This window comes from Shimia sp. FJ5 (genome assembly GCF_032918335.1).
Lineage (GTDB): Bacteria > Pseudomonadota > Alphaproteobacteria > Rhodobacterales > Rhodobacteraceae > Shimia > Shimia aestuarii_A.
Window position 1 is genome coordinate 55,417 of record NZ_JAWJUV010000005.1, and the last position, 56,574, is coordinate 111,990.

Consider the following 56,574-nt stretch of genomic DNA (forward strand, 5'->3'; position numbering starts at 1 on the left):
CGCCATTTCGGCGGCAGAGTGTCCGGGGCCGCAACCGAGGTCGAGCACATGGCCCGCTTGCGGCATGTCGGCGATGAAGGCGGCAAGCTGTTTGTCACGCGCTTCACTTTCGGTCAGGGCGGCGTAGTCGGCAGCCTGTGCATCGTAGACGGCGAGGGTCTCGCGATCGCTCATGCGCGTTCGAGGGCGAGGCGGCCCGCAAGCGCGACGAAGATCGCGGCAAAGCCCCGGTTGAGCCAGCTCATCACCCGCGCGCTTCCGAGAAGAAGGTCGCGGGCCTTGGCGGCGAAGAGGCCGTAGAGGACGAAGACGCCAAAGGTCAGGGCCATGAACACCGCGCCGAGCGCCGTCATCTCGAGGGTGGCGGTGGCCGGGTTGCCAGAGAGGAATGGCGGCAGAAGCGCGAGAAAGAAGACCGAGAGCTTTGGGTTCAGGATATTGATGAGTGCGCCACGGCGGGCGATGGCAAAGCCGGGGCGGGAGCGGGTCTCGGCGCTGACCGAGAGCGCACCACCGGAGCGCAGCGCGGACCATGCGAGGTAGAGCAGATACGCGACGCCGGCGAATTTCACCACGTTGAACAAAAGCGCCGACGTGTGGAGCACAGCCGCGAGGCCGAGTGTCGCCGCCGCGAGATGCGGCACGATCCCGAAGGTGCAGCCGAGTGCGGCCCAGAGCGCGGCGCGGTGACCTTGGCCGATGCCCATGGCGAGCGTGTAGATGACACCCGTACCGGGGGCGATGACGACGACAAGGGCCGTCAGCAGGAATTGAGCGGAGATCATGGGCGCCTCGGGATCAGAAATATGTTCCGGGCAGCTGACACGGTATGGCGCGCGCGGTCAATATCAGGCGGTTTCGCGCAGGACGCGCGGCACCTTGAAGTTCACGCGTTCCACGGCGGTTTCGACGATTTCGACGGTCACGTCGAAACGGTCGCGGAAGGCGTCGATCACTTCGTTGACGAGGACTTCGGGCGCGGAGGCGCCAGCGGTGATGCCAATCGCGCGGATGCCTTCGAGCGCGCGCCAGTCGATATCTTCGGCGCGCTGCACGAGTTGCGAATAGGCGCAGCCGTTCTTGGCGCCCACTTCGACAAGGCGGCGGGAGTTGGACGAGTTCGGCGCACCGACCACGAGGATCGCATCGACCTTGGGCGCAACTTCCTTGACCGCTTCTTGGCGGTTGGTGGTCGCGTAGCAGATGTCTTCTTTATGTGGACCGACGATCTCGGGGAAGCGGGCCTTGAGGGCCGCGACGATGCCGATCGTGTCGTCGACGGAAAGGGTTGTCTGGGTCACGAAAGCGAGTTTCGAGGGATCACGGACCTCGATGGTCTCGACATCAGCCTCGGTTTCGACAAGGAGGACTTCGCCATCCGGGAGTTGACCCATGGTGCCGATGGTCTCGGGGTGTCCGGCATGGCCGATCATGATGATCTGGAGGCCGTTTTCGGAATGGCGCTCGGCTTCGATATGCACCTTCGAGACAAGCGGACAGGTGGCATCGACATAGACCATGTTGCGCCGCTCGGCCTCGGCAGGGACGAGCTTGGGCACGCCATGAGCAGAGAAGATCACCGGGCGGTCATCGGGGCAGTCGGACAGTTCCTCGACAAAGACCGCGCCTTTCTCGCGCAGGCTATCGACGACGAACTTGTTGTGCACGATCTCGTGTCGGACATAGACCGGCGCACCCCATTTCTCGAGCGCCATCTCGACGATCTTGATTGCGCGGTCGACACCCGCGCAGAAGCCGCGCGGGGCGGCGAGGTAAAGTGTCAGGGCGGGTTTGGTCATGCGCGCGTCCTTTCGTCCTTGGCACAGAGGTAAGGGTTTGACCCTCCAACGTCCAGCCTGCGCCGGTCGCGAACTCGTGATTGGCCTTCCAGTTATGGGAAGGTTCTATGGCTTGAGCGCAAATAGTGGAGGATACCGACGATGTGGAAGGCCTGTTGTGTGCTGGCTGGGGCTCTTATGGGGCTATCTGGAGGGGCTGGAATGATGGCCCATGCGGAGGGCAAAGGGTTTCTGCCTTACCGCGATGGCGCTGCTGTTGAGCGGGGTGCACAGGTCTATGCGGACAGCTGTGCAAGCTGTCATGGAGATCGGCTTGAGGGGGAAAAGAACTGGCGTCAGCCGGGGCCGGACGGACGCCTGCCTGCCCCGCCGCACGATCCTTCGGGGCATACGTGGCATCATCCGGACATGGTTCTGTTCAGGTTGACGAAGTACGGGCCAGAGGCGCTTGTCGGTGGAGACTACGAAAGCAATATGCCGGGGTTCGACGGGGTTCTGAGCGATCAGGAGATTGTCGAGGTGCTCGCCTATATCAAGAGCACCTGGCCAGAGGAGATTGTCGAGGCCCACAACGCGCGCAACGAATAGGCGCGGGACAAACGAAAAACCGGGGCGCGCGGCCCCGGTTTCATTAGTCGGCGCTATATGCCGGTTCGCGTTCGGCCGGGGCCGTTTCGCGCGGCGGTCGGCCGATCACTTCACGAAGTCCATCAAGCTCGATGAAATTGTCGGCCTGACGGCGCAGCTCATCCGAGATCATCGGCGGTTGGCTACGGATCGTGGAGACCACAGACACGCGCACGCCTTGCCGTTGAAGGCTTTCGATCAGCGGCCGGAAATCCCCATCTCCGGAAAACAGCACGATATGGTCCACATGCGGCGCGAGCTCCATGGCGTCCACAGCAAGCTCGATATCCATGTTCCCCTTGACCTTCCGGCGTCCTTGGGAGTCTGTGTACTCCTTGGCCGGTTTGGTCACCATGGTGAAGCCGTTATAGTGAAGCCAGTCTACCAGCGGGCGGATCGGGGAATATTCATCATTCTCCAGAAGCGCCGTGTAGTAGAACGCGCGCAGCAACTTGCCACGTCGCATAAACTCCTGCCGCAGGAGTTTGTAGTCGATGTCAAATCCGAGTGCTTTTGCTGCGGCGTATAGATTTGAGCCATCGATGAACAGCGCGAGCCGTTCGTCTTTGTAAAACATAAAAAGTCCCTTTCTAATGTCGCGGCGCACACGAAAAAATCCAGTGAGTGTTCAGGAAGCGCGCGCCGACATCGCATAAGGGTAGTGGTTTTAAAGGGGGCTGCAAGCTAAAGAACACCCCGGTTTGACCCCTGAAACAGGAAAAACAATGGATAAGATGTATCTTTGGATACTTGCACTCGGCGGAAACTTGCCTTCGGAGGAGGGTTCGCCCGAAGAAACGCTCCGTGCGGCGCTAAAAATGCTGGATGGCGAGGGGATGCGGCTGGTTGATTCGAGCCGCCTCTACGAGACGCCCTGTTTCCCGCCGGGTGCAGGGCCGGACTACATCAACGCGGCGGCGCTTGTGGAAAGCCGGCTTGACGCGGGCGCGCTACTTGACCGGTTGCACGAGATCGAAGCGGCGTTCGGGCGTGCCCGGCAGCAGCGTTGGGGTATGCGGACACTCGACATCGACCTGATCGCAGGCGGGGCGCAGGTCTTGCCGGATCAGGATACATACGCCGCATGGCGTGATCTTGATCTCGACACCCAGATGAAAGCCACCCCGGAGCAACTGATTCTTCCACATCCAAGGATGCACGAGCGGGCCTTTGTCCTTGTGCCCGTGCATGATGTGGCGCCGGACTGGATTCACCCGGTTTTTGGGCAAAGCGTTGCCGAAATGCTTGCTGCATTGCCCGAAAGCGCCCGAAAAGAGGTTCGGCCCCTTTGAAATCAGGCGATTGTGGGGTTGTCTTCGTCGCCCATCCCTCTTAGATACTCGGTTTCTGACCCGTCCCAGACTGAATGGAGTCCCACATGGCCCGCGTGACCGTTGAAGATTGCGTCGACAAGGTTCCGAACCGCTTCGAACTTGTGATGCTTGCCGCACACCGTGCGCGCGAAGTGTCTTCTGGTGCGGAGATCACCGTGGACCGGGACAACGACAAAAACCCTGTCGTGAGTCTGCGTGAGATCGCGGAAGAGACCCAGACTGCGGATGAACTGCGTGAGCGCCTCATCGAGAGCTACCAGACCCAGATCGAGGTCGACGAGCCGGAAGAGGATCGCATGGCGCTTCTCATGGGTGCCGAAAGCGATGCGCCTGCCGAAGACGACATGTCAGAAGAAAAACTCCTTCGCGCCCTCATGGAAGCGCAAGGCCAGGGCTAAGCGCGAGAGGCGTCGGTAGGAGAGAATGGAAGACAGATTCGAGCTTTTCCCGGTTGATGAGCTCGTTGAACGCATTCTCACCTACAACCCGAAGACCAATGAAAAGCTCATCCGCGAGGCCTATGATTTCGGCCGCGAGATGCATGAAGGGCAGACCCGGCATTCCGGAGAGCCCTATTTTTCCCATCCCATCGAAGTCGCCTGTATCCTGACCGAGCAGCATCTTGACGATGCGACGATCATCACGGCGCTTTTGCATGACACGATCGAGGACACCAAGGCCTCGTATTCCGAAGTCGCGACGCGGTTCGGGGATGAGGTTGCGATGCTCGTGGATGGGGTCACAAAGCTGACCAACCTGCAGCTTTCCTCAAGCGAGACCAAACAGGCCGAGAACTTCCGCAAGCTCTTCATGGCGATGTCGAAAGACCTGCGCGTGATCCTTGTGAAGCTCGCCGACCGTTTGCACAACATGCGGACGATCAAGGCGATGCGCCCGGAGAAGCAGGTGCAGAAGGCCCGCGAGACCATGGATATCTTTGCCCCCCTTGCAGGGCGCATGGGGATGCAATGGATGCGCGAAGAGCTTGAAGACCTCGCGTTCAAGGTGCTCAACCCCGAGGGGCGTGCGTCGATCATGCGCCGCTTTATCACGCTGCAGAAAGAAACCGGGGATGTAATCCAGCGGATCACCAATGACATGCGGTTGGAGTTCGCGGAGCTTGGGATCGAGGCGGAGGTGTTTGGCCGCGCCAAGAAGCCCTATTCGATCTGGCGCAAGATGCAGGCGAAGGATCAGGGGTTCTCGCGGCTTTCGGATATCTACGGCTTCCGGATCATCACCAAGAACGAGGTGGATTGCTACCGGGCGCTTGGGGCGATCCATCTGCGCTGGCGCGCGGTGCCGGGCCGGTTCAAGGACTACATCAGCCAGCCAAAATCCAACGGCTACCGGTCGATCCATACAACGGTCTCGGGGCGCAATGGTCGCCGTGTCGAGGTGCAGATCCGCACGCAGCAGATGCATGACGTGGCCGAGTCCGGGGTTGCGGCGCACTGGTCCTATAAGGACGGCGTGCGCGGGGAGAACCCGTTTGCCGTTGATCCGGGAAAGTGGATCAACACGCTGGCCGAGCAGTTCAGTGCCGAGGATGATCATGACGAATTCCTCGAGGCGGTGAAGCTCGAGATGTATTCGGACAAGGTTTTCTGTTTCACGCCCAAGGGCGAAGTCGTCAAGCTTCCGCGTGGGGCGACGCCGCTCGATTTTGCCTATGCAATCCATACGCGGATCGGCCATGCCTGTGTCGGGGCAAAGATCGACCACATGCGCGTGCCGCTTTGGACCCGTATCAAGAACGGCCAGTCGGTCGAGATCATCACGGCGGAAGGCCAGGCGCCACAGGCGACATGGCTCGACATTGCGACTACGGGCAAGGCGCGTTCCGCGATCCGGCGCGCGTTGCGCGAGGTCGACAAGGAACGGTTCATCAAGCTTGGGCGCGAACTTGCCCGGGCGGCGTTCGAACATGTTGGCAAGAAGGCGACGGACAAGGCGCTCGACATGGCGGCGCAGACTTTGCGCCTTGAGGATCGTGACGAGCTTTTGGCACGGATGGGGAGCGCAGAGCTTACGGCGTATGAGGTCGTGCAGGCGGTTTATCCCGACCTCGTGCCGGAAGAGGGCGACGAGGTGGCGAGCGACCGCGCTGTGATCGGCCTCTCAGAAGGCCAGAGTTTCCACCGCGCGCCCTGCTGTCAGCCGCTGCCGGGAGAGCGGATCGTCGGCATCACCTATCGTGGCCAAGGCGTTGTGGTGCACGCGATTGATTGCGAGTCTCTCAGCAATTACGAGGAACAGCCGGATCGTTGGATCGACCTGCATTGGAGCTCGGGCAAGCACAAGGCTGTCTATACGGTGATGCTCAACATCACGATTGGCAACGATGCGGGTGTCCTTGGGCGGATCTGCACGCTGATCGGCGAGAACAAGGCGAATATCTCGGACCTCGAATTCGTCGACAGGAAGCCCGATTTTTACCGTCTTTTGGTGCATGTTGATCTAAGAGATGCAGAGCACCTGCATTCGCTCATGATGGCCCTTGCGGCCGAGAGTGATGTGGCAGAGATAGAACGATACAGAGACCCCAGCCTTGCAAAGGTGTCGGCGGGATCAAAGTAGCAAGGGACACACAAAGGTGGTCTTCAAGCGAAGGGACAAGCGACCGATCTACCAGATCGTGTTCGACTTCTTCTGGCCCAAAGGGGGCTGGACCCGCGCGTTCTACTATGTGCGTCATCGCCTGCGCCGGCTGCCGGGTACGCCCGAATTCATCGCACGGGGCATTTGGGCCGGGGTCTTTACGACATTCACTCCGTTCTACGGGATGCACTTTGTCGTCGCCGCCTTGGTGTCACGCGTGATTAACGGAAATCTTCTTGCGGCGCTGCTTGGGACGTTTTTTGGCAATCCGCTGACCTATCTGCCAATTGGTGTCATCTCTCTCAAGACGGGGCACTTCCTTCTTGGGACGCAGTTCGACGAAGGCGCGCATCGCTCGCTCGTTGGGAAATTCGCGCATGCGGGGCTCGACCTTTGGCGCAATGTTGGTGCGCTTTTTACGGATCGCGATGCGGATTGGACGGCCTTGCGGCTTTTTTGGAATGAAGTGTTCTTTCCCTATCTCGTTGGTGGAATCCTTCCCGGCATCATTGCCGGAACTGTAGCCTACTACATCAGTGTGCCGGTCATCCGCGCCTATCAGAAACGGCGCACGGCCAAGATTCAAAAGAAAATGGCAGCGCTGCGCGAACGGGCGCGGCAACAGGCTGCCTTGCGGGCCGAAGAAGAAAACGGTCGAGGTTGAGAAACGGGTTTCGCCCGGAGAGCCGTCGCACTAGATTTCCAGCAACAGGAAACAGGGGAGCTGCGAGATGCTGCGACTAGGGGTGAATATCGATCACGTGGCCACGGTGCGCAATGCGCGCGGCAGTGCCTATCCGGACCCGGTTCGGGCCGCCAAGATGGCCGAGGCTGCGGGTGCGGACGGCATCACCGCGCACTTGCGCGAAGATCGTCGCCATATCCTCGATGCAGATATTGATGCCTTGATGGAAAACCTAACGGTGCCGCTCAACTTTGAGATGGCGGCGACCGAGGAGATGCAGCAGATCGCGCTGCGCCATGTGCCGCATGCGGTGTGCATCGTGCCGGAGAAACGCGAGGAACGGACGACGGAAGGCGGTCTCGAGGTCGCGCGCGAAGAAAATCGGATCGGTGATTTCATCGCGCCTTTGCGCGAGGCGGGGTGCCGCGTGTCATTGTTCGTCGCCGCGGACAAGCCGCAGATCGAGTCGGCAGCGCGGATTGGGGCGCAGGTTGTGGAACTGCATACCGGGGCCTATTGCGACCTGCATTACGAAGGGCGTCTCAAAGAGCGCGACGCCGAGTTGGAGCGGCTGCGCGAGATGTCGAGCTATGCGCATTCGCTTGGCCTTGAGGTCCATGCCGGGCATGGGCTGACTTATGACACGGTGAAGCCGATCGCGGCCTTCCCGGAGGTTGTCGAACTCAATATCGGGCATTTCCTGATTGCCGAGTCGATCTTTGTCGGGTTGGAGCCGGTGCTGAAGGAAATGCGCCGCCTCATGGACGAAGCGCGGGCCTGAGATGATCCTCGGAATCGGCACGGACCTCGCCAATATCGACCGGATATCCGACACGCTCGATCGATTCGGGGATCGGTTCCGCAATCGCGTTTTTACCGAGGTCGAGCAGGCCAAGGCAGAGCGGCGACGAGACAGCGTTGGCACCTATGCGAAACGTTGGGCCGCGAAAGAGGCCTGCTCTAAGGCGCTTGGCACCGGACTTCGCATGGGGATCAGCTGGAAAGATATGGCGGTCTCAAACCTGCGCACGGGACAGCCCGTGATGGAGGTCACGGGGTGGGCAGCAGAGCGCCTGCGGGACATGACACCGGACGGGCATGAGGCGATCATTCACGTCACGCTCACCGACGACCACCCTTGGGCACAGGCCTTTGTCGTCATCGAGGCGCGGCCTCTCGCGCAGTTGGGTTGACACCTGAGCGCCTGAGCCGCATGTAAACCGCATCATTCAGCACCCCGAGAGGCAGGCATATGGCAGGCGAAGCCAAGAAGCAGAACGCGTTCATCGAGACCATCAAAACAGTCGTTTACGCGCTCCTGATCGCGGGTGTGTTCCGGACCCTCTTCTTTCAGCCGTTCTGGATTCCCTCGGGGTCGATGAAGGACACGTTGTTGATCGGGGATTTCCTCTTCGTCAACAAGTTCGCCTATGGCTATTCCTATGCGTCCTGCCCGTCCGTGCGCCTGCCGCAGTTCGGGGTCAATATCGACGCCAAGACCCTTTGTGGTGTCTTCGACGGGGACAACAAGCGGTTCCTCGGCTCCGAACCCGAGCGTGGTGATGTCGTGGTGTTCCGCCATCCGGCGACCGGCTTCGACTATATCAAGCGCCTTGTAGGCTTGCCGGGGGATAAGGTTCAGGTCATCGCGGGCGTGCTGCAGATCAATGGCAAGCCGGTCGAGCTTGAGGATGGCGGCATCTTTGAAGAGACGGCCGGGCCACAGGGACCGCAAGGTCTCCGCCCGCGCTGTGCCAACGGGCCGGTGGGCGATGGCGGCCAATGTCTCAAGGAACGTCAGATCGAGACGCTTCCGGGCGGTGTCAAACACGCGATCCTCAACATCACCAACCAATCTTCGGACAACACCGGTATCTATACCGTGCCTGAGAAGCACTATTTCTTTATGGGCGATAACCGTGACAACTCGACCGATAGCCGGGTGCCGCAAGTGGCGCGTGGGGTTGGGTTCGTGCCCTACGAGAACCTGATTGGGCGCGCGGATCGCGTCATGTTCTCCTCGGCGGGCCGGTCCATGTTCTTCTTCTGGACATGGCGCGGCGATCGGTTCTTTAAGGCGATCCAGTGAAACTTGCGGCGGAGCTGAAGGCGCTCGAGGCGCGGATCGGGCACGAGTTTTCCCGCCCGGAGCTTCTCGTGCGCGCAGTGACGCATTCCTCGATGTCGTCGCCGACACGCGACGACAATCAGCGGCTCGAGTTCCTTGGGGACCGGGTTCTTGGGCTTGTTATGGCCGAGGCGCTTTTGGCGCAGGATCGCAAGGCTACGGAAGGCCAACTCGCCCCGCGGTTCAACGCTTTGGTGCGCAAAGAAGCCTGCGCCGACGTGGCGCGGGAAATCGCGCTTGGCGATGCGTTAAAACTTGGCCGGTCTGAAATGCTCTCGGGTGGGCGAAGAAAACAGGCCCTTCTTGGCGATGCCATGGAGGCGCTGATCGCGGCCGTCTACCTTGATGCGGGGTTCGAGACGGCCAAGGCCATGGTGATCCGGCTTTGGGGCGCGCGGGTGCATCAGGTCGAGGCCGATGCGCGCGACCCCAAGACCAGCCTTCAGGAATGGGCGCAGGGGCGGGGCATGAAGCCACCAACCTATGAGATGTTGAATCGGTCGGGACCAGATCATGCACCGGTCTTCAACATCGTTGTGCGCCTTGATAGCGGCGAAAGCGCCGAAGCGAGCGATACCTCCAAGCGCAAGGCAGAGCAGGCGGCGGCAAAGGCGCTTCTGGAGCGGCTCGAGCAGGGCTAAGGCGCTTTCCTATGGCGCCTGCTGCGGCTATCGTCTAGGAACACGTCTTCACGTCATCCTGGAAGGCCTCACATGACCACACGTGCCGGATTCGTTGCCCTAATCGGCGAGCCCAACGCAGGCAAATCGACCCTGACCAATCGCATGGTGGGGGCGAAAGTGTCTATCGTGACCCATAAGGTTCAGACGACCCGCGCCCGCATTCGTGGCGTGGCGCTCGAGGGAGAGAGCCAGCTTGTTTTTGTCGACACGCCCGGTCTTTTCCGCCCACGCCGGCGTCTTGATCGCGCGATGGTCGCGGCAGCCTGGGGTGGGGCGGCGGATGCGGATATCATTGTCCTGCTCATCGAGGCGCATCGCGGTGTGACAGAAGGCGTCGAGACGATCCTCGAGGGGCTTGCCGAATTGCCCAAGGGCCGCAAGGTCGCGCTTGCCATCAACAAGATCGACAAGGTGAAGTCCGAGGTGCTTCTCGGATTGGCGAAAGACCTTAATGAGCGTTTCGCCTTTGCCGAAACGTTCATGATCTCCGCCGAGAAGGGGCATGGGGCGCAGCACTTGAAGGAATGGCTTGCTGAGGAACTTCCCGAAGGGCCGTGGCTCTACCCGGAGGATCAGATTGCGGACCTGCCGATGCGGATGATCGCCGCCGAGATGACGCGCGAGAAGCTGACGCTGCGCCTGCATCAGGAATTGCCGTATCAGCTCACCGTGGAAACCGAGAACTGGGAAGAGCGCAAGGACGGTTCGGCGCGGATTGATCAGCTGATCTATGTGGCGCGCGACGGGCATAAGGGCATCGTGCTTGGCAACAAGGGCGAGACGATCAAGGCCGTGTCCAAGGCGGCGCGGGAAGAACTTGAGGAATTTCTTGGGCGCAAGGTCCACTTGTTCCTTCAGGTGAAGGTGCGTCCGAACTGGCTTGAGGAGAAAGAGCGCTACTCCGAGATGGGGCTCGATTTCCGCGACGGGAATGCATGAGCCGGCTCGCCGCGAAGTTCTGGGTTCAGGCCTATATGGCGCGGCTCGAGTTTGCCGGGATACCGGCCTATGTCGTGGCGCATGGGGATGATACAGCGGGCGCGGTTCTTGTGAAACTCGCAACGCTTGACGGGCAGGCCGTTGCCTATCAGCGCTCTTTCGATCTTATGTCCGGGGACCGCAAGTGGGTTGTCCTTGCCGATGGGGACGAGGCGTCGGTCGATGCCGCGCTTGGCCGGCAGCGGGAATTCGACCCGGATGTCTGGGTCGTTGAGGTTGAGGATCGGCAGGGGCGTCACATGCTCGACGAGCCGGGGTTGGAAGCCTGATGGATTGGCGTGACGAGGGGATCGTTCTGAGCTGTCGCAAACACGGCGAGACCTCGGTGATCCTTGATGTGTTCACGCCGGATCATGGGCGTCACGCGGGCGTGGTGCGGGGCGGAACGAGCCGCAAGATGACACCGATTCTTCAACCGGGCGGACAGGTCGATGTGGCGTGGCGCGCGCGGCTTGAGGCGCATATTGGGTCTTTCACTGTTGAGCCGGTGCGCAGCCGGGCTGCTGCCTTGTCGGACCGTATGTCATTGGCCGGGCTGAACGCGGTGACCGGGCTATTGTCCTTTTGCTTGCCAGAACGTGAACCGCACCCGAAGCTTTACAAACGTAGCGAACAGCTTCTCGATCTGCTTGGTCATGGCGAAGTTTGGCCGTTGGCCTACTTGCGCTGGGAACAGGCACTTCTTGAGGAGTTGGGGTTCGGCCTTGACCTGAGTGTCTGCGCGGTGACGGGGGCGACGGAGGGCCTATGCTATGTCTCGCCCAAGAGCGGGCGCGCCGTGTCGGCGCAAGGGGCAGGGGAATGGGCGGATCGGATGTTGCCCTTGCCGCCGTGCCTTCTTGGGCAGGGCGATGCCGAGGACGAAGAAATCCTCATTGCGCTTCAGACGACAGGGTATTTCCTCGAACAAAAGCTTGCGCCGGAGCTCGGGCACAAGCCGTTGCCAGAGGTGCGTGGACGGTTGGTGGACGCCTTCAGCCGTCGGCTTTTGCCGCGCTAAACACCATCTTCCGCCCGGCCTCATTGCTTAGGATCATCACATCACCGCTGATCTCGACAAGGGTCATCTCGCGCAGGGAGTCGAGGTAGGCGGCTTCGGCCTTGTAGTCCGGGCAAGCCATCTTTGTCCCGGCGATCGGGCTAAACTCAAGCCACGGATAGGGCGCTGTTTGGCGCATGAAGAAGCGGTTGCAGGGGGCCTGTCCGGAGACGTTGCCACCTTCTTCAAAGCGCAGGGTGGCGCGGTGCGTGAAGGGGGCGCCATCAATCTCGGTCAAGTCCCAGAGACGATCCCCGCCATAGCCTGTCACGGTTTCATCCTGAAAACAGGCTGAGAGAGGCAGTGCGAGAAGTATGGCAAGGGCAAAGCGCAACATGGCTCAACCATAAAGGGCGAGGATCAAGTCCACCAGCGTGCCGAGCGCGTTTTCATTGTCGACACCATCACGGCCCGACATCTCGGCCATGCCGAGGCGGGCGCCGTAGAGGATACGGGACAGCTCAGGGTTGGAGAGGTCGATCTCTGCGAGGAGATGGTCGAGCGCCTCCATCCGGCGCGCATCGACGCGGGCGACGGCCTCTGCCGCTGTCGCGTTCTCATGCGCCCAGGCACGGATTGCAGGCTCAAGTGCGGTGCCGTGCGTTGCGAGGCCATTCGCGGCGCGGGGGTCGGCTTGGGCGAAGTGGCGCAGGCGTTGCACCGGAGTGCCTTCGCTATGCAATGCCACATCGAGCGCGTGCAGGCTCGAATCTTCCCAGTGCCGTAGCATGGCTTCGTGGAAGGCAGGCACATCCTTGAAGTGCCAGTAGAAGGAGCCTTTGGTCGTCTTCAAACCCCGAGCGAGGGCTTCTGCCTTGAGAGCGGAAGACCCTTGCGCGACGAGCGTATGAAAGCCAGCGTTGATCCAGCTATCGGGAGAGAGACGTGTCGATGCCATGCCTTAGGGGTAAGGGAGATTCGGCCCATTGTGCAAGTGCAGCATTGCCGCATTGTGCAGTTGCAGAAAAACTGTGGCGGAATCACAAGAAAACCCCGGCACAACGGCCGGGGTCTCCTTGTTCTTAGCGATTTCGAGCGGTTTAACCGAGCAGGCGGCGGGCGATAACCTGTGCCTGAATCTCTGCGGCGCCTTCGAAAATGTTGAGGATTCGCGCATCACAGAGGATGCGGCTGATCTGATACTCGAGGGCAAAGCCGTTGCCGCCATGGATCTGGAGCGCGTTGTCGGCGCTGGCCCATGCGATGCGGGCACCAAGCAATTTCGCCATCCCGGCCTCGAGGTCACAGCGGTGGCCGTGGTCTTTCTCCCATGCGGAGAAGTAGGTGAGCTGACGCGCGATCATGATCTCTACGGCCATCATCGCGAGCTTGCCTGCGACGCGCGGGAAGTTGACGAGGGATTTGCCGAACTGCTTGCGGTCTTCGGCATATTGCATGCCAACCTCAAGCGCGTTCTGGGCCACACCGATGGCGCGGGCGGCGGTTTGGATGCGGGCCGCTTCAAAGGTTTTCATGAGCTGTTTGAAGCCCTGACCTTCTTCGCCGCCGAGGAGGTTCTCGCCCTTGACCTTGAAGCCGTCAAAGCCAAGCTCGTATTCCTTCATGCCGCGATAGCCGAGGACTTCGATCTCGCCGCCGGTCATGCCTTCGGTCGGGAACGGGTTCTCGTCCGTGCCCGGTGTCTTTTCGGCGAGGAACATCGACAGGCCGCGGTGGTCGGTTGTGTTCGGGTCGGTGCGGGCCAGAAGCGTCATCACATGGGTGCGGGCCGCGTGGGTGATCCAGGTTTTGTTGCCCGTCACTTCCCAGTTGCCATCCTCGGTCTTCACAGCGCGGGTGCGCAGAGACCCAAGGTCGGAACCGGTATTCGGTTCGGTAAAGACGGCGGTCGGCAGGATTTCGGCAGACGCGAATTTCGGTAGCCAGTATTGTTTTTGCTCTTCCGTGCCGCCAGCTTCGACAAGCTCTGCGGCGATTTCAGAGCGCGTGCCGAGGGACCCGACGCCGATATAGCCACGTGAGAGTTCTTCGGAGACGACCACCATCGACGCTTTGGAAAGGCCAAGCCCACCATATTCTTCGGGGATGGTCAGGCCGAAGACGCCCATCTCGCCGAGCTCCTCGATGATCTCCATCGGGATCAACTCATCCTTGAGGTGCCACTCATGGGCATTCGGGACGACGCGATCGTCGGCGTAGCGGCGGAATTGCTCGCGGATCATCTCGAGGTCTTCGTCGAGGCCGGTGGCGCCAAAGGTGGCATGGCCTGCGTTGTCCTGCATCAGGGCGACGAGCTCCATGCGCGCGGCCTGCGTGTTGCCCTTGGTCATCAGGGTCTGTACCGCGTCGGTTTGTAGCGGGGCGAGCGCATCGAGACCAAGCCCAAGGTCGGTTAGGCGGAACATTTCGTTCTGGCTCATCGGGATGCCACCGGAAATGTGGTTCAGGTACTCGCCAAAGCCGATCTGGAGGATCAGTTGTTCCATCTTGCCGAACTTGCCGTCTTCGGCGAGGCGCTCGGACCACTTCTGCATCTGACGCAGCGCCTCAACGTAGGTTGCGAGCCACGACAGGCCGTGTGCAGCCGCCTGGTTGGCTTCGATCAGGCCAGCGGAGACGCGGCCATCTTCGGTCACGAGCGCGCGCAGGGCGTCGGTTGCGGTTTCCAGAATTTTCTCTGCCGGGGCGACCGAGGCGGCGGTGAGTGCCGTCAGGTCGGGGAGAAGAGCGGAGTTTGTCATCGTCAGGTCCTGTCCGTCATGGGCCATGAATCATGTCCTTCATCTTGCTGCAGTGTGACATAGCTCTTTCGCACATGCAGCGCAACATTAATGCCAAGTTTTGCAGGTATTTGTTCGTTTGTTGCGTGTTGATTTTTTGCGCTGCGGCGCTAACGGACATATAGCTTGGGGATGGAAACAATCTTCTCCGACATGTCTTTCGCGCTCATTGGGCTTGCTTATGGCATTGCCCTCATCGCCGGGGTGGTCAAGGGCATGGTGGGTTTTGCCATGCCGATGATCCTGATCTCCGGCCTTAGCTCGATCATGGCGCCAGAGCTTGCGCTTGCGGGGCTGATCGTTCCGACGCTTGTCACCAACGGGATGCAATCCTTGAGACAGGGCACCAGTGCGGCGATTGCGTCGGTGCGCAAATTCCGTGTGTTCCTTGGGGCGGGGTTTGTCATGCTCCTTGTCTCGGCACAATTCGTGCGGACCTTGCCAGGGGATATCATGCTGCTTCTGATCGGGGCGCCTGTGGCGGTGTTCGTGCTGGTGCAATTGTTTGGCCTGCGCCTGCACCTCGAGGCGGCCTCAGCGCGGCTCGAGGTGCTGATCGGCGGGTTTGCCGGGGTGATTGGCGGAATCTCGGGGGTTTGGGGGCCGCCGACGGTGCTCTACTTGACGGCGCTCAATACGGAGAAGACCGAGCAAATCCGCGTGCAGGGCGTGATTTATGGGCTTGGGGCCGTGGCGCTTTTCTTCGCGCATATCGCCTCGGGGGTGTTGAATTGGGCGACGTTCCTGTTCTCGCTGAGCCTTGTGCCGCCCGCCGTGATGGGGATGTGGATCGGTGGGCGTATCCATGACCGCATCGATCAGGAGAGCTTTCGGCGGGCAACCCTCGTGGTGCTTTTGTTGGCGGCGCTCAACCTCGTGCGACGCGCTGTGTTTGGCTAAGGGCCGCGTGGCAGCCGAGGAGCGCTGCGTCGTCTGACAGGATCAGAGAGACTGGCGGGATAGGGTCCTGCGGTGCGAAATGCGCGTGATAGCTTTCGGCGAAAGCGGCGGGGGCCGCAGTCAGGACGGAGCGGGCGACGCCACCTGCGAGGGAGATGCCGTCGCGAGGCGAAAACGCGTTGGCGAGCAAGGCGCATAAAGTGCCAATTAAGGCGGAATAGTCTCTGATATAGTCTCTGACCACGCCGCCTTCACAGAACCGAGCATATCCGCGACCGCTGAATAAATCCTCGATTGTGACCGCGCCGGGAAGGGCGTTTTCGAGCTCTTTGGGGAGGGGGCGGTGGCCGTATTCCAAGGGGTGGGGCGTGGTGCCTTGGAGGGGACAGGCGTTCATGCCGGTGCCGATACCGACGGCGAGGCGGCGGCCGTTGGGGCGTGTCTCAGGCGCGGGGACCAGAAGGCGGCTCGTGGGATGCGAGGGCAGGGACAGGGCGAGGGCCTCGAGATCGTTGAGCAGCCGCGGGCGACAGCCGAGACGCGGTGCGAGGGTGTCGGGGGAGAGTGTCCAGTCGCGGTTCGTCAGGCGCGGGGGATCGGCGGCCACAGGGCCGGCCATGGCGATTGCGGCCGCGGTGGGAGAGGCATCATGCGCGGCAAGATACGCTGCGAAGAGCGCATCCGTGTCGGCAAAGCGGTCGTTTTCATAGTGGCGTAGGGAGGGGGCGATCAGGCCACTCTCATCGGCAAGGCAAATCCGGCTATGGGTGCCGCCGATATCGGCCAGAAGCCACATCACTCAGACGCGGCAGGCGTCTCAAACCAAGACAAGAGCGCCTCAGGAGTTGGCGCGACGGATGTTGCGATTCCGCCTGAGAAATCAATGAGTTTCTGTTCATTCATGGCGTTCGTGCCAACCAGAACTGCAGCCCCTTTGTCGAGCGCGGTACCGATCATGTCGCGGAAACCGCGACCGTCGGCTTCTTGCTTGCCGAACTTGTTGAGAATGAAGATATCGAACGGGTTTTCCATGCTCTGAGAGACCTTGGCGGCGGCGGTCTCGAGGGCCTCGGGGTTGAGGCGACAGCCTTTGGAGTCCTTGCCGAGATACTGCGAGATACGGACCTCGGGACCGTCTGGCAGAACCTTCACATCCATATCGCAGCGGTGCGAGCTATCGTGCTCGGTATTGATCTGGACAATGCCGCTTGTCCGCACGCCGCGCAGGCGCAGGGTTTCGGCGAAATTGGCGAGCAGGAGGTCAAGCTCTCCGCGCCCTTCGGTCATGGTATAGGCGATCTTCATGGGCCAATGTCCTAGCGCGAGACGGGCGTTTGGGGAACAAGATTCTGTGTCAAAAGGGCGCGAAAACCAACGTCGGTATTACGTCGGTATCGCGTCTGTATCGCGGTGGTGCACAAAACCGGCCCTAGAGCAGGGCCTTGCCTTCGGCACAGAGACGGCGGACGCTATCGGAGAAAAGCTTCATGTCGATGCCAACCGCGACAAAGGTCGCGCCTGCGTCGAGCCACTTGCGCGCGGGTTCGGTCCCGGAGGTCAGGATGCCCGCTGCTTTGTCGGAGGCGGCAATCTTGCGAATGGCGGTCTCGATTGCGTCCTGCACCTCGGGTGCGCCGGGGTTGCCGGGATAGCCCATGTCGGCGGAGAGGTCGGCAGGACCGATAAAGACGCCCTGCACGCCCTCGACCGCGAGGATGTCGTCGAGGTTGTCGAGCGCAGCGCGGCTTTCGGCCTGCACGATGAGGCAGACCTCGTCATTGGCGGTTGCGACGTAGTCGGCGATCTCGCCAAAGTGCGAGGCGCGGGCGCCGGACGCGCCCATGCCGCGGATGCCTGCGGGCGGGTAGAGCATGGCGGCAGCCATCTCGCGGGCCTGATCAGCGGTATCGACCATCGGCACGAGAACAGTTTGCGCGCCCGCGTCGAGTACCTGTTTGACCATCCATGCTTCGCCCACGGGGATACGCACGACCGGGTGGCTCTTGGAGCCGTTGAGCGCAGTCAGGGCGTCCTTGAGGCTCCGGATATCATTGGGAGCGTGTTCTCCATCGAGCACAAGCCAATCGAACCCGGCAGTGCCGATCATCTCGGCCAGGGACGGCTCGGCCGTCACGACCCAGAGGCCAATCTGGGGCGTCTTGCTTGCGAGGGCGGTCTTGAAGCTATTCTTGGGCGCGGGCATTGGGTTTCCTTCTGGTCTTGTGCCGCGCCAGAATGAGGGCGCGGCGCGGGGTTTGTCCAGCAGGATCAGGGCGCGATGATGGGCTGTGCCTTGAGCGCGCTATCGCGGGTCTCTGCCCCTTCAAAGAGCGAGCCATGTTCAAACCACGAGCGCGGCGCGGGCGCGCCCCAGAGGGTCTGACGCTGGGGGTCTTTGAGGTCCCATTTGATCGGCTCGAGATCGGGATCGACGGTCTGATAGTCGGAGCAGTAAATCTCGATCCGGTGGCCATCGGGGTCCAACACATAGAGGAAAAAGGCGTTGGAGATGCCGTGGCGACCGGGGCCGCGTTCGATATTGGCGACCCAGCCGGTCGTCGACATAAGATCGAGCAAGTCGATGATGTTGAGCGGGTTGGGCACCCAGAAAGCCGTATGATGCAGGCGCGGACCGGTGCCATTGGTAAAGGCCACGTCATGCACACCGCCCTTGCGATGCATCCAGGCGGCCCAGATGCGGCCCGTTTCTGCGTCTTCGGTGTATTCGGTCGTGCGGAAACCGATGTCATTATAGAAGGCGACGGAGGCGTCGACGTCGGACGAGAACATGTTGAAATGGTCGATCCGAAGCGCCTTTACGCCTTTATAGAGCCTGTATTCCTGATGGATCGGGGCGAGGCGGTCCATCTTGACGTAGAATTCAAGCGGGATGCCCCAAGGATCGCGGGTGCGCAGGGTTCGGCCCATATGCGGACGTTCGACCCATTCGACGGGAAGGCCACGGGCGGCAAAAAATTCGGCGGCGGTGTCGAGGTCGGGCTCGTCGTAGAGCTTGAAGCCGAGGACGCCGACATTGGCTTCGTCTGCTTGTTCAAGAATGATGCAGTGATGGCCGCGCTCTTCCATGGCGCGCAGGTAGATGCGGGTGTCGTCTTCATACGTGACCTGAAGTCCGAGCGTGTCGACATAGAAGGCACGCGACTTTGCGAGGTCCGTGACGCGGTATTCCACGTGGCTCAACCGGACGATATTGAACGGCGGATACAGGTTCGGCGCGGGTACGGGCATGGGCTTTCCTCCTCCAAGGTAGTTCACATGTTAATTAAATCGCGCAAACCGGTCAACAGTTTCGACTCTAGGGGCGTGCAGGAGCAGGCGCCAAACGGAAACGCCGCGCGACTCGAAAATGTCGCACGGCGTTGAGCCTTGGGTTCGGGCGGGCCTCAGGAGAGGAGGCGGGCCTCGTGACGCTTGAGGGTCATGCGCGCGGCGCCATAGCCTTCGAGGCCCTGATGTGTCTCTAACTCGGGGAAAAGCTCGTATATCTCGGCGCGTTGTGGAGAGGACATGCTGTCGAGCGATTGGTCGCCCGGTTGGAAGCTTTCGGTCCAGGCGTTGTCGGCGAGGACGAGTTCATGTTGGTCGAACATGAAATGCAGGTAGCTCACGCGCTCGGCGGCGATGGTCTCGACGCCGGGCTGATGCGTCAGGTGCTTGGCGGCGGCGAGGACTTCGTATTCATCGAAGTAGAGCGCAGAGCGATCACCCGCGAGGAGCATGCGGTGATTGGGCGAAACGAGCATGTCACGTTCGGGCGTGTTCGGGCCAAGGCTCCCGGCGCGGATTAGGACCGGATGCAGGTGCGGCCGCAGGAGAAGCTCGGAGTGGGAAAGATCGCGGCGACCGACCCAGCGGATTTCTTGCAGTCCATTGTCGCGGGTCACGACGCGGTCGCCAACACGCAGGTCTTCGACAGGGCATTGACCGCGCGCCGTGGCGATGAGGGTGCCTGGGGTAAAGCAAGGCGCGAAGGTCTCGATGTCCGTGTAGTTGATGGTCATCGATTCCCCGGTCGAGGGGTTATAGAGCTGAATCTGGCCGCTGAAGCCCGGGTTGCCATCGGATTCCGGGTTCTGCGTCATGTGGGTGATGACGAACCCCTGTTGCAGCAGTGGGGAGATGTCGAGCACGTCGTTGTCATCGCCACCCGAGCCGCCCTGCACAAGGACGTTGCCGCTTGTCGAAAGGGTGATCCAGTCGGCGCCGTCGCCGCCCACGAGCGTGTCGTTCTCGCCGCCGCCGACAATCGTATCGTTGCCTGCGCCGCCGTCGATGCTATCGCTGCCGGAGCCAGCGGTGATATGGTCGTCGCCTGTGCCGGCGAAGATGGTGTCGTTGCCCGCACCACCGTCGATGACATCGTCCCCCGCTTCGTCATGTGATGCGATGAGGGATACTTCGTCGAGGGTCACGGCGGGGTAGGTGGCCGTGGGGTCATCCGAGCCGTTGGGGCGCAGTTGGATCCCGGTCACGCCAGCGGGGGCGGTGAAGGTGATCTCGTAGCTTTCGTAGTCGGTGCCTTGGACCACGGTCGTGCCGAGCAGGTTACCGTCCTGATCGAGGATCTCGAAGTTGACGGGGATATCTTGGGGCGTGAACCACTGGCCGCCCTCGTAGTCGGTCGATTGGGCGTTGAAGGTCAGGGTGTAGTTCTGTCCTTCGATCAGCGAATCCGAGAGCGTCTGGCTGATCGCTTCACGCGGGCCGTTGGTATAGCTCCACATGGTGATGTAGCCGGTGCCATCGGAGGCATCGAGCGCGGGGTTCCAGTATTCCGAGCTGGTGCCGTCGTCGGCAGAGTCGGGGGAGCCGGAAACGTTAGACCAGTTGTCGAGGCCGTTGACGCCATTGGCCGAGTGAGATCCATCTTCGAAAGAGCCGTTGGCAAGGAGTTCTTCGCCCACTCCGATGAGGTCGTCGCCGTCTCCTCCGTCGATGGTATCATTGCCGGAGCCACCGATGATCGTGTCGTCACCGGTGCCGCCATCAATAACGTCGTTGTCGGCGCCACCGTCGAGATAGTCGCCGCCGCCTTTCCCGTCGAGCGTATCATCGCCCGCGCCGCCCCAGAATTCATTGGTGTAGGCGTCGCCGGGATTGGTGCTTGATCCGTCATAACCGGTCAGAACATCATCGTGGTCTGAGCCGACAATGGCGTCGATGCCGCCTGCGTTGGTATCGTTGTCGGCATCCCCGCCTGAGAAAGTGTTGGTCGAAAGATCGACATTCACGGCAGAGTCGGAGTCGGAATAGTTGATGGTGTCCTGACCACTGCCGCCGCTGAAGGTATCGGCCCCAGAGCCACCAATGATCTCGTCATTGCCGGATCCGCCGTCGATGGAGTTGGCCCCAGAGCCGCCATCAAGCGTGTCATCGCCATCGCCACCGCGAAGCGTGTCGTTGCCGCCGTTGCCGTTCAGGACGTCATCGCCGTCATAGGCGGTGATGGAGTCGCTGGAACTGCCGCCGTTCAGCGTGTCGTCGCCATTGCTGCCGTTAATATTTGCCATTCAACCTGCTCTTCACTGGTCCCGAAATATGGGACTCCTTTGGCAGCAGTGTCTGGCTGAGAAATGGTTAAGTTAAGGAGAAATGTAGCCAAATCCACGGAACTTTGCGGCAGCAATAAGGGCGCGCCAAAGGGGGAGGGGGCAAATCCGCGCGCTTTGAGGCAAAAGGGTGGCGCTTTACGCAGCGGTAGGCGGACGGGTGCGCCTAGGGTGGTCTTGGGGCGGGCCGTAAGGACTGCCCGCCCCAAGACGGGGCGTTACTTCACGAGGAGGTTGGCCTCGTGGCGTTTGAGCGTCAGGCGTGCGGCAGAGAACGCGTCGAGCGTTTCGGTGCTGCGCAGCTCGGGGAAGAGATCATAGATTTCTTCGCGCTGGGCCTGATCAATGCTGCCCATCGAGTATTCGCCGGGCTGGAAGCTCTCGCTCCATGCGCCGTTGGCGAGCACAACCTCGTGGTTGTCACAGAGGAAGTGCACATACTCAACGCCCACCGTGTCGATCTGCTGCACGCCATCCATGCCGACAAGGTGCTTGGCCGCGACAAGAACTTCGGCCTCTTCAAAGAGAAGCTGGGCCTGTTCGCTCACCAAGAGCATCCGGTGGTTGGGCGACACCATCATGTCACGCTCGGGCAGGTTCGGGCCGAGGCTACCGGCGCGGATCATCACCGGGCGCAGTTTCGGACGCGAAAGAAGATCGCGGCCCGAAAGCTGTTTCTTGCCCACCCAGCGGATCGTTTGCAGGCCATTGTCACGGGTGACGACCTTGTCGCCGACCTTGAGGTTCTCGACCGCGATTTCGCCCGAGGGGGTCAGGATCGCGGTGCCCGGCGTGAAGCAGATGATCTCTTCGATGCCGCTAAAGGTCAGGACATCGCCGTTGTCGAAGGTGACGGTCCCGGTCAGAGCGCCGGCGTCATTGACATCTGCGACGGCGTTGATCGTGCGCGAGCCGGACCCGGTCAGATCGAGAACGTCGTGGTCGGTGTTCTCGTCGGGGCCAGAGCCGCCGGAGATCACATCGCCATCGCCGTGGGTGCCGTCGGAGACGTAGAACGTATCGTCGCCATCGCCGCCCGACATGGTGTCGGACCCTTGGCCGCCGATGATCTGGTCGTTGCCATCGCCACCGGAGATCAGGTCGTCGTCGACGCCACCGTCGATCACGTCATCGCCGGAGCCACCCATGATCGTGTCGTCGTCATCCTGGCCAAAGATGGTGTCGTTGCCAGCCCCACCGTCGATCAGGTCACGGCCGTTTTCGAGTTCGGGGTCAGGATCGCCAACAGAGCCGTCATTCGGGATGTTGAGGTAATCCGGGAAGGCCGGGTCGAGGCCGCCATAGATGACGTCATCACCGTCGCCACCATCAATGGTGTCGTTGCCTTCGCCACCGATGATCGTATCGGCGCCAGTGCCGCCGTCGATGAGATCCTTGTCGACGCCGCCGTCGATCAGGTCATCGCCGGAGCCACCGATGATCGTATCGTCATCGTCGCCGGTGATGATCGTGTCATTGCCCGCGCCCGCATCGACAAAGTCTTTGTCGTTGTTCGGGTCGGTATCGGCCGGAACCTCGGGGAAACCCATGTAGGACGGGAAGCCGAGATCGGGCAGGTCCACGAGATCATCGGAGGACGAGTCGATCAGGTCGTTGCCGTCGCCGCCTTCGATGGAGTCGGAGCCGTCTCCACCGTCGACGGTATCGTCGCCGGTGCCTGCAAAGATCGTATCATCGCCGTCTTCGCCGTCGATCACGTCATTGCCGGCCTCATCGCCTGCGCTCGGGTCTGTCGTCACCGCAACGAGCGAAACCTCGTCGATGGTCACGGCCGGGCGATAGGCGTTGGGGTCGTCGGACCCGTTGGGACGCAGCTGAATGCCGGTCACCCCTGCCGGTGCGGTGAAGGTGATCTCGTAGCTTTCGTAATCGGTGCCTTGCACGACGGTGCTGCCGAGAACATTGCCGTCCTGATCGAGGATTTCAAAGGTGACGGGGATGTCTTCGGGGGTGAACCACCCTTCGCCATGGTCGTAGTCGGTCGACTGGCCATTGAAGGTAAAGACGTAGTCCTGCCCTTCTTCAAGCGGTGTCCCGAGGGTCTGGCCGATGGTTTCCTGCGGGTGGCCGGGATAGCTCCACATGGTCACATAGCCGGTGCCGTCGGTCGAGGTCAGGTCGGGGTTCCAATACTCGGACGCGGTCCCGTCATCGGGCGAATCCGGCGACCCAGAGAGCGTCGTCCAGTTGTCGAGACCGCTCACGGTGTTGGCGTTGTGATAGCCATCTTCGAAAGAGCCGTTGGACAGAAGCTCGGGGCCGGTCGTGGTGCCGCCCGTGCCGCCGCCGCCGATGACATCGTCACCGCTACCGCCGTCCATGGTATCGTCGCCCTCGCCGCCGAGGATCGTGTCATTTCCAGCGCCGCCGTCGATCGTGTCGTTGCCGCCTTCGCCATAGATGACATCTTCGCCAGCGCCGCCAGACAGCGAGTCGCCCGCGTCGTTGCCGGGGTCGATCACATCGCCGCCTGCGTCGAAGAACACGTCTGTGATATTGACGTTGCTGCCGTCGCCACCGTCGTTGGAATGGGTCACTTCGATGCGGGCCACGGGACCGGCGATCTCGACGAGGATCGAGTTGTCATCGTCGGTGTTCGAGCCGGAGTTGTTGGTCGCGCTCGCGGTGTCCACCCCGGCCACACCGTCGGTGTCGCTCAGGTTCAGGTCGGTCGAGCCGCTGGCGGTGAGGGTCACCGGGATTTGCACCCCGTTCACATCGTAAGCGACGATATTGACGACCGAGTCATGGTCGATGTCGTTGACGCGGAAATCAACGTTGGTCACCGGGTCGGAGAAGTCGAGCCGGTAGGTCGCGGTTTCGTTGTCATGATTGGTCGCGGAATCGAGCGAGCTGTTGTCGTTGACCGTCTCAGAGCCGCCGTCGATGCCGCCGATGTTCTGGTTCTCGGTCTCGAATTCGGATTCAACGCCGTATTCATCTACAATGGTGAAGGTGACATCGACCGATCCGGTATTTTGAACCTGACCGCCCGGAATGTCTTCGCCATCGCTCAGCGATTTGTTGCAATCGTCGTCCAGATCGCTCCAGTTGAAGCTTTCGCGGGTGGTTTCGGTGGTTCCGTCGCCATAGCCGCCGTAGATCGTATCGTTGCCTTCGCCGCCGTCGATCGTATCCGAGCCGCCTTCGCCGAAGACGAGGTCATCGCCGTCGCCGGCGTCAATCACGTCGTTGCCGTCGCCGGAGGCTGTCACGGTTTCGGTGGCGGTGTAGGTGAGGTTGTCGATGGCGCCAGAGCCATAGAGTTTGACCACCATCTTGGACACGCCGTCGACGTCATAGTCCTGAACGATCTGCGAGTTGTTGCCCGCACCGTAGGTCTTGACGTAGCTGCCGATTTGGTCGCCATTTTCGTCGTAGAAATAGACCTTGGCATAGCTTTCGTCGACATCAAGGAAGGTCAGTTGGTCGATCGAGACCGGATCGTCGAAATCGAAGACCATCTTGCCGCCGCCGGCGTTGTCGTCGGGATCGGAGCTGTCGCCGTCTTCGGACAGGATCAGGACGCCGCCAAGATTGGAGGTCGCGAGGTCATAGTCGCCGCCGGTCGGGTTCGATGAATCAAAGATCATCGTCGGCGTGTCGCCATAGTAGGACGAGATCGAGACACCGCTATATTGGTCGGACACGATTGTGCCGGCCGCGAGGTCGTTGAAATCTAGAACCTTCTGCACCGTGGCTTCGCCGCTGCCAGTGCCGTCACCGTGAATGGTGTCGTTCCCGTCTCCGGCTTGGATTGTGTCATCGCCGCCAAGACCATAGACGAGGTCCGCGCCGCCGGTGACGCTATCGCCGTCGCCGTCTGTGTAGGTGGAATCAATGACGTCGTCGTTTTCGGTGCCTTCGACAACACCAGGACCGGTAGGATCAGCCATAGTTACCTCTTCTTCCAATCAAGCGTCCGGGCCAGATATGCCCATAGGCAGGCGCTGTCGGAAAACGACAATCGCCCGGCCACAGATCAACCGGCCGCATCACGCAGATGCCCAAATTTTGCTATAGGCCGCCCCGAGCCACCTTTTCGCCCCCCAGTCGGACGCGTGGTAATATTGCGGCAAGAACTGGGCCAGTGGAACAAAAACCTGACACAATCTGCCAATTTCAGACAAAATTGATTAATCGAAGAGCGTGCGGACCTAGGGGAAAGCACGCGGCTGGGGTGAGCGATTGTTTCCAAAAACCGAGATAAACCGAGGGGGCGCGGGCCGTCGAAGGCCTATGGTATTGGGTTGTTTTCCAAGGCTCTGCCGAATTCACACAAGTTTCTTTGCAGCCTAGGGGAGAGTGTGTTTCCTGTTGGGAACCAATCAATCTGGTCGAAAGGGGGCAGTATTGTGCCTCTTGTGACACAGGCGGAAATGTGGCGCGCCTGCCGGAGAGGAAACAATCTTGTCGGGAGGCGAGGCTTTGCCCTGCAACCAGAAACAAATGTGATTCGCCTCTGGGCCTCTCACGAATCGGTTTGTGGCAAGGATGTGGCGGTCGGATTCGTGTGTGGCGAGGGGTAGGTGAGGAGCAGGCGATCGCGCACGATCTCTGTTTCGAGGGTCTGTCCGTCCATCTGAAACCGGCGCAGCATGGAGCGGCCGATATTGACGAAATGCTCTTCGACAAAGAGATCGGGCGGCAGGGGAATGTCGCAATAGGTATTGCCGGACTTCTTGGTGCCGTCGATGGAGAGCGCCACGAAAACGCCCCTGTCACGGGCCTCGGCGATGGCCTCCATCAGGCGGTCGAGGCGGAAGGATTGCGCACCGTAGAGGATACTCTGGGAATGGGCGTAGGGCGGATCGCAATAGACAAGGTCGCCCGGAGCGGCACGGGAAAGCGCGTCGAGGTAGTCGAGCCGCTCGAAGCGCGCCCCGGCGATGCGTGGCGTCCACATGGCGACGCGGCGGGCGAACTTCTCGGGTTTGATAACGGGATGCGCGCCAAGCGGCGTCGACATCAGCCCATCCTTCTTGCGAAAGCGCACAACCCCGCCATAGCAGGCCCGGCATAGAAACAGCAGGTCGGCCCCGTTCGGCGCGGCGTTGAAGCGGGCGCGGATCGTCTCGTAGCGGTCTTTGTGGTTACCGGCGTGAAACCATGACCAACGCTCGTCATACCACGCGATGAGCCGCTCGGGGTCTTCGGTCAGGCATTGCCAGATTTCCATCAGCGGACCATAGGCATCCGAACCTAGCGCATGGCGTGGTGACAGGTTCGCCATGACCCCGGCGGAGCCGAGAAAGGGTTCATAATAGGTCTCATAGCGGTCTGGAAAATGGGCGATGATCTGGTCGGCGTAGCGCTGTTTGTTGCCGACCCATTTGATGAGCTGTGTCTTGAACGGCGCGACAGGCGGCGTCTCAACGGCGGTCAGGTCGGAAAACAGGGAGGGTTGATGCATCGCGATGGGTGCTCCGGTGAGGTTCGGCCACAATTGCGCGCTCTGGTCGCGGCGGCAAGGGGGCAGGCCGTCTCGCCACCTTTCGATGCGTGGTGTATGAGAGAGGCAGACAAGCAGGAGCAGTGGCCGTGGAAGAACGCGGGGAAGAGACGAGGCAGGTCTCGTTCAGGGATATCTTGGCAGATTTGCGCAAACCCTATGTGCGGCATGAATTTCGCACCTCATGGGCGATTGCGCTTTTTTACCGGATGCCGAGCCCGCCCTTTGTGTGGGTCTTGTTGCGGCTTGGGTTCGGGCCGATGGGCGTCACGGCGCTTGGCTTTGTCCTCGCGCTGACCATGCCGTTGCAGGCGGCGGTCTTGCCGCTTGGTCTTGCCGCTTGGGCGCTTTTCATCAGCGGCGTGTTGTTCCAGATCCTCGATTGCGCCGACGGGATGATGGCGCGGCTTCTGGGGAAGGCGTCGATCCTCGGGGCGGATCTCGACTATATGTCGGACATGGTGCAGCACGGGCTGTTTTACACGGCGCTTGGGCTTTTGGCGGATCGGACGCTTGGGACGGGGTTTGGCTGGACCGCGCTTGCCCTGGCGGCGGCGTTTGTGCGGCTGCTGGCGCGATTGGTGCGCGAGCAGGTTGCACTGCGGGTGCCTGAGGCGGGCGGAGATGAGCCGTTGCGGCTAAAGGATCTGCCGATCGCGTTTGTCGCAGGGCTTTCGGGGCTTATTCCGTTCATGGCGCTGTCCGGCGGGTATCTAGGGCATATGGTTGCCGCGCTGTTGGTCTATGCGCTTCTGGATGTAGCGGATGCCTTCTTGCCGATGACGAAACCGCCCTATCGCGGGGATGCCGAATGATGCGGTTCCTCGTGTTTTCGGACCTCGACGGCACGCTTCTCGATCACGAGACCTATTCCTTTGATGCTGCACGCCCGGCGCTTGCGGCTTTGGCCGAGGCGGGCTGTGGCGTGGTGTTGGCAAGTTCCAAGACCGGGCCAGAGATTGCGCGGCTGCGCGCGGCGATGGGGCTCGCGGACTGGCCTGCGATTGTCGAGAACGGTGCGGGGGTGCTTGAGGCCGGAGCGGCACCTGAGGCAGGGACGGAGTATGCGCGGTTGCGCATTTGGCTCGGGGCATTGCCGGGCGATATGCGCGCCGCGTTCCGAGGGTTCGGCGATATGAGCGATGCGGAGGTGGCCGAGGTCACGGGGCTCGCGCCGAACGAAGCCGCGTTGGCGCGGCAGCGCGGGTTTACAGAGCCGGGGCTTTGGACGGGTAGCGAGGCGGCGCTTGAGGCGTTTCTTGCCCGCGCGGGTGAGGCCGGGATCGCGGCGCGTCAAGGCGGGCGGTTCTTGACGCTTTCCTTTGGCGCGACCAAGGCAGACCGCATGGCAGAGATCGCCGCGCGCTATGCGCCGGAGGCGACGGTGGCGCTTGGGGATGCGCCCAATGACGTGGAAATGATCGAGGCCGCCGATATCGGGGTCATCGTGCAAAACCCCGGCGGGCCGGGCTTGCCGAAACTGCCTAAAGAAGAGGCAGGTCGCATTTTTCGCACGCAGGAAAGCGGGCCTCACGGTTGGAACCGGGCGGTGCTCTCCATACTCTCGAGGGAAATTTAAAGACAGGAGGCCGAGACTCGCATGGCCGATTTCCACCAGAACGGCAACATTGCCACGATGCACAATCTGCGCAGCCGTTCTCTCGAAGAACTGACTTATGAGCTTCAGAGTTTCTCGCAATCGCGCCGGATTTCGCTGATCCTGCCGAGCCTCTATTCCGAGCTTGAGGGCGATGCGCTTCCCAATATCCTCAAGGAATTGGCAGAGGTGCCGTATCTGCACCGCATCATCATCGGCCTCGATCAAGCCAACGAGGAACAGTTCCGCCACGCCAAGCAGTTCTTTGCGCGCCTGCCGCAGAATCATATCGTGCTTTGGAACGATAGCCCGCGGATGCTTGAGCTTGGCAAGCGGCTTGATGCGCTTGGGATCGCGCCGCAGGAGCCGGGCAAGGGCAAGAACGTCTGGACCTGCATGGGATACCTCATCGCCTGTGCCGATAGCGCGGTGATGGCGATCCATGATTGCGACATCGTCACCTATGACAAGGAAATGCTCGCGCGGTTGGTCTATCCGATGGTGGCGCCGACTTTCCCTTATCAGGTCGCCAAGGGGTATTATCCGAGGGTCGGCGACGGCAAGCTCAACGGGCGGGTGACGCGGCTTCTGGTGAGCCCGCTTCTTATTGCGCTCAAGCGCACCATCGGGGATCGCGACTATATCGATTACCTGCGCAGTTTCCGCTATCCGCTCTCGGGGGAGTTTGCGATGCGGACGGCGGTCCTGCCCGACCTGCGCATTCCGAGCGATTGGGGCCTTGAGATCGGGGTTTTGTCGGAGGCGTGGCGCAATCTTGCGCCCAAGGCGGTGTGCCAGGTCGAGATTTCGGATCGCTATGACCACAAGCATCAGGAGTTGAGCCCGGAGGATGCCTCCAAGGGGTTGAGCCGGATGAGCACGGATATCTGCAAGGCGATTTTCCGCAAGCTGGCGTCAGACGGGACGGTCTTTACCAACCACGTGTTCCGCACCCTGAAGGCGACCTATTACCGCTCGGCGCTCGACCTGCTTGAGGCCTATTACAACGACGCCAAGATGAACGGGCTGTCGATTGATCGGCACAAGGAAGAGCAGTCCATCGAGCTATTTGCGGAGAATATCATGCGGGCGGGGCAGATTTTCCTCGAGAACCCGCACGAGACGCCGTTCATCCCGACATGGAACCGGGTCCACGCGGCGGATGCGGCGTTCCTCACCGACCTGCGCGCCGCGGCGGCGGCGGATGACAAGGAGTTCGGGTAGGGATTGGGGTCTGAGAGGGGGCATTGCCGGGGACGAGTCATGTGTCTGCTTTGAGGCCATTGCAGCCAAATCAGAACAAGCTAACGTGAGGGCAGTGGAACGGGCCGGAACGTGCACATGCAAGCGGACTATCAAGCCAAAAAGAACCTGGAGTTTGAGTTGGACCACGAGCGTGGTTGGTCAACAGGTTCGGACTTCTTGCCGTATTCGTCTGAGGCGTTCTTCTACACAGAAGGTTTTATCTTTTTTGAGCACGAGGGACGAGTGCATCGGGAGTGTTTGCTTTTGCTAGAGTTCTTTCTCGAGACAAAGGCAAAGTTGATGTCCAGCATCAATATGAATGAATTCACTCTGACGGTACCTCTTCAGTACTCCGGCAGTGGGTACCAGTTGAAGCGCTCGCAAGACTGCTTGTCTTTCAGCGCACCCCATCAAGGAACCTTCATGTCTTCAGATTTTGATAGTTTTCTTGACGACTTCGTCAGGTTCGAGAGGTTGCTCAAGGTTGAAATCCATCGCTACTTCCCGAAAATGTCTTCGTCTCCATCTCTACAGTTTTGCTTCTGAGGGTTGCTGAGAACTGTATTTGGCAAGGTCAGTTCTGAGCCCGAAGTAGCCTTCTTCCGAGAATCCAGCTAAGTACTCTGGACAAGCAAATCGACACGAGAATTTTGGCATGCCTGTCACCCTGTTTTGCTGGCGATGTAAGATGGAAATGCCGATGTTGACCGATGCGGAGCGGGACATCGTTTGGAAGCCTCTTTCAGATAATAATCTTGGCGTCCACGAAAGGCATTCCAAGTTTCTGGCGGAATATGAACGGCTTACGGGATTTGAAGAAACAAACCCGAATGCCGTCATGCATCACGTAGCCAGCCTATACGGACCGCCTTGCACCAAATGTGGGAAGCCTCTGCGAACGCCAAGAGCATCTTTTTGCGCAGCGTGCGGTGCGCCGCGAGATTCCTTGGATTAGAAGTGCATCGCAACGACCACTTTGCCCCGCTCGCTGTCTTCCAGACCTTCGCCTGAACATACAGAGGGCGTCAGCCTCAAGCAGGACTCCGTATCAGATGAGGGCACCAAGGGTTTTCGAAAACCCTTGGGCAAGCGATTTCGAAATCGCTTGGCACCCGACCAGCCTTAGCCCCGGTTGGCGATCCAGCGGCATTGGTAGGGTTCGAGGGGGATATGCGGGCCGGTGGCGTGGATAGGTTCGCCGGTCAGGAGATCATGCCAGTCCTCGTCCTCGATCAGGTTGATCGCGGTGATCGGGATCAGGACGACCTCGTCGCTCACATTATGCAGGGCAAAGATGGATTGGTCGCGGTCGAGGCTCTGGCGCCAGACGCCGAAGACGCGATCATCGAGTGTCAGGGTGAACTGTGTCGCGTTGGGGTGGAAGGCGGGTTGCTGGCGTCGGGTTTTCAATCGCGTTGAGAGCGCCGAGAGCACGCGCGATTGCGTCGAGGACGGATCGTCGAGTTTCTCGATCAGAGTCGGGTAGTCCCAGCGGTGACGGTTGATCGCGCGGTTCATGCCGCGATGTTCGACGGCTTCGTGGTCGTTCGGCGTCCCGAGAAGGGAGTGGATGTAGAGCGCGGGGATGCCTTCGAGCGACATGATGATTGTTTGCGAGCAGAGAAAGCGCGCGATGTGATGCGCGTCCTCGCCCCGGAAAGTGCGTTTCATGGCCTCGAAATAGGTCGTGTTGAGCTCGTAAGGCGCTTCGCCGCCATCAGGGAGCGCCCGCATGGACACCAGCCCGCCAAGGGCGCGCACCGTGTCGATGACCTTGTCCTTCTCCTCTTGCGGCAACACGCCTTCGGCGGGGCGCATGCCGATGCCGTCATGGGAGGCGGTGAAGTTCAGGTAGGCGCAGCCGAGTTGCGCCGGGGGCATGCCGCTTTGCCATGTGTTGAGGTATTGCGCGGTGCCCGACATCATCGCGTGCAGGATGAGCGGCGGCAGCGGGAAGTTATAGACCGCGTGGGCCTCGTTCCGGTTGCCGAAATAGGAGAGGTTCTCGGCCTTGGGGACGTTGGTTTCGGTCAGCAGCACGACGGTCTCTGTCGCGAAATCCGCCAGAAGCCGCATCAGCCGCACGATGGCGTGGGTCTGGGGCAGGTGGATCGACGGGGTGCCGACCTCTTTCCAAAGGAAGGCCACCGCGTCGAGGCGGATGATGCGCACGCCATTGTCTACGTGCAGGCGGATGATGCGCAGGAATTCGAGGAGGACCTCTGGGTTGCGGAAGTCGAGGTCGATCTGATCGTGAGAGAAGGTGCACCAGACATGGCGCGGCCCGTGCGCCGTCTCAACCTCTTGCAAGAGCGGCGTGGTGCGGGGGCGCACGACTTGAGATAGGTCATCGTCGGGAGAGGCCTCGAAGAAGAACCGGTCATAGGGGGGCTGTCCCTGACGGTAGGCATTGAACCATGTGCCTTGAGAGGAGACGTGGTTGAGGACAAGGTCGCTCATCAGGTGAAAATCCGAGGCGATGCGCGAGATGTCGGGCCAATCGCCAAGCTGGGGATTGACGGCGCGGTAATCGGTCACGGCAAAGCCGTCATCAGAGGTGTAGGGAAAGAATGGCAGGATATGCACGCCGTTCACCACCCCCTTGAGCCGGGCGAGCAGGAAATCATGCAGAAGATCGAGGGGTTTATGCGCGCCATCGACGAGGGAATTGCCGTAGGTGATCAGGACGGCGTCTTTCTCGGACCAGAGATTGTTGCCGGGAGCGCGGGCGCGTTTGCGACGGTGCGTGCCCTCGGGCCAGAAGGCATCGATCACCTTGGAGGCGAGAATGTCGCTATCGAGGTCGGGGTAAATCTCGTGCAGGAGCTCGGTCAGTTTGATGCCGAAAGAGTTGTTTTTATCCGTCATAATCGTGAGTTGCGTTCCGCACCGCCTTGAGACCCTTGCTCTTAGTAGACTGTCGCGCGGGCGGGGAAAACAAAAGCGGTTTTGTTCCCCGTGGACGGCCATGATGCGGGGTGTGGCCTGCCTGTTTTTTGTGCATGCGCGCTGCGGGGCGCGCGAGGATGCTTGCGCGGGGGGATCAGGAGGCTAGGGTCGGCGGGATTGATCCCTGTTTGGAGGCCAAGATGAGCGATCCCTTTTTTCAGCCGATTTCCGGTTTTGACCTGCCGCGGTTTGCCGGTGTGCCGACCTTCATGCGCTTGCCGCATGTGGACCTTGAGGGCGCGCGGATCGGCGAGGTGCAGGTCGGGTTGATCGGGACGCCATGGGATAGTGGCACGACGAACCGTCCGGGGCCGCGCCACGGGCCGCGCCAGTTGCGCGACATGTCAACGATGATCCGGGCACAGAACGGGGCGACAGGCGTGCGGCCCTTCGAGTTGGTCAATTGCGCCGACCTTGGCGACGTGGCGCCGAACCCGGCCGATATCATCGACAGCATGGAGCGGATCACGGCGTTCTATGACCGCGTAGTGGCGGGCGGTATTCTGCCTCTCACAGGCGGGGGCGATCACCTTTGTTCGCTACCTATCCTGCGGTCGGTCGCCAAGGCGGGGCCGGTTGGTATGGTGCATTTCGATAGCCATACGGACCTGTTCAAGGATTATTTCGGCGGCACGCAATATACCCACGGCACACCATTCCGCCGTGCGATTGAAGAGGGGCTTCTTGATCCCAAACGCGTGGTGCAGATCGGGATTCGCGGCACGGCCTATGATAGCGAGGACCGGGATTTCGCCGACGCGGTTGGCGTGCGGGTGATTCCCATCGAGGAGTATTTCGCACGCGGGCTTGACGATGTGATGACCGAGGCGCGCGAGATCGTGGGCGAGGCGGAGACCTATGTCTCTTATGACATTGATTTCATCGACCCGGCCTTTGCCCCCGGTACCGGCACGCCCGAGGTTGGCGGGCCGAACAGTTTCGAGGCGCTTCAGGTGGTGCGCAAGCTACGGGGGCTGAACATCGTGGGCGCCGATCTTGTCGAGGTGTCGCCGCCGTTCGACCAGAGCGGGGCGACAGCGTTTCTTGGCGTGTCGGTGATGTTCGAACTGCTTTGCCTGCTCGCGGAGAAAGCCGCGAAGACCTAGCTCGGGAGCAACGGGGAGGATCGCCTGACATCAAGAGGGAAAGTTGATCTAGCGCAAGGATTCCTGCGCGGGAAGGATGGATAATTGCAGAAGTTTGAATATCTGCATTGTGAAAGGCATGATGATGCATCACTCCACCCTTGCCAAAGCCCTCCTGACCACTGCGTTGACCTCGCTCCTTGTGCCTGTCGCGATGGCGCAGGAGGCTGAGAACCCTCTTGATGATGCCGATCTTGTCGAGCCGCTGAACATACATCACCATGCCACAGGTGACGCCTATGTCAGCGGCGACGGCAAAGTTGTTTGGGCGACGTCGAACCGTCGCGGATACACCCCTTTTATCGTGACCTGGACCAAGGAGGATGGGACGCAATATGTCGGAGGCCCGACCGGGATTTGGCATGTCGGAAACATCTATGACGTGAACCGGGATGGGAGCGTGGCCGTCGCTTCGCTTTATGCCAACGGTCATAACGGCGCTTGGCGCTACACCGAGGACGGCGGTTGGTCCGAGCTCGTGATGTTGGAAGATTATGCGAATGCCTATGCCTATGGTGTGAACGCGGATGGCAGCGTGGTTGTTGGGCGGGTAGATCGTAGTTCACCGGGCCAAGACCCAACGCTCTCACCCTCGATTGCGTATCAAAGCGCATTTCGCTGGGTCGAAGGCGAGGGAATGCAAGATATCGGCAACCTTGGCGGCAGCTTTGCCTATGCCTATGGCGTCAATGATGCCGGGGATGTCGTGGTCGGAGATTCCGGTTTGAGCACGGGGCAGACCCGCGCGTTCCGCTGGGTTGAAGGCGAGGGGATGCAGGATCTCGGCACGCTGGCTGGCGGGGACTACTCCTGGGCCAAGGCTGTGAACGCCGATGGTTCCGTCGTCGTGGGACGGAGCGAGGTCACGGTGCCGGATCCTTCTGCGAACCCGATCGAGATCTCGGAGGTGGCGACGCAGAGACATGCTTTCCGCTGGGTTGAAGGCGAAGGGATGACGGACCTCGGCACGGTCGGTGGACCCTACAAGGGATCCAGTGCGGAGGATGTGAACGGCGATGGCAGTGTCGTGGTCGGGATCGTCGATACGTTGAATGGATCGCGGGCGTTTCACTGGCATGAAGAGGACGGTCTGACCGAGCTTGGCGTGCTCGAGGGCGGCAGTTGGAGCTATGCATTCAGCGTCAGTGACGACGGCAATGTCGTGGTTGGCTATGGCGATAGTATCGACGGCAACCGCGCCTTTGTCTGGGGCGGCGGTCCGGTGCTCGACCTTCAGAACACCACGACGCAGATCGGCACCAACGCGCAGGAACAGGCCAATGCGATGAGCGATCTTGGCCAAAGCGCGGAAGGGATTCTCGGCAACGAGCTGACCCCCGGTATGGGAGGACAGTCCGGCGGGGTGGTTTCGACACAGGGCGGCGCGGCGCGGGTGCCTTATGCGCTGCGCTTTACCCTTGGGACGAGCGGCGGTGATGGCACCGGTGCCACGGTCGGCGGCGTGAGCGCGGCGCTTGCGCTTGAAGACAGCAACCTGGTGCTTGGCGGGTATTTGGGGCTTGCCAATGAAGATGGTGATCTCGCCGGGCTTGACGTGGACGGGACGCTTGTCGCCGGGGGGCTTTGGCTCCGTGGCAATCCACATGGCGCGGGCCTGACCTGGAAAATTGGGGCGTCTCATATCGGCGGCGATGTGAACATCCTGCGCGATGCGAGCCTGTCGAGCACAGAAGCCGGGCTTGGCAGCAGCAAGCTAGCGGCGACAAGCCTTCAGGCAGAGATTGGTTATGGCATGGATCGTGGGTCGATGCGGCTTACACCCTTTGCCGCGCTGCGCCACACCGAGGTAAGCCGCGATGGCTATACCGAAAGCAACGGGGTCACTTTCCCGCTGACCTATGACGACTATGACCAGAGCTGGACCGTGGCGCGACTCGGGGTGCATGCGGATATGGCGGCGGGGCCGCGCGGGCAGCTTCGTCTTTCAGGGGGGCTTGATGTCGATCTTGACCGCAGTACCAACCCTGTGACCGGCACATCGGCGGTTCCGGGCATGACGACCTTTTCGGTCGCGGGGGCGCAGGTGACGCATGAAACCCGCGGATTCGCAAATGCACAGTATGTCCATAGCCTTGGCAACGGGATGGCGTTCGACGTGTCACTTGGTGTGACGCAATCGGCCTATGGCGGTGGCGCTGTTGTGACCGGAGGGATCGGTTTGCAGATGCATTTCTGAGCCATCGGGCAACCGCGAGAGGCCCATGCCCGAAGAGAACGGGGCGTGGGCCTTTTGGTTTGAAGCCGAGCGGGCGCACAGGGCAAAGCCACAGCCGACGCGAATGCGACATCGCAGTGTGGCACGCAGGATTGTTGGGGGGGGGAATGGTGCTGTGAGGGAGGATTGAACTCCCGACCTCACCCTTACCAAGGGTGCGCTCTACCACTGAGCTACCACAGCATTACCGTGGCGCGGGATTTAGACTCAAAGTTTGACCAGCGCAACCCCAATCTGGACCCTTTTTTGCACGTCATGTAAGGAAAGGTCATGGAACGAGATCAACCCCGCAAGAAACAAGACTCCGGCAAGTCGCGCGAGGATCGCCTCAAGGCGGCACTCAAGGCGAATATGGGGCGCAGAAAGGCTCAGGCGCGGGCCAGGGCCGCGGGCGATCAGGCAAAAGACAACGACGAGAGCAGCGAAGGCTAGGCACATGGATTCGATTATCGTGCGGGGAAATGGCCCGCTTAAGGGCACAATTCCCATCGCCGGGGCGAAGAACGCTTGTCTGACGTTGATGCCGGCGACGCTTCTGAGCGAAGAACCGCTGACGCTCACCAATGCGCCGCGGCTCTCGGATATCCGCACCATGACCGAGCTTCTGGGCTCGCTTGGGGCCGAGGTCAGCGCGTTGCAGGAGGGCAAGGTTCTGGCGATGTCGAGCCATGATCTCGACAACCACGTGGCCGAGTATGACATCGTGCGCAAGATGCGCGCCTCGAACCTTGTGCTTGGTCCGATGCTGGCGCGTCTCGGGCAGGCGGTTGTATCGCTGCCGGGGGGCTGTGCGATCGGGACACGGCCGATGGACCTGCACGAAAAGGGGCTTATGGCGCTGGGCGCGGAGATCGAGCTCAAGGAAGGCTACCTGCACGCCAAGGCGCCGAAGGGCCTCAAGGGGACGGTCATCGACCTCGACTTTCCTTCGGTGGGCGCGACGGAAAATATCCTTATGGCATCGACACTTGCCAAGGGCACCACGGTCATCAACAACGCCGCGCGCGAGCCGGAGATCGTTGACCTTGCAACCTGCCTGCGGGCGATGGGCGCGCAGATCGAGGGCGACGGGACGAGCCGGATCGAAGTTCAGGGCGTCGACCGCCTGCACGGCGCGACACATCCGGTTGTCACCGACCGGATCGAACTTGGCACCTATATGCTTGCCCCGGCGATCTGTGGCGGTGAGGTGGAATGTCTTGGCGGGCGGATCGAATTGCTTGGTGCGTTTTGCGAGAAGCTTGATGCGGCGGGGATTTCCGTTGAGCAGACAGAGCGCGGCATCAAGGTCACGCGCGGCAATGGTCGGGTGAAGGCGGTGGACGTCATGACCGAACCGTTTCCGGGCTTTCCGACCGACCTTCAGGCGCAGATGATGGCCTTGATGTGCACCGCGGAAGGCACCTCGGTTCTCGAGGAAAAAATCTTTGAAAACAGGTTCATGCATGCTCCTGAGCTGATGCGGATGGGGGCGGAAATCGACGTGCAGGGGGGGACGGCGACCGTTACGGGCGTTGAGCGTCTCAAAGGCGCGCCGGTGATGGCGACGGACCTGCGGGCGTCGGTGTCGCTCATCCTTGCGGCGATGGCGGCAGAGGGCGAAACAGTTGTGAACCGGGTCTATCACCTCGATCGCGGCTATGAGCGGGTCGAGGAAAAACTCGGCAATGTGGGGGCCCATATCGAAAGGGTGACAGCACGGTGAGCGAAGACGCACGGTTTGAAGATGGCGGCGAAGCGCCGCTGAACCTTGGGGCGCTGGACCTTGAGGATCTCGGGGTTCTGTCCTCTCTGACACAGGACGCTGTATTCCCCGCGACGGAAATGCAGTGGCGCGCAGGGGAGCGGAGATTTGCCTTGCTTATCAATAGGTTCCGTTGGGAGGATGCGCCGCGGGCCGAGCGCCGGGGGCGTGACCTAGAACGTGTGCAGGCGGTTCTTGTCGTTGATAATGTGCTTGGCGTCGCCTCGCAGGGGATCGACCGCAAGGACGCCGATACGATCCTGTCCCTGCTTTCTGTGACCTTCGAGCCGGGCGAGGACGGGGCGGGGTTTGTCCTTTTGACGCTGGCGGGCGATGGGGCGATCCGTCTCAAGGTCGAGGCGCTTGAAGTGACGCTCAAGGATGTGACGCGGCCCTATCGCGCGCCTTCGGGCAAGGCACCGACGCACGAGATCTGATCCCTCGGGGCGAATCACGGTTAACGCGCTGATTTCGCGGCAAAACGCATTTCGGTATCACGTCGGTATTCCGTCGGTATTGCGTCCGTGCAGGATCAGAGGATTTCGGGATTAATTGAGCGCGCGTTGCGACGGAACCCGTTGCGACGCACGTTGAAGCCATAGTTTGTTCATTTTCAAGGATTGCTTTCATGCGTGCATTGCTCGCCGTTCTGGCCCCTCTTTCGCTGCTCCTGTCCGGGGCGATTTTCGGTTTCTTCTATGCCTGGGTCTGTTCGACCATGTGGGGGCTTGATCAGCTTGCCCCCGAGACGGCGATTGCGGCGATGCAGGGGATGAATGCCTCGGTGCGCAATGCGGTCTTTGCGCCGGCATTCTTTGGCACGCCCTTTGTTCTCCTGCTGACCGGGTTTGTCGCGTGGCGCACGGGGGCGGCGCGCGCCGGGGCGGCGTTCGGGATTGGCGGGGTGATCTACCTTATTGGGGGAATGATCCTCACGGTGAGTGTCAACGTGCCGATGAACGAGGCGCTTGCGCTTGTCGATCCGAACACGGCGGAGGCGGGTGAGATCTGGCGCGCATACTCAGAACGCTGGCAGGTCTGGAACATCGCACGGACGGTGGTCTCCGGGGTGACGTTGCTTTGTGTCGGGGCGGGGATTTGGACGCTGGCACGGGGGTCGCGGGTGGTGGGCTGAAAACCCACCCTGCGTTTGGGGGGCTTCCCCCCGTTGCGCCCCCTTTGAACCCCTTGTATTGAGCGGGGCAAAGGAGAGCCGTGATGCCCGTATTTCTTGATGCGACTGCCGCCGATTTCGAGAGCGACTTTGCCCAGCTTCTTGGGGCCAAGCGCGAGGATAGCCCGGATGTCGATGCCGTGGTGGCGGGGATCATCGCCGATGTGCGTGCACGGGGCGATGCGGCGGTTCTTGAACTGACGGCGAAGTTTGACCGGCTTGAGTTGACGCCCGAGACGCTGCGGTTCTCGGAAGACGAGATCGAGGCCTATTGTGCAGAGGTGAATGACGCGGATCGTGCGGCGCTTGAGTTGGCGGCGGAGCGTATCCGAGCCTATCACGCGCGGCAGATGCCGGAGGACCAGAGCTGGACCGATGAGAGTGGCGCGACTTTGGGCTGGCGCTGGACGCCGGTTTCGGCGGCGGGGCTTTATGTGCCCGGCGGCTTGGCGTCTTATCCCTCGTCGGTTTTGATGAACGCGATCCCGGCGAAGGTTGCCGGGGTGGAGCGGCTGGCCATCGTGGTGCCGACGCCGGATGGCATTGCCAATCCGCTTGTCCTTTTGGCGGCGAAGATCGCGGGCGTGGACGAGATTTACCGCATCGGCGGGGCGCAGGCGGTGGCGGCGCTGGCGTATGGCACTGAGACCATCGCGCCCGTGGACAAGATCACCGGGCCGGGTAATGCCTTTGTCGCGGCGGCGAAACGGCGGGTCTTTGGCAAGGTCGGGATCGACATGATCGCGGGGCCGTCAGAGATTTTGGTGATCGCAGATAAGGATAACAACCCGGATTGGATCGCGCTTGATCTTTTGAGTCAGGCCGAGCACGACGAGAGCGCGCAGTCGATCCTCATCACGGACGATGCGGCGTTTGGGCGCGCGGTGGCCGAGGCGGTCGAGAAACGCCTTGAGACGCTCGAGCGACGCGAGATCGCGGGCAAGAGCTGGCGCGATTATGGGGCGGTCATCACGGTGGCCGATCTCGACAAGGCGGCGGAGCTGTCGAACCGCATCGCGCCGGAGCACCTTGAACTGTGTGTCGCGGACCCGGATGCGCTGTCGGAGAAGATCACCCATGCGGGCGCGATCTTCCTTGGGCAATACACACCCGAGGCCATCGGCGATTATGTCGGCGGACCGAACCACGTTCTTCCGACGGCGCGCTCGGCGCGGTTTTCCTCGGGGCTTAGCGTGATGGATTTCATCAAGCGCACGACGCTTTCGAAGATGACGCTTGAGAGCCTGCGGGCGATTGGGCCGGCGGCAGAGACGCTTGCGATCTCGGAAAGCCTTGAGGCGCATGGTCTTTCGGTGCGCGCGCGGCTTGATGCGCTGAACGAGTAGATTGCCCTGCCAAGGGGGATCGGCTACTCATTTTGCCAATTAGCGAGCGAGTGTGAATCCCATGTCCCGGATCAGCAAAATCCAGATCGACGACAGCAACCTGCCGCCTCCGACGACGGAGATCGAGCAGGAACGCAAGGTCGCGATGTTTGATCTTCTCGAAGAGAATAGTTTCGACCTGCCCGAACGGGAGGACAGGGCGGTTCCGGAAGGGCCGTTTGAGGTCGAGCTTTCGATCCGTGAAAAGCGGCTTGTCTTTGATATTGCGACGGAAGGCGGGGAGAAGGCGGCGGAGTTTCATCTTTCGTTGTCGCCGTTCCGGCAGGTGGTCAAGGATTACTGGGCCATTTGCGAGAGCTACTATGACGCGGTGAAGAACATGCCGCCGAGCCAGATCGAGACCATCGACATGGCGCGCCGAGGGATTCACGACGAGGGTGCGCGCATCCTTGGCGAGAGGCTCAAGGGGAAAGCCGAGGTCGACCATGACACCGCGCGGCGTTTGTTCACGCTGATCTGCGTTCTGCATTTCGGAGGGTAGGGGCATCTTGGGGGAGGAGCTGCCACAGTCTGTCTTGTTCTGCTGCGATCACAACGCGGTGCGCTCGCCCATGGCCGAGGGTATCATGAAGCAGTTCTACGGAACCGATACCTATGTGCAATCGGCGGGGATCAAGAACGATCTCGAGATTGACGGGTTCGCCATCACGGTCTGTCAGGAGATGGGGGTCGAGCTTTCGCGGCATCGCTCGCGCAGTTTCGAGGAGATGGAGAAATGGGGCGATCCGATTTCGTCCTTCGACCTCGTGGTTGCACTCACACCGGCGAGCCGCAGGGAGGTTCAAGACCTCACCCGCTATAGCCATTGCGAGGTGGAGTACTGGCCGATCAGCGATCCTTGCGGCATTGGCGAGACGCGCGAGCAGAGGCTAGAGGCCTATCGCGGGGCGCGGGACGAGATCATCGCGCGGTTCAAGGAACGCTGGGGCGCGCCCTGACGTTTTCCGCGCGGCGCGGTCGCAAAAGGGCGTTCGGCGCGGGCCGGGGCGTGACAGGGTCGGCGCAGGACAAAGAGACGGAGATCCCCATGAGCAAAGAAACGATCCAACGCTATTACGACGCCTTCAATGCGGGCGATATCGCGGGGATGGCAGACTGTCTTTCGGACAAGTTCGTGCATGACGTGAACGAGGGCGATCGGCGGAGCGGCAAGGAGGCTTTCGCGGATTTCTGTGCCCATATGGCGGAATGCTATCGCGAGACCCTCACCGATATGGTGGTCTTTGCCAGTGAGGACGGGACGCGCGGCGCGGCGGAGTTCGTCGTCAACGGAACCTATCTCAAGACGGATGGTGATTTGCCCGAAGCGAAAGGGCAGGACTATCGCCTTCCGGCGGGCGGGTTCTTTACGCTCGAGGATGGCAAGATCACGCGGGTGACGACCTATTACAACCTCTCCGACTGGATCCAGCAGGTCTCATGATCGAGACGCGGGGTCTTCGGGGGGCAGAGCTTGAGGCGGCGCTCGACGATGTGGCGCGGCTTCGGATCGAGGTGTTTCGGGCGTTTCCCTATCTCTATGACGGCGATCTCGCCTATGAGCGGGACTACTTGCAGAGCTACCGCGACAGCGATGGCGCGGTGCTTGTGGGCGCGTTTGATGGGGAGCGGTTGATCGGCGCGGCGACGGGCACACCGCTGGCAGATCACGCCGAGGATTTCGCGGCGGCCTTCGAGGGGACGGGGGTCGACCTTGGCGAGGTCTTCTACTGCGCGGAATCGGTCCTCCTTCCGGAGTATCGCGGACAGGGGATCGGGCACGCGTTTTTCGATCTGCGCGAGGCGCATGCGCGCGGTTTGGGTTTTGCGAAATGCGCCTTTTGCGGCGTGGTGCGCCCGGAGGATCACCCGCTTCGCCCGGAGGGCTATGCGCCGCTCGATCCGTTCTGGAGGAAGCGTGGCTATGCACCGCTTTCCGGTGTCGTGGCGCATTTCTCTTGGAAGGATGTGGATCGGGATTGCGAGACGGAGAAGCCGCTGCAATTCTGGATGCGGGAGATTTAGGGGCCAGCCCCTCTTGGCCGCAAGCGGCCAATTCACCCCGGGATATTTTAGGCAAGAGGAAGAGGGGGCGTAGGGATGAAGATTGCAACGGCGGGGTATCCGCTCGATTTCCTCGAGAGCTGGGCGCAATACGAGGACAAGCAGGCGGCCTGGGTGGCGGAGGCCGCCGGAGAGGGTGCAGAACTGCTCGTCTTTCCCGAATACGGTGCGATGGAGCTTGCGACGCTTGCGGGCGCGGAGGTTGCGGCGGACCTTGAGGCGGCGTCAAAGGCGGTATCGGAGCGGATGGGAGCGGCCACCGAGCTGCACCAGAAGCTCGCGGCGGAGCATGGGGTGTATATCCTCGGTGGGTCCGGGCCTGTTTTCGACGGCGGCGTGCGGCCCGATGACCGACCCGTCAATCGCGCGCATTTCATCAGCCCGAGCGGTGCCGTGGGCTATCAGGACAAGCAGATCATGACGCTTTACGAGCGCGATCCGTGGGATGTTGTCGGGTGCGGGCCGCTCAAGATTTTCGAGACGGCGCTTGGCAAGATCGGGGTTCTCATCTGCTATGACAGCGAATTTCCCCTTTTGGGACGGGCGCTTGCGGACTGTGATGTGATCCTTGTGCCGAGTTGTACCGAGGCGCTTGCGGGCTATTGGCGGGTGCGGATCGGGGCGATGGCGCGTGCGCTTGAGCAGCAATGCGTGACCGCGATGGCCTCGGTCGTGGGGCCGGCGGGGTGGTGCGATGCGGTTGACATGAACACCGGCGCAGGCGGCGTCTTTGGCCCGCCTGATAAGGGGTTTCCGGCGACCGGCGTGATTGCCGAAGGGGTGCTCAATGCGCCCGCATGGACCTATGGCGAGGCGGACCTTTCGGCCGTGGCCGAGGTGCGACGGGCCGGAGGTGTGCGCAACCGGACCCATTGGGCGGAACAGGGGGCACGTGACGGGGAGGTCACATATATCCCGCTGCCCTGAGAATCGGCCTTGAAAATCAGGACGTTTGGGACCATTTAAGGGCATCCCGCGCATGGCGGGTGCTTTTTAAAGGAGAAAACATGGCCAAGGAAGAACTGCTCGAATTTCCCGGTGTCGTGAAGGAACTCCTGCCGAATGCGACATTCCTGGTCGAGCTGGAAAACGGCCATACCATCATCGCGCACACGGCAGGCAAGATGCGTAAGAACCGCATCCGTGTTCTGGCTGGCGACAAAGTGCAGGTCGAGATGACCCCCTATGATCTGTCCAAGGGGCGGATCAACTATCGCTTCAAGTAGGCGGAAACGGCCCTCGTGGCGCGGCAGATGACAGGACCGATGGCATGACATTTATCCTCGGCTCCGGCAGTCCGCGCCGCAGGGAACTGCTTGCGCAGATCGGTGTTGTGGCGGATGCGATCCGCCCGCCCGAGATCAACGAAGACCCCCGAAAGGGCGAGCTTCCCCGACCCTATTGCGAACGTATCACCCGCGAGAAGGCCGCGGCCGTTGAGGCCGGGCCAGACGATATCGTGCTTTGCGCCGATACCACCGTGGCGATGGGGCGGCGCATCATGGGCAAACCGCGCGATGCCGGCGAGGCGGCGGCCTTTCTTGTTGCGCTTGGCGGGCGGCGGCACCGGGTCATCACCTCGGTCGCGGTGCGCCGGGGCGATAGGCTCTGGGAGCGCACGGTCGAGAGCGCGGTCAAGATGAAACGGTTGTCGGATGACGAGTTGAACGCTTACCTTGCCAGCGGGGATTGGCAGGGCAAGGCCGGGGGCTATGGGATCCAAGGGCCCGCAGGCGCGTTTATCCCCTGGATCAGCGGATCCTACAGCGCCATCATGGGCCTGCCCGTGGCCGAGACGGCGGCGCTCTTACAGGCGGCGGGCTACCCGCTCTATGGAGGGACGGCATGAAGGGACGGCAAATCCTGCTCGATCATATCGGAGAGCGCGAAGCGGCGGCCTTGATGGTCGATGGCAAGCTTGACGATGTGCTCATTGATGGCGATACGCCGCGCCCCGGCGCGATTTATCGCGCGGTGGCGGATCGGCCCGTGAAGGGGCAAGGCGGCATGTTCGTCAAGACGCCCGACGGCATGGGCTTTCTGCGTCAGGTCAAGGGGCTTGCGCCCGGCCAGACGCTCCTCGTGCAGGTCACGGGGATGGCAGAGGACGGCAAGGCGATCCCGGTGACGCAGAAGATCCTCTTCAAGAGCCGCTATGCCATCGTCACGCCCGAGGCACCGGGCCTCAACATAAGCCGCTCGATCAAGGATGACGACCTGCGCGAGACGCTTCTCGGGATCGCGCATGAGGTTATGGACGGCAGCGAGATGGGCCTCATCCTGCGGTCGTCCTGCGCCGAGGCCGAGGCGGGCGAGATCGCCGAAGATATTGCCGCCATGGAAGAGATGGCGCGCGCCGTGATGGCCGATGCTGCGGGCGAGATGGAAAAGCTCACCGAAGGCGACGGGCCACATGAAGAGGCCTGGCGCGAATGGGTTGCGCCGGCGGACATCGTGACGCGGGCGGGCTGTTTCGAGGATCACGGCGTGCTCGATGCGCTTGAGGATCTCAAGAGCGCCAAGGTGGCGATGGGGGGCGGTGCGTTCCTTTTCGTGGAGCCGACCCGCGCGCTTGTCGCGGTGGACGTGAACACCGGCGCGGATACCTCGCCCGCCGCCGGGATCAAGGCCAATATGGCCGCCGCGCGGGAGATCCCGCGCCAGCTCCGCCTGCGGGGGCTTGGCGGGCAGGTGACGATCGACCTCGCCCCGATGCCCAAGAAGGAGCGCCGCCCCTTCGAGACCGCGCTGCGCGCCGCGCTCAAGGCGGACGGGATCGACACGGTGATGGCGGGTTGGACGCCGCTTGGCCATTATGAGCTTCAGCGCAAACGCGCCCGCGTGGCGATCCGGGGGCTGCTGCCATGAGCTGTCCGATTTGCGACAAAGAGACGGTCAAGGCATATCGCCCGTTCTGCTCCAAGCGCTGTGCCGACGTGGACCTCGGCAAGTGGCTTAGCGGCGACTATGCGGTGCCGTCGGAAGACCCGGAGGAGGCGCTGGAAGCCCTTGAAGAGCTCGAAAAGCGCGGCGATCCGATCCACTAAGGCGCCCGGTCCAGCCGCCGCGTCGCAAGGCGCCCCGCGCTTTGACATTTTTTTGCGAAAACCCTCTGGACAGCCCCAGTTAGCTGACATAGAACGCCGCAACCCGAACAGCGATGTTCACCCGTGCCCGGGTAGCTCAGGGGTAGAGCAGTGGATTGAAAATCCTCGTGTCGGTGGTTCGATTCCGCCCCCGGGCACCACTTATCAAGACTTCTTTGTGGGATGTTGGGCCGCTTGGGCGGTTTGTCTGCCGCTTTGCTTTGTGAGGGTGTTTGCCTTTCGGGATGCGGCGGCGCGTGGGTCTTGGCTTCTTTCTTTGTGGCCGAGTCAGTATGGTGTGTGGCAAGAGGGTCAGAGCCATTGTGCCGGATCCGATTGCGGCAAGAGGGGGCGGCGCCAATGACTGTGAGCTTCAAGGAAGTCAAAGCCGATCTTCTCAATCAGATCGAGCGTGGTGTGATGCCGCCGGGGAGTCTGATGCCGAGCGAGATTGACCTTGCCGAAAGCTACGGTTGCGCACGCGCCACGGTGAACAGGGCGATGCGGGAGCTGGCCGACGAGGGGATTGTCGAGCGCAAGCGTAAGGCGGGGACGCGGGTGCGAACCTCTCCGATCCGGCAGGCGCGTTTCTCGATTCCGATTGTTCGGGAAGAGATCGAGGCGCAGGGGGCGGAGTATCGCTATGCCTTGGTCGCGCGGTCCTTGCTGGTGGCGCCGGACTGGCTCCGGGGGCGGCTCGATCTGGAGCCAGGGCAGGATATCCTACACCTTGTCTGTATGCATTATGCTGATGGTATGCCTTATCAGCATGAAGATCGCTGGATCAATCCGCGGACCGTTCCTGCCGTGCGGGATGCGGATTTCTCGGGGGCCGGGCCGAATGAGTGGCTTGTGGCAGAACTGCCGTTTTCAAACGCCGAGATCAGTTTCTCGGCGGTCGAGGCGGATCGCGATCTGGCTGATCATCTGGGCTGTTCCGTGGGCCAGGCGTTGTTTCGCACTGAGCGTACGACCTGGCTTCAGGGGAAGGCGATCACATTGGTGCGGCTGACGTATCAGCGTGGCCATAGGATGACCACGCAATACTAGACGCGCGCGCGCGGCGCGGCGCGCGGTCAGAGGATGCCGGGCAGGTTGAGCCCGTGCTCTTTCGCGCAGTCCCTGGCAATATCGTACCCGGCATCCGCGTGTCGCATGACGCCTGTTGCGGGATCGTTCCACAACACGTTGGCGATGCGTCTGTCGGCGTCTTCGGTGCCGTCGCAGCAGATCACCATGCCGGAGTGCTGTGAGAAGCCCATGCCGACGCCGCCACCGTGGTGCAGCGAGACCCATGTTGCGCCACTTGCCGTGTTGAGGAGGGCGTTCAGGAGCGGCCAGTCGGACACGGCGTCAGAACCGTCTTTCATCGCCTCAGTCTCGCGGTTGGGCGATGCGACAGAGCCGCTATCGAGGTGGTCGCGCCCGATCACCACAGGGGCTTTGAGCTCGCCGTTGCGGACCATTTCGTTGAAGGCGAGGCCGAGCTTGTGGCGTACACCCAAGCCCACCCAGCAGATGCGCGCGGGCAGGCCTTGGAAGCTGATGCGGTCGCGGGCCATGTCGAGCCAGTTGTGCAGGTGGGCGTCTTCGACAAGTTCTTTCACCTTGGCGTCGGTCTTGTAGATGTCTTCCGGGTCGCCAGAGAGGGCGCACCAGCGAAACGGGCCGATGCCGCGGCAAAAGAGCGGGCGGATATAGGCGGGCACGAAGCCGGGGAAGGCAAAGGCGTTTTCAAGCCCTTCTTCGAGAGCCACCTGCCGGATGTTGTTGCCGTAGTCCAAGGTTGGCACGCCTGCGTTCCAGAAATCGACCATCGCGGCGACATGGGTCTTCATCGAGGCGCGGGCGGCTTTCTCGACCGCCTTGGGGTCGCTTTCCTGTTTCTCACGCCACTCCGCGACGCTCCAGCCTTGTGGCAGGTAGCCGTGGATTGGATCGTGGGCCGAGGTCTGGTCGGTCACGATATCGGGGCGCACGCCGCGCTTGACCAGTTCGGGAAAGACATCTGCGGCATTGCCGATCAGGGCCACGGATTTGGCTTCGCCTGCTTTGGTCCAGCGGTCGATCATTGCCAGAGCTTCGTCGAGGCTATGGGTTTTCTCATCGACATAGCGGGTGCGCAGGCGGCAATCGGCGCGGGTTTCGTCGCATTCCACCGCAAGGCAGCAGGCCCCCGCCATCACCGCGGCAAGGGGTTGTGCGCCGCCCATGCCTCCGAGGCCGCCGGTCAGAATCCAACGGCCTTTGAGGGTGCCGTCATAGTGCTGGCGGCCTGCTTCCACGAAGGTCTCATAGGTGCCCTGCACGATGCCTTGCGATCCGATGTAGATCCATGACCCGGCGGTCATCTGGCCATACATTGCGAGCCCTTTCTTATCGAGCTCGTTGAAATGGTCCCAGTTGGCCCAGTGCGGCACGAGGTTGGAATTCGCGATCAGGACACGCGGGGCGTCTTTATGGGTGCGAAACACGCCGACCGGTTTGCCGGATTGCACCAGCAGGGTTTCGTCGTCTTCAAGGGTCTTGAGGCTTGCGACGATGGTGTCGAAGTCGTCCCATGTGCGCGCGGCCCGACCGATGCCGCCGTAGACCACCAATTCATGCGGGTTCTCTGCGACCTCGGGGTGCAGGTTGTTCATCAGCATCCGCATCGGCGCTTCGGTCAGCCAGCTTTTGGCGGTGATCTCGGGACCGGTGTCGGGAAAGATGTCACGGATGTTGTGGCGGGGATTGGTCATCATTTGCCTCCAAGGATCGGGGCCAGGCTGGCCAGTGTTGCAAGTATTTCGGAGAGGTGAGGGCGGAGCCGCTCGGCCTTTGCGTCATCGAAGGCCCAGGGGGGTGTTTCCTCGGTGAGATAGGTCGATTGCGCCAGTTCCATCTGGATCGCATGGATGCCTGTGTCGGGGCGGCCGTAGTGGCGCGTGGTCCAGCCGCCCTTGAAGCGGCCATTGAGGGTTGTGCTGAACCCTTCCGCGGCTTGCGCGATCTTGTGTACCGTGGTCTCGATCTGTGGGGCGCAGGTGGTGCCGAGGTTCGTGCCGATGTTGAAGTCGGGCAGGAGGCCGTCGAAGAGGAACGGAATTCGGCTTCGGATCGAATGGCAATCATAGAGGATGGCGACGCCGTGCAAGGCGCGCACCCGCTCCAACTCGGTCTGTAGCGCGCGGTGGTAAGGGGCGTGATAGGCCTGTCGACGATCCTCGATCTCGGTGTTGTCCGGTGGTCGATCCCAGATTGGCTCCCCATCGAAATCCGTCAGAGGCACCAGCCCGGTCGTGTTCTGGCCGGGATAAAGGCTATGGCCGGATGGATCGCGGTTGGCGTCGATCAGGTAGCGATGGAAGGTCGCGCGCACGGTGGTCACGCCGGGCAATAGCCCGTCGTAGAGCCTGTCGATGTGCCAATCGGTATCCTCGAGCCCTTGGCCGCGCGGATTCAGTTGGGCGCGGACCTCTTCGGGGAGCCAGGTGCCGGTATGCGGCAGTCCCAGAACGATCGGGCTGTCTCCGCGTATGATCTCGACCGGTGTCATACGCAAAGCTCCGGCATGAGGGTTTGGGCTGCGCCGGTAAGGGCAGCGTCGCGCACCAGTGTGGCCGCCACTTCCAGATCGGGCGCCATGTAGCGATCTTCGGTGAGTGTCGGCACGCTTTTGCGCAGGTGGCTCAGGACGGCGGCAAGCGGTGGGCTTGTGCGAAGCGGGGCGCGGAATTCGATGCCTTGCGCAGCGCAGAGCAGTTCAACGCCGAGGATGCGTTCGAGATTGGCCACCATACGCCCCAGTCGCACCGCGCCATGCGCCGCCATGCTGACGTGATCCTCTTGGTTTGCCGAGGTCGGGGTGGAGTCGGTCACACAGGGGTTTGCGAGATGCTTGTTCTCGCTCATCAGGGCTGCGGTGGTGACTTCTGCGATCATCAGGCCCGAGTTCAGGCCCGGCGCGGGGGTCAGGAAAGGCGGCAGATCGAAGCTCAGGGTCGGGTCTACGATCAACGCGATGCGGCGCTGCGCGATGGCGCCGATCTCGGCGACGGCCAGCGCGATCATGTCGGCGGCGAATCCCACCGGTTCGGCATGAAAGTTCCCACCCGACACGATCAGGTCGGGGTCGCTCAGCACGAGCGGATTGTCTGTCGCGGCGTTGGCTTCGATCTCGAGCGTGCGGCCTGCCATGCGCAACATGTCGATGGCGGCGCCGGTCACTTGTGGTTGGCACCGGATGCAATAGGGGTCTTGCACCCGTGTATCGCCGGTGCGGTGGCTTTCGCGTATTTCAGAGCCATCCAGAAGGCTGCGCATGCAGGCGGCTGCCTCGATCTGGCCGGCGTGGCCGCGCAGGGCGTGAATCTCGGGTTGTAACGGAGCGGTTGAGCCCATGATCGCGTCGGTGGACATGGCCGAGGTCACCAGCGCCGATTGCATCGCGCGCCATGCGTCGAACAGCCCTGCAAGGGCGAAGGCCGTCGAAAACTGCGTGCCGTTGATCAGCGCGAGCCCTTCCTTGGCGCCGAACTCTACCGGCGCCAGCCCGGCACGGTTCAAGGCTTCGGCACCGGGAAGGGTTTCGCCTTGGAAGGTCGCTTCGGCGTGCCCCATCATCACCGCCGCCATATGCGCGAGCGGCGCCAGATCGCCCGAGGCACCGACCGAGCCCTGCACCGGGATCACAGGGGTCACGTCCTGGGCCAGCATCTCTTCGATGAGCACGACAAGGTCCATCCGCACGCCCGAGGCGCCGCGCCCGAGGCTCAGGAGTTTCAGCGCCATCATCAGTCGTGTCTGTGCGCGCGGAATCGGATCACCGACGCCGCAGCAATGCGACAGGATCAGGTTCCGCTGCAGGGTGGCCGTATCCTCGGCGGCAATCTTGACCGATGCCAGTTTGCCAAAGCCGGTGTTCACGCCATACACGGCCGCCTCGCCATTGGCGGCGGCTTTGATCCGCGCGGCGGCGGCGTGGATTGCGGCGTGGCTCGACGGGGCGAGACGCACGGCGGCGGCGTCATGGTAGATATGGGCAAGATCGGCAAGTGTCGCTGTGCCGGGGGTCAGGGTCAGTGTCGACATGGAGCGTCTCCGAAAATACGCGTGTGCAGCGGGTTGAAGCCGATGCGGTAGGCAAGTTCTGCGGGGTCTTCGACAGACCAGACCGCCAGATCGGCGCGTTGGCCGCAGGCGATTGTGCCCACGTCCTTCAAGCCGAGGGCGCGGGCCGCATGCACCGTCACGCCGCGCAGGGCTTCTTCCGGTGTCAGGCGGAAGAGGGTGCAGCCCATATTCATCGTCAATAGAAGCGATGTCAGCGGAGAGGAGCCGGGGTTGGCGTCGGTGGCCAATGCGATTGGGACGCCTTGGTCGCGCAAAGTCTGGACGGGCGGCGCTTGGGTTTCATGCAGCGTGTAGAAGGCCCCCGGCAAAAGCACGGCGACGGTTCCGGATTTGGCCATGGCGGTGACGCCCGCGGTGTCGAGGTATTCGATGTGATCTGCGGAGAGCGCGCCATAGCCTGCGGCCATCGCTGCGCCGCCGAGATTGGACAACTGTTCGGCGTGGAGCTTCACCGGGAGGTCGAGTTCCTTCGCCAGATCGAAGACGCGGGCGATCTGAGTGGGAGAGAAGGCGATGCCTTCGCAGAACCCATCCACCGCATCGACAAGACCTTGTTCATGTGCGGCGCGTAAGGCCGGGAGGCAGATGTCGTCGATATAGGCGTCGGCGCGTCCCGTGTATTCGGGCGGCACGGCATGGGCGCCGAGGAACGAGGTTCTGACCCGCACCGGTCGCTTTGTCTCCACCGCGCGGGCGACGCGCAACATGCGCAGTTCGGTCTCGATATCCAGACCGTAGCCAGATTTGATCTCGAGCGTGGTCACGCCTTCCGCGATCAGCGCATCGGCGCGGCAGAGGGCTGCGTCCAACAGCGCCTCTTCGCTCGCTTCGCGGGTGGCGCGCACGGTCGAGACGATGCCACCCCCTGCGCGGGCCACTTCTTCGTAGCTGGCTCCGTTCAGACGCATCTCGAACTCAGCGGCGCGATTGCCGCCATGGACCAGATGGGTGTGGCAATCGATCAATCCCGGCGTGACCAGGCGTCCGCCCAGATCGACCTGATCGCGAACGACCAGATCCTTGGGGAGGGCGGCGCGCGGGCCGACCCAACGCACGCGCCCGGCCTCGACCGCAATCACCGCATCCGGGATCAGGCCATAGGGGCCGGGGGCGGTCAGTGTGGCGGCTGTCAAGTTGGTCAGCAGGTATGGGGCGGAGGTCATGGGGAACGTCTCTTGAGTTTACACTTTCCTAGTAGCGACGACTCGCTTATATGTCTATACATAACGATATTAAGTCCGGAAATAAACTGATGATACACGCGAAGCAAGCCTTGCTAGAGGATGGTTGGGCAACCGATGTGCGCCTGACAGTGGTGGATGGGCGTATTTCTTCGGTAGAGCGGGATGTGCCTGCGGTGGATGGCGATGCGCGGGTCGACGCGCTTTTGCCGGCGCTTGGCAACCTGCACAGCCATGCGTTTCAGCGCGCCATGGCGGGAATGACGGAGGTCCGGCAGGCGGGGCGCGACAGTTTCTGGACCTGGCGCGCGCTCATGTACCGGTTCATGGACCGCCTTTCGCCTGAACAGATCGAAGCGATTGCCGCGCAGGTCTATGTCGAGATGTTGGAAGCGGGCTATGCCAGTGTGGGAGAATTCCACTATGTGCATCACCAGCCCGGCGGCGCGTCCTATGACAATATCGCGGAACTGTCAGAGCGCATTTTTGCGGCGACCTCTGAGACGGGTATCGGCCTGACGCACCTGCCGGTGCTTTATAGCTATGGTGGGGCGCAGCAGGCGGCCTTGGGCGCGGGGCAGACCCGTTTTGGCAATGATGTGGACGGGTTTCAGGCGTTGGTTGCGGCGGCGTCGTCCGGGCTTCGGGATTTGCCGAGCGATGCGCGTCTTGGCATTGCGCCGCATTCGTTGCGCGCGACTTCGCCGGAAGACCTTGGGCGCGTCGTTGCCGGGCATGGGGAGGGGCCCATCCATATCCACATCGCGGAACAGCCGCGCGAGGTCGAGGAGATCGAAGCGTGGCTTGGGGCGCGGCCGGTCGAGTGGCTCTTGGATCATCACTCTGTGGACGCGCGTTGGTGTCTTATTCATGCCACCCATATGACCGGCACCGAGACCCGCCGTCTTGCAGGGTCCGGTGCGGTGGCGGGGCTTTGTCCGATCACAGAGGCCAATCTTGGCGATGGCCCGTTCAACGGACCGGACTATGTCGCTGCGGGAGGTCGGTTCGGGATCGGATCGGATTCCAACGTCAATATCTCGCTCACAGAAGAGCTTCGGACGTTGGAATATTCGCAGCGCCTTCGTGATACGAGCCGCAACGTCCTTACGCCCGGCGAAGGGTCGGTGGGGGCGTTTCTATACAGTTCGGCGGCGCGAGGCGGGGCGCAGGCTCTTGCGCGGGAGGCCGGGGCGGTTGCGCCCGGCATGCTCGCCGATCTTGTTGCGATCAACAGTCAGGCCCCGTCGCTTTGCGCGCTGTCCCGCGACTCGCTTCTCGATGGGTTGGTTTTTGCCGCGAAGGACAATGTGGTCACGGATGTCTGGAGCGCTGGGCGGCATATGGTGCGCGACGGTCGTCATATCCGGCGCGCGCAGGTCGTTGAACGCTACCGGGCGGCGATGCGGGAACTGGTGCACGCGTAGGATGTGTTGCGGGCACCCGTGCGGGGCGTCATGCGGCCGACATCTCGGCGAGGCCACGGGTCCGAATCCCATGCGCAATTCTCTCGGCGCCTTCGGGTAGGACAAAACCTTCGTGCGGGCCGGGAAAGTCCACAACGGCAAGATCCCCGTCAATCACCTCGCGCCAGAGCCTGATCTGTTCGGCGTCAATGCTGCCAGCTTCGGCCCTGAAGAAGATCGGCGCACGAATCCTGACGGGTTCAGGAGACCAACCGGCGAGCAGGGCGCGGAAGTGAAGGTGTCGGTATCCGCGGCGCAGATTGGTTTTGCCCCGCGCGCGGCGAGAGAGATGTTTCTGCCATTCGGCGATGTATTTGACGGACACGGGCCAGCGGTTCTTTACAGAAGTGAAATCGGTGTCGACGATTGCGAGACAGCCGATCTCATACCCCCAGCCAACCAGAACACGCGCGGTTTCAAACGCAAGCACACCGCCGGCGGAACAGCCGATGAGGTCGATTGTTTTTCGATCTGTGGACTGGGCGATTGCGGTGGCTGCTTCTTCGGCGATGTTCTGAAGTCGATCAGAGGGATTCCAACCGCCCTTGCCGAGCATCGGGGGTTTCACGCCGACGAGCCTTGCCGTGTCCGCCAGAGCGCGGGACAGGGCGAGGTACGCGCTATGATATCCGTTCAAGGGTGGTAGCGCATAGATTTCATGCGATGCCGTCGAATGGCCGATGGGAGAGATGACCCCTGTGACGTTGGTGTCCCGGCAAAACGCAATTGCGCGTGCCATGCTCTCAACCGTCGCGCCTTCTGCGAAGAGCAACTCGAACGGCAGGTCCATCCCGAGTTTTTGCTCAAGCTTCATTGCAAGGACCATCGCCTTGAGGGAATCGCCCCCCGCGTCGAAGAAGTCCTCTGTCTTGCCGATATGGGGACGTCGCAGGATTTGTGCCGTGTATTTGGCCACGACGGGTTCGTAGCGCGCAGACTCTGTGACGAGGTGCAGCGGGGGGGCTGGGGCGCGCGGCGCTTCTTGCGTCGGGGCGTTTGCGGTGCTTCCTGAGGTCGGTGTCTCCCCCAGGATCTGGAGCACCTCCTTCTCAAGCGCAGCACTGAAGCGCGGGACGGCGTGGCCGTGTTCGTGTTGGCGGATTGATGCGGCCTCGCACCACTGGGTGATCTCGAGTTGTTGCGCCAGCGTATGTTGTTCGTCCGACCCCGAGACCAGATGCAGAGATCGGCAAGGGATCGGCGTGGTTGGGCCGTTCCAGGACGCATCGAGGCTTGAGGCCGGGCTTGGCGACATGCTGAGGAAGAACTCAAGCTCGGGGTGTTCCATCGCGATCAGGGCGGCCACGAGGGCGCCGTCGCAGATGCCGCCAATTGCGTCGATGGGGCCAAGTTCTTGCAGGCTCTGGCGGACGGCGGACAGGCTTTGCTGTAGTGTGTCCGGCTCTGTCACGGCCCAGCTTCGGTAGGCCGGTTTCTTGTAGAGCCCCGCCTCGACGGCGATGGCATGAAACTCGGGCATTGGGGCGCAGAGGTGGGGGGCGTCCAGAAAGACGAACTCGATCTTGCCGGACAAGCGCCCGGTCCAATGCGTGGCGCGCAGGCTCTTTTCCATGAGGTCGGCGTCGGCACCTTCGCCATGCAGAAAAAGCACACGTAGCGCAGAAGATCGCGGCGTTGCGGAGGGCGGCGGGTCTGTGCGCTCTTGTGGCGCCGGAGCGCCAGACCCCGGTGTTTTCAGTTCGGCGATCGCAGCAACGAGTCCGCGTGGCGTTGGGTGGTCGCTTAGGATCCATGTCGGGAGCTCAAGCTGAAACCGATCCCCGAGAAGTAAAGACAGCTCGACAGCAGCAAGCGAGTTGACGCCTGCGTCGGTCAGCGATGTATCCGGCCCCAAAGTGGTGCCCGCCCCGACATGCTGTTGGATCACCTCCAGAACCGCGGCGAGGCTAACCTCTGAGGCGGTTGCGGGGTGTGCGGATTGGACCGTCGCAGTGCGCGTGGAGTCGCGCAGGCGCGGGGCGGCCTCGTCATCTGACCAGATGTAGGTTTCGAGCAGTCCCATCTGTCCCGGCGGCACCTTGGCATTGAAGCGCTCGGCGAACTGTGCCCGCTGTAGCTTGCCGTTGGGTGACCGGGGCAGGCTTGTGAGGTGCACGAGGGTTGTGGGGCGTTGTGGCGGCGGCAAATGCGCAACCGCCCAGCTATAGAGGTCAGATAGGGCCATTTCATCCGGGGCGCCGACCACAGCCAAGGCGACATCTTCGCCAAGGTCATCGTGCTTGCGTGCAAAGGCCATCAGCTCTACGCGAACGCCATCGACAGTCCAGGCAGGATAGGGGGCCAGCACCCCTTCCACGTGGGCCGGGGGGATCGTTTCGCCGCCTGTGTTGATCGTGTCCTTGATCCGGCCCTCGATCCGGAGCCACCCGGAGCCATCGGCCGCAAGGCATCCTAGATCGCCGGTGCGGAAATATCCGCGCGGCGTAAAGCTATCGGTGTTTCGGCCACCGGTCTCGATATATCCGTCAAAGACACAGGGCCCTTTCACGGTGATCTCACCGACCTGACCCGGTGCCACAGGGGGGAGGGAGGGATCGTCGTTGTCGATAATCTCGACGGAGACGGACGGCAGGACGCGACCGACGCTGCGCGGCTTTTCAAGGCGATAGGTCAGGGGCGGGGCGGCAATCGGCATCGCCTCGGTCATGCCATAGGTCGGCAGGACGGCGACGGCGTCTCCGAACAGATCTGCGAGGTCGCGGGCCATGGCATTCGGCAGGTCGGCGCTTGCGCTTCGGATGGCGCGCAAACGCGGCCAGGGGCGGGTGTCACGGAGTTCGGGATGGGTGCGGGCGTAGTCGAGCACCATGCCCCACATCGCCGGAACGAGATAGCACCAGGTTGCGCCTTGCGGGCCTGCGAGCGCGTCGAAAAAGGTCTTGGGGTCGAAGGCGGGCCGGTGGGTCATCCCGGCGGCGGCGAGAAGCGGGGCGATCAGGTTGCAGGCAATTCCACCGACATGATGCAGCGGCAGCATGGACACCCCGATATCCGCAGGAGACAGGGTCAGCGAGGCCCCAATTCCGGCCCCGGAGCGCATCAGCCGCGATAAGGTAAACCCGACGCTTTTCGGCTCGCCTGTGGTGCCCGATGTGCGCAGGCGAAGCACCTCATCGTGCAAGCCATTCCTTGGCGTCTCTTGCGTTGGCACGGTCTTGGGGCGTGCTTGCGGTAGTTCGGCGAGGGCCAACCGGTTGATCGAGGTCAGCGCGATGATCGGCAGGCCCAGCCGTTTGGGGAGGCTCTTGGCTCTATCCGCGGCCTCGCTTCCTGCGACGGTAAGAAGGGCGTCTAACCCGCCGTGTTCGATTTCGGAGGCGATCTGAGCGGCGGGGAGGGCGGCGTCGATCGGGACCGCAACATAGCGGTTCATGGTGGCAAGCAACGCAGCGGCAAGCTGAACGCCGTTCTCCACCATAATGCCCACGCGTGCGCCGGGCGTGACATCCCACGGGGACAAATCGAACCCGGCAATGTAGCGGCGCAGCTCGCCGTAATTTACCCCTGCGGCAACGGACCAGAGCGCATGGGGCGCGGGCGGCAGGAAGGCTTCGATCCCCAACGTGTCTGGTGCGTTTTGGTCGAGG

General features: G+C 61.8%; 55 protein-coding genes and 2 tRNA genes (2 of these 57 cut by a window edge). 36 read left to right on the forward strand and 21 right to left on the reverse strand.

The window, feature by feature from the left end:
* The 3 genes from R1W01_RS15400 to ispH all read right to left on the reverse strand — a co-directional run.
* Positions 1-174: the 5' portion of a class I SAM-dependent methyltransferase gene (locus R1W01_RS15400; protein ID WP_297758115.1), read on the reverse strand. Its footprint begins 417 nt before the window's first position; 174 of the gene's 591 nt are visible here — the first part of the coding sequence; it begins with the start codon at positions 172-174; the stop codon falls past the left edge of the window.
* Positions 171-785: a LysE family translocator gene (locus R1W01_RS15405; RefSeq protein ID WP_243613719.1), complete on the reverse strand. Its 615-nt coding sequence runs from the start codon at positions 783-785 to the stop codon at positions 171-173. Before R1W01_RS15405 ends, R1W01_RS15400 begins: the two co-directional genes overlap by 4 nt.
* A gap of 63 nt (positions 786-848) precedes the next feature.
* Entirely contained in the window at positions 849-1,799 is a 951-nt protein-coding gene (ispH, locus tag R1W01_RS15410) for a 4-hydroxy-3-methylbut-2-enyl diphosphate reductase (protein WP_243613720.1), read from the reverse strand.
* Positions 1,800-2,003: 204 nt separating this feature from the next.
* On the opposite strand from ispH, the gene R1W01_RS15415 reads away from it, so the two are divergent.
* On the forward strand, positions 2,004-2,387 hold the full coding sequence (locus R1W01_RS15415) for a c-type cytochrome (RefSeq protein ID WP_243613739.1): 384 nt from the start codon (positions 2,004-2,006) through the stop codon (positions 2,385-2,387).
* 43 nt (positions 2,388-2,430) lie between these two features.
* Here R1W01_RS15415 and R1W01_RS15420 read toward each other — a convergent pair whose 3' ends face one another.
* Positions 2,431-3,003: an NYN domain-containing protein gene (locus R1W01_RS15420; RefSeq protein ID WP_243613721.1), complete on the reverse strand. Its 573-nt coding sequence runs from the start codon at positions 3,001-3,003 to the stop codon at positions 2,431-2,433.
* Between the two features lie 148 nt (positions 3,004-3,151).
* Here R1W01_RS15420 and folK point away from each other — a divergent pair, with 148 nt between their 5' ends.
* From folK to recO, 11 genes are all read left to right on the forward strand, one after another.
* A complete protein-coding gene (gene folK / locus R1W01_RS15425; RefSeq protein WP_297758111.1) occupies positions 3,152-3,718 on the forward strand; it encodes a 2-amino-4-hydroxy-6-hydroxymethyldihydropteridine diphosphokinase in 567 nt (188 codons plus the stop codon).
* 86 nt (positions 3,719-3,804) lie between these two features.
* The gene (rpoZ, locus tag R1W01_RS15430; RefSeq protein WP_243613723.1) at positions 3,805-4,158 is read left to right on the forward strand and encodes a DNA-directed RNA polymerase subunit omega; all 354 of its coding nucleotides are present in this window, start codon (positions 3,805-3,807) and stop codon (positions 4,156-4,158) included.
* Positions 4,159-4,183: 25 nt separating this feature from the next.
* Entirely contained in the window at positions 4,184-6,340 is a 2,157-nt protein-coding gene (locus tag R1W01_RS15435; protein ID WP_243613724.1) for a RelA/SpoT family protein, read from the forward strand.
* Positions 6,341-6,356: 16 nt separating this feature from the next.
* Positions 6,357-7,025, forward strand: coding sequence for a DUF2062 domain-containing protein (locus tag R1W01_RS15440; protein ID WP_297758104.1), 669 nt, complete (start codon positions 6,357-6,359; stop codon positions 7,023-7,025).
* 67 nt (positions 7,026-7,092) lie between these two features.
* On the forward strand, positions 7,093-7,827 hold the full coding sequence (locus R1W01_RS15445) for a pyridoxine 5'-phosphate synthase (protein WP_243613726.1): 735 nt from the start codon (positions 7,093-7,095) through the stop codon (positions 7,825-7,827).
* 1 nt (position 7,828) lies between these two features.
* Positions 7,829-8,239, forward strand: coding sequence for a holo-ACP synthase (gene acpS / locus R1W01_RS15450; RefSeq protein ID WP_243613727.1), 411 nt, complete (start codon positions 7,829-7,831; stop codon positions 8,237-8,239).
* 59 nt (positions 8,240-8,298) lie between these two features.
* On the forward strand, positions 8,299-9,135 hold the full coding sequence (gene lepB / locus R1W01_RS15455) for a signal peptidase I (RefSeq protein WP_297758100.1): 837 nt from the start codon (positions 8,299-8,301) through the stop codon (positions 9,133-9,135).
* Positions 9,132-9,815: a ribonuclease III gene (gene rnc / locus R1W01_RS15460; protein WP_243613729.1), complete on the forward strand. Its 684-nt coding sequence runs from the start codon at positions 9,132-9,134 to the stop codon at positions 9,813-9,815. Before lepB ends, rnc begins: the two co-directional genes overlap by 4 nt.
* A 72-nt stretch (positions 9,816-9,887) precedes the next feature.
* On the forward strand, positions 9,888-10,796 hold the full coding sequence (gene era, locus R1W01_RS15465; RefSeq protein ID WP_243613730.1) for a GTPase Era: 909 nt from the start codon (positions 9,888-9,890) through the stop codon (positions 10,794-10,796).
* A complete protein-coding gene (locus R1W01_RS15470) occupies positions 10,793-11,125 on the forward strand; it encodes a DUF1491 family protein (protein WP_243613731.1) in 333 nt (110 codons plus the stop codon). The genes era and R1W01_RS15470 overlap by 4 nt, the downstream gene beginning before the upstream one ends.
* Positions 11,125-11,856 (forward strand): DNA repair protein RecO, encoded by a 732-nt coding sequence (gene recO, locus R1W01_RS15475; protein WP_297758095.1) that lies wholly within the window; start codon positions 11,125-11,127, stop codon positions 11,854-11,856. Before R1W01_RS15470 ends, recO begins: the two co-directional genes overlap by 1 nt.
* Here recO and R1W01_RS15480 read toward each other — a convergent pair.
* The 3 genes from R1W01_RS15480 to R1W01_RS15490 all read right to left on the reverse strand — a co-directional run bounded on the left by R1W01_RS15480 (position 11,831) and on the right by R1W01_RS15490 (position 14,624).
* Complete coding sequence (locus R1W01_RS15480; protein ID WP_297758092.1) at positions 11,831-12,232, reverse strand: META domain-containing protein; 402 nt, start codon at positions 12,230-12,232, stop codon at positions 11,831-11,833. The genes recO and R1W01_RS15480 overlap by 26 nt on opposite strands.
* 3 nt (positions 12,233-12,235) lie before the next feature.
* Positions 12,236-12,793: a TetR/AcrR family transcriptional regulator gene (locus tag R1W01_RS15485; RefSeq protein WP_297758089.1), complete on the reverse strand. Its 558-nt coding sequence runs from the start codon at positions 12,791-12,793 to the stop codon at positions 12,236-12,238.
* Positions 12,794-12,935: 142 nt separating this feature from the next.
* Positions 12,936-14,624: an acyl-CoA dehydrogenase family protein gene (locus R1W01_RS15490; protein ID WP_297758087.1), complete on the reverse strand. Its 1,689-nt coding sequence runs from the start codon at positions 14,622-14,624 to the stop codon at positions 12,936-12,938.
* A gap of 144 nt (positions 14,625-14,768) precedes the next feature.
* On the opposite strand from R1W01_RS15490, the gene R1W01_RS15495 reads away from it, so the two are divergent.
* Complete coding sequence (locus tag R1W01_RS15495) at positions 14,769-15,536, forward strand: sulfite exporter TauE/SafE family protein (RefSeq protein ID WP_297758085.1); 768 nt, start codon at positions 14,769-14,771, stop codon at positions 15,534-15,536.
* Here the strand turns inward: R1W01_RS15495 and R1W01_RS15500 are convergent.
* From R1W01_RS15500 to R1W01_RS15530, 7 genes are all read right to left on the reverse strand, one after another.
* Positions 15,505-16,332 (reverse strand): glucokinase, encoded by an 828-nt coding sequence (locus R1W01_RS15500; protein ID WP_297758290.1) that lies wholly within the window; start codon positions 16,330-16,332, stop codon positions 15,505-15,507. The genes R1W01_RS15495 and R1W01_RS15500 overlap by 32 nt on opposite strands.
* Entirely contained in the window at positions 16,332-16,841 is a 510-nt protein-coding gene (locus R1W01_RS15505) for a DUF2478 domain-containing protein (protein WP_317275308.1), read from the reverse strand. The genes R1W01_RS15500 and R1W01_RS15505 overlap by 1 nt, the downstream gene beginning before the upstream one ends.
* Before the next feature lie 124 nt (positions 16,842-16,965).
* Positions 16,966-17,739 (reverse strand): HpcH/HpaI aldolase family protein, encoded by a 774-nt coding sequence (locus R1W01_RS15510; protein ID WP_297758082.1) that lies wholly within the window; start codon positions 17,737-17,739, stop codon positions 16,966-16,968.
* Between the two features lie 65 nt (positions 17,740-17,804).
* Entirely contained in the window at positions 17,805-18,785 is a 981-nt protein-coding gene (hpaD, locus tag R1W01_RS15515) for a 3,4-dihydroxyphenylacetate 2,3-dioxygenase (protein WP_297758079.1), read from the reverse strand.
* Between the two features lie 155 nt (positions 18,786-18,940).
* On the reverse strand, positions 18,941-21,067 hold the full coding sequence (locus tag R1W01_RS15520; RefSeq protein WP_297758076.1) for a Hint domain-containing protein: 2,127 nt from the start codon (positions 21,065-21,067) through the stop codon (positions 18,941-18,943).
* A 257-nt stretch (positions 21,068-21,324) separates the two neighbouring features.
* Positions 21,325-25,023 carry a Hint domain-containing protein gene (locus R1W01_RS15525; protein WP_297758073.1) on the reverse strand — a complete coding sequence of 1,233 codons (3,699 nt, stop codon included), beginning with the start codon at positions 25,021-25,023 and terminating at the stop codon, positions 21,325-21,327.
* A gap of 575 nt (positions 25,024-25,598) precedes the next feature.
* A complete protein-coding gene (locus R1W01_RS15530; protein ID WP_297758071.1) occupies positions 25,599-26,540 on the reverse strand; it encodes a DNA adenine methylase in 942 nt (313 codons plus the stop codon).
* Positions 26,541-26,668: 128 nt separating this feature from the next.
* Between R1W01_RS15530 and R1W01_RS15535 the strand changes: the two genes are divergently transcribed.
* The 4 genes from R1W01_RS15535 to R1W01_RS15550 all read left to right on the forward strand — a co-directional run bounded on the left by R1W01_RS15535 (position 26,669) and on the right by R1W01_RS15550 (position 29,967).
* Complete coding sequence (locus R1W01_RS15535; protein WP_297758068.1) at positions 26,669-27,394, forward strand: CDP-alcohol phosphatidyltransferase family protein; 726 nt, start codon at positions 26,669-26,671, stop codon at positions 27,392-27,394.
* The gene (locus R1W01_RS15540; RefSeq protein WP_317275309.1) at positions 27,391-28,158 is read left to right on the forward strand and encodes an HAD-IIB family hydrolase; all 768 of its coding nucleotides are present in this window, start codon (positions 27,391-27,393) and stop codon (positions 28,156-28,158) included. Before R1W01_RS15535 ends, R1W01_RS15540 begins: the two co-directional genes overlap by 4 nt.
* Before the next feature lie 21 nt (positions 28,159-28,179).
* Complete coding sequence (locus tag R1W01_RS15545; protein WP_243614738.1) at positions 28,180-29,400, forward strand: glycosyl transferase; 1,221 nt, start codon at positions 28,180-28,182, stop codon at positions 29,398-29,400.
* Positions 29,401-29,517: 117 nt separating this feature from the next.
* Entirely contained in the window at positions 29,518-29,967 is a 450-nt protein-coding gene (locus tag R1W01_RS15550) for a hypothetical protein (RefSeq protein WP_297758065.1), read from the forward strand.
* Positions 29,968-30,543: 576 nt separating this feature from the next.
* Here R1W01_RS15550 and R1W01_RS15555 read toward each other — a convergent pair.
* Positions 30,544-32,289 (reverse strand): sugar phosphorylase, encoded by a 1,746-nt coding sequence (locus tag R1W01_RS15555; RefSeq protein WP_297758062.1) that lies wholly within the window; start codon positions 32,287-32,289, stop codon positions 30,544-30,546.
* Between the two features lie 221 nt (positions 32,290-32,510).
* Here R1W01_RS15555 and speB point away from each other — a divergent pair, with 221 nt between their 5' ends.
* Entirely contained in the window at positions 32,511-33,476 is a 966-nt protein-coding gene (gene speB / locus R1W01_RS15560) for an agmatinase (RefSeq protein ID WP_297758059.1), read from the forward strand.
* 124 nt (positions 33,477-33,600) lie between these two features.
* A complete protein-coding gene (locus R1W01_RS15565; protein WP_317275310.1) occupies positions 33,601-35,712 on the forward strand; it encodes an autotransporter domain-containing protein in 2,112 nt (703 codons plus the stop codon).
* A 147-nt stretch (positions 35,713-35,859) separates the two neighbouring features.
* Here the strand turns inward: R1W01_RS15565 and R1W01_RS15570 are convergent.
* Positions 35,860-35,934: transfer RNA gene (locus tag R1W01_RS15570), tRNA-Thr, on the reverse strand.
* Between the two features lie 87 nt (positions 35,935-36,021).
* On the opposite strand from R1W01_RS15570, the gene R1W01_RS15575 reads away from it, so the two are divergent.
* From R1W01_RS15575 to R1W01_RS15650, 16 genes are all read left to right on the forward strand, one after another.
* Complete coding sequence (locus R1W01_RS15575; RefSeq protein WP_243614733.1) at positions 36,022-36,183, forward strand: hypothetical protein; 162 nt, start codon at positions 36,022-36,024, stop codon at positions 36,181-36,183.
* 4 nt (positions 36,184-36,187) lie between these two features.
* The gene (murA, locus tag R1W01_RS15580) at positions 36,188-37,456 is read left to right on the forward strand and encodes a UDP-N-acetylglucosamine 1-carboxyvinyltransferase (protein WP_297758051.1); all 1,269 of its coding nucleotides are present in this window, start codon (positions 36,188-36,190) and stop codon (positions 37,454-37,456) included.
* Positions 37,453-37,932: a DUF2948 family protein gene (locus R1W01_RS15585; protein ID WP_297758048.1), complete on the forward strand. Its 480-nt coding sequence runs from the start codon at positions 37,453-37,455 to the stop codon at positions 37,930-37,932. The genes murA and R1W01_RS15585 overlap by 4 nt, the downstream gene beginning before the upstream one ends.
* Positions 37,933-38,123: 191 nt before the next feature.
* A complete protein-coding gene (locus R1W01_RS15590; protein ID WP_297758045.1) occupies positions 38,124-38,630 on the forward strand; it encodes a DUF1772 domain-containing protein in 507 nt (168 codons plus the stop codon).
* Between the two features lie 83 nt (positions 38,631-38,713).
* Entirely contained in the window at positions 38,714-40,015 is a 1,302-nt protein-coding gene (gene hisD / locus R1W01_RS15595) for a histidinol dehydrogenase (protein WP_297758042.1), read from the forward strand.
* Positions 40,016-40,076: 61 nt separating this feature from the next.
* Positions 40,077-40,556 carry a UPF0262 family protein gene (locus R1W01_RS15600; protein WP_243614807.1) on the forward strand — a complete coding sequence of 160 codons (480 nt, stop codon included), beginning with the start codon at positions 40,077-40,079 and terminating at the stop codon, positions 40,554-40,556.
* A 7-nt stretch (positions 40,557-40,563) separates the two neighbouring features.
* On the forward strand, positions 40,564-41,013 hold the full coding sequence (locus R1W01_RS15605) for a low molecular weight phosphatase family protein (RefSeq protein ID WP_297758036.1): 450 nt from the start codon (positions 40,564-40,566) through the stop codon (positions 41,011-41,013).
* A gap of 89 nt (positions 41,014-41,102) precedes the next feature.
* Entirely contained in the window at positions 41,103-41,498 is a 396-nt protein-coding gene (locus tag R1W01_RS15610) for a ketosteroid isomerase-related protein (protein WP_297758033.1), read from the forward strand.
* Complete coding sequence (locus R1W01_RS15615) at positions 41,495-42,079, forward strand: GNAT family N-acetyltransferase (protein WP_297758030.1); 585 nt, start codon at positions 41,495-41,497, stop codon at positions 42,077-42,079. The genes R1W01_RS15610 and R1W01_RS15615 overlap by 4 nt, the downstream gene beginning before the upstream one ends.
* Before the next feature lie 75 nt (positions 42,080-42,154).
* On the forward strand, positions 42,155-43,045 hold the full coding sequence (locus R1W01_RS15620; RefSeq protein WP_297758028.1) for a carbon-nitrogen hydrolase family protein: 891 nt from the start codon (positions 42,155-42,157) through the stop codon (positions 43,043-43,045).
* An 80-nt stretch (positions 43,046-43,125) separates the two neighbouring features.
* The gene (gene infA, locus R1W01_RS15625; RefSeq protein ID WP_224826370.1) at positions 43,126-43,344 is read left to right on the forward strand and encodes a translation initiation factor IF-1; all 219 of its coding nucleotides are present in this window, start codon (positions 43,126-43,128) and stop codon (positions 43,342-43,344) included.
* Positions 43,345-43,388: 44 nt separating this feature from the next.
* Complete coding sequence (locus R1W01_RS15630) at positions 43,389-43,967, forward strand: Maf family protein (RefSeq protein ID WP_243614802.1); 579 nt, start codon at positions 43,389-43,391, stop codon at positions 43,965-43,967.
* Entirely contained in the window at positions 43,964-44,986 is a 1,023-nt protein-coding gene (locus tag R1W01_RS15635) for a ribonuclease E/G (protein ID WP_297758019.1), read from the forward strand. Before R1W01_RS15630 ends, R1W01_RS15635 begins: the two co-directional genes overlap by 4 nt.
* Positions 44,983-45,165: a DNA gyrase inhibitor YacG gene (locus tag R1W01_RS15640; protein ID WP_243614800.1), complete on the forward strand. Its 183-nt coding sequence runs from the start codon at positions 44,983-44,985 to the stop codon at positions 45,163-45,165. Before R1W01_RS15635 ends, R1W01_RS15640 begins: the two co-directional genes overlap by 4 nt.
* A 125-nt stretch (positions 45,166-45,290) precedes the next feature.
* A tRNA-Phe gene (locus tag R1W01_RS15645) sits at positions 45,291-45,365 on the forward strand.
* Between the two features lie 199 nt (positions 45,366-45,564).
* On the forward strand, positions 45,565-46,254 hold the full coding sequence (locus R1W01_RS15650; protein WP_297758014.1) for a GntR family transcriptional regulator: 690 nt from the start codon (positions 45,565-45,567) through the stop codon (positions 46,252-46,254).
* 26 nt (positions 46,255-46,280) lie between these two features.
* Here R1W01_RS15650 and hutU read toward each other — a convergent pair whose 3' ends face one another.
* Genes hutU through hutI form a run of 4 tightly spaced genes read right to left on the reverse strand, consistent with a single transcriptional unit; the run spans position 46,281 to position 51,482 of the window.
* Entirely contained in the window at positions 46,281-47,945 is a 1,665-nt protein-coding gene (gene hutU, locus R1W01_RS15655; RefSeq protein ID WP_297758011.1) for a urocanate hydratase, read from the reverse strand.
* On the reverse strand, positions 47,945-48,742 hold the full coding sequence (hutG, locus tag R1W01_RS15660) for an N-formylglutamate deformylase (RefSeq protein WP_297758008.1): 798 nt from the start codon (positions 48,740-48,742) through the stop codon (positions 47,945-47,947). Before hutG ends, hutU begins: the two co-directional genes overlap by 1 nt.
* Positions 48,739-50,277, reverse strand: a complete 1,539-nt coding sequence (gene hutH, locus R1W01_RS15665; protein ID WP_297758005.1) for a histidine ammonia-lyase — start codon at positions 50,275-50,277, stop codon at positions 48,739-48,741. The genes hutG and hutH overlap by 4 nt, the downstream gene beginning before the upstream one ends.
* Positions 50,265-51,482, reverse strand: coding sequence for an imidazolonepropionase (gene hutI / locus R1W01_RS15670; protein WP_297758002.1), 1,218 nt, complete (start codon positions 51,480-51,482; stop codon positions 50,265-50,267). Before hutI ends, hutH begins: the two co-directional genes overlap by 13 nt.
* An 89-nt stretch (positions 51,483-51,571) precedes the next feature.
* On the opposite strand from hutI, the gene R1W01_RS15675 reads away from it, so the two are divergent.
* Positions 51,572-52,927 carry a formimidoylglutamate deiminase gene (locus R1W01_RS15675; RefSeq protein ID WP_297757999.1) on the forward strand — a complete coding sequence of 452 codons (1,356 nt, stop codon included), beginning with the start codon at positions 51,572-51,574 and terminating at the stop codon, positions 52,925-52,927.
* 28 nt (positions 52,928-52,955) lie between these two features.
* Here the strand turns inward: R1W01_RS15675 and R1W01_RS15680 are convergent, their stop codons facing one another.
* Positions 52,956-56,574 carry the 3' portion of an AMP-binding protein gene (locus R1W01_RS15680; RefSeq protein ID WP_317275311.1) on the reverse strand. It continues 2,690 nt past the right edge of the window, so 3,619 of the gene's 6,309 nt are visible here — the last part of the coding sequence; the start codon falls outside the window, past its right edge — the gene reads right to left on this strand; its stop codon occupies positions 52,956-52,958.

Bases quoted from the DNA above. Each gene is read 5' to 3' on its own strand.
- lepB (WP_297758100.1), top strand. From the start codon at position 8,299: ATGGCAGGCGAAGCCAAGAAGCAGAACGCGTTCATCGAGACCATCAAA.
- R1W01_RS15480 (WP_297758092.1), bottom strand. From the start codon at position 12,232: ATGTTGCGCTTTGCCCTTGCCATACTTCTCGCACTGCCTCTCTCAGCC.
- hutG (WP_297758008.1), bottom strand. From the start codon at position 48,742: ATGACACCGGTCGAGATCATACGCGGAGACAGCCCGATCGTTCTGGGA.
- R1W01_RS15420 (WP_243613721.1), bottom strand. From the start codon at position 3,003: ATGTTTTACAAAGACGAACGGCTCGCGCTGTTCATCGATGGCTCAAAT.
- R1W01_RS15490 (WP_297758087.1), bottom strand. From the start codon at position 14,624: ATGGCCCATGACGGACAGGACCTGACGATGACAAACTCCGCTCTTCTC.
- R1W01_RS15495 (WP_297758085.1), top strand. From the start codon at position 14,769: ATGGAAACAATCTTCTCCGACATGTCTTTCGCGCTCATTGGGCTTGCT.
- R1W01_RS15525 (WP_297758073.1), bottom strand. From the start codon at position 25,023: ATGGCTGATCCTACCGGTCCTGGTGTTGTCGAAGGCACCGAAAACGAC.
- R1W01_RS15505 (WP_317275308.1), bottom strand. From the start codon at position 16,841: ATGAAGATCGCCTATACCATGACCGAAGGGCGCGGAGAGCTTGACCTC.
- R1W01_RS15510 (WP_297758082.1), bottom strand. From the start codon at position 17,739: ATGCCCGCGCCCAAGAATAGCTTCAAGACCGCCCTCGCAAGCAAGACG.
- era (WP_243613730.1), top strand. From the start codon at position 9,888: ATGACCACACGTGCCGGATTCGTTGCCCTAATCGGCGAGCCCAACGCA.
- hpaD (WP_297758079.1), bottom strand. From the start codon at position 18,785: ATGCCCGTACCCGCGCCGAACCTGTATCCGCCGTTCAATATCGTCCGG.
- R1W01_RS15550 (WP_297758065.1), top strand. From the start codon at position 29,518: ATGCAAGCGGACTATCAAGCCAAAAAGAACCTGGAGTTTGAGTTGGAC.
- R1W01_RS15520 (WP_297758076.1), bottom strand. From the start codon at position 21,067: ATGGCAAATATTAACGGCAGCAATGGCGACGACACGCTGAACGGCGGC.
- ispH (WP_243613720.1), bottom strand. From the start codon at position 1,799: ATGACCAAACCCGCCCTGACACTTTACCTCGCCGCCCCGCGCGGCTTC.
- R1W01_RS15485 (WP_297758089.1), bottom strand. From the start codon at position 12,793: ATGGCATCGACACGTCTCTCTCCCGATAGCTGGATCAACGCTGGCTTT.
- R1W01_RS15650 (WP_297758014.1), top strand. From the start codon at position 45,565: ATGACTGTGAGCTTCAAGGAAGTCAAAGCCGATCTTCTCAATCAGATC.
- R1W01_RS15555 (WP_297758062.1), bottom strand. From the start codon at position 32,289: ATGACGGATAAAAACAACTCTTTCGGCATCAAACTGACCGAGCTCCTG.
- speB (WP_297758059.1), top strand. From the start codon at position 32,511: ATGAGCGATCCCTTTTTTCAGCCGATTTCCGGTTTTGACCTGCCGCGG.
- hutH (WP_297758005.1), bottom strand. From the start codon at position 50,277: ATGTCGACACTGACCCTGACCCCCGGCACAGCGACACTTGCCGATCTT.
- R1W01_RS15600 (WP_243614807.1), top strand. From the start codon at position 40,077: ATGTCCCGGATCAGCAAAATCCAGATCGACGACAGCAACCTGCCGCCT.
- R1W01_RS15640 (WP_243614800.1), top strand. From the start codon at position 44,983: ATGAGCTGTCCGATTTGCGACAAAGAGACGGTCAAGGCATATCGCCCG.
- hutU (WP_297758011.1), bottom strand. From the start codon at position 47,945: ATGACCAATCCCCGCCACAACATCCGTGACATCTTTCCCGACACCGGT.
- folK (WP_297758111.1), top strand. From the start codon at position 3,152: ATGGATAAGATGTATCTTTGGATACTTGCACTCGGCGGAAACTTGCCT.
- R1W01_RS15415 (WP_243613739.1), top strand. From the start codon at position 2,004: ATGGCCCATGCGGAGGGCAAAGGGTTTCTGCCTTACCGCGATGGCGCT.
- murA (WP_297758051.1), top strand. From the start codon at position 36,188: ATGGATTCGATTATCGTGCGGGGAAATGGCCCGCTTAAGGGCACAATT.
- R1W01_RS15530 (WP_297758071.1), bottom strand. From the start codon at position 26,540: ATGCATCAACCCTCCCTGTTTTCCGACCTGACCGCCGTTGAGACGCCG.
- rpoZ (WP_243613723.1), top strand. From the start codon at position 3,805: ATGGCCCGCGTGACCGTTGAAGATTGCGTCGACAAGGTTCCGAACCGC.
- recO (WP_297758095.1), top strand. From the start codon at position 11,125: ATGGATTGGCGTGACGAGGGGATCGTTCTGAGCTGTCGCAAACACGGC.
- R1W01_RS15470 (WP_243613731.1), top strand. From the start codon at position 10,793: ATGAGCCGGCTCGCCGCGAAGTTCTGGGTTCAGGCCTATATGGCGCGG.
- R1W01_RS15630 (WP_243614802.1), top strand. From the start codon at position 43,389: ATGACATTTATCCTCGGCTCCGGCAGTCCGCGCCGCAGGGAACTGCTT.
- R1W01_RS15615 (WP_297758030.1), top strand. From the start codon at position 41,495: ATGATCGAGACGCGGGGTCTTCGGGGGGCAGAGCTTGAGGCGGCGCTC.
- R1W01_RS15675 (WP_297757999.1), top strand. From the start codon at position 51,572: ATGATACACGCGAAGCAAGCCTTGCTAGAGGATGGTTGGGCAACCGAT.
- infA (WP_224826370.1), top strand. From the start codon at position 43,126: ATGGCCAAGGAAGAACTGCTCGAATTTCCCGGTGTCGTGAAGGAACTC.
- R1W01_RS15435 (WP_243613724.1), top strand. From the start codon at position 4,184: ATGGAAGACAGATTCGAGCTTTTCCCGGTTGATGAGCTCGTTGAACGC.
- hisD (WP_297758042.1), top strand. From the start codon at position 38,714: ATGCCCGTATTTCTTGATGCGACTGCCGCCGATTTCGAGAGCGACTTT.
- R1W01_RS15500 (WP_297758290.1), bottom strand. From the start codon at position 16,332: ATGTGGCTTCTGGCCGATATCGGCGGCACCCATAGCCGGATTTGCCTT.
- R1W01_RS15545 (WP_243614738.1), top strand. From the start codon at position 28,180: ATGGCCGATTTCCACCAGAACGGCAACATTGCCACGATGCACAATCTG.
- R1W01_RS15575 (WP_243614733.1), top strand. From the start codon at position 36,022: ATGGAACGAGATCAACCCCGCAAGAAACAAGACTCCGGCAAGTCGCGC.
- hutI (WP_297758002.1), bottom strand. From the start codon at position 51,482: ATGACCTCCGCCCCATACCTGCTGACCAACTTGACAGCCGCCACACTG.
- R1W01_RS15610 (WP_297758033.1), top strand. From the start codon at position 41,103: ATGAGCAAAGAAACGATCCAACGCTATTACGACGCCTTCAATGCGGGC.
- R1W01_RS15405 (WP_243613719.1), bottom strand. From the start codon at position 785: ATGATCTCCGCTCAATTCCTGCTGACGGCCCTTGTCGTCGTCATCGCC.
- R1W01_RS15540 (WP_317275309.1), top strand. From the start codon at position 27,391: ATGATGCGGTTCCTCGTGTTTTCGGACCTCGACGGCACGCTTCTCGAT.
- R1W01_RS15565 (WP_317275310.1), top strand. From the start codon at position 33,601: ATGCATCACTCCACCCTTGCCAAAGCCCTCCTGACCACTGCGTTGACC.
- R1W01_RS15445 (WP_243613726.1), top strand. From the start codon at position 7,093: ATGCTGCGACTAGGGGTGAATATCGATCACGTGGCCACGGTGCGCAAT.
- R1W01_RS15620 (WP_297758028.1), top strand. From the start codon at position 42,155: ATGAAGATTGCAACGGCGGGGTATCCGCTCGATTTCCTCGAGAGCTGG.
- acpS (WP_243613727.1), top strand. From the start codon at position 7,829: ATGATCCTCGGAATCGGCACGGACCTCGCCAATATCGACCGGATATCC.
- R1W01_RS15635 (WP_297758019.1), top strand. From the start codon at position 43,964: ATGAAGGGACGGCAAATCCTGCTCGATCATATCGGAGAGCGCGAAGCG.
- R1W01_RS15590 (WP_297758045.1), top strand. From the start codon at position 38,124: ATGCGTGCATTGCTCGCCGTTCTGGCCCCTCTTTCGCTGCTCCTGTCC.